49 protein-coding genes (2 of these 49 running past the window's edge) are annotated in these 57,292 nt (G+C 67.3%); 20 read left to right on the top strand and 29 right to left on the bottom strand.

What is annotated here, in order from left to right:
- Window positions 1-280, top strand: the 3' end of a protein-coding gene (locus tag BMW75_RS08030; protein WP_092578388.1) for a Bug family tripartite tricarboxylate transporter substrate binding protein. It extends 707 nt beyond the left edge of the window; the window shows 280 of its 987 coding nt (coding positions 708-987); the start codon falls outside the window, past its left edge; the stop codon is at window positions 278-280.
- 15 nt (window positions 281-295) lie between these two features.
- Window positions 296-1,075 (top strand): SDR family NAD(P)-dependent oxidoreductase, encoded by a 780-nt coding sequence (locus tag BMW75_RS08035; RefSeq protein ID WP_175493124.1) that lies wholly within the window; start codon window positions 296-298, stop codon window positions 1,073-1,075.
- On the opposite strand, the gene BMW75_RS08040 is transcribed toward BMW75_RS08035, so the two are convergent.
- The 4 genes from BMW75_RS08040 to BMW75_RS08055 form a co-directional block, all read right to left on the bottom strand.
- Window positions 1,041-2,228: a glycosyltransferase family 4 protein gene (locus BMW75_RS08040; RefSeq protein WP_092578391.1), complete on the bottom strand. Its 1,188-nt coding sequence runs from the start codon at window positions 2,226-2,228 to the stop codon at window positions 1,041-1,043. The two genes, BMW75_RS08035 and BMW75_RS08040, sit on opposite strands and share 35 nt — an antisense overlap.
- Complete coding sequence (locus tag BMW75_RS08045; RefSeq protein WP_092578393.1) at window positions 2,203-3,159, bottom strand: glycosyltransferase family 9 protein; 957 nt, start codon at window positions 3,157-3,159, stop codon at window positions 2,203-2,205. The genes BMW75_RS08040 and BMW75_RS08045 overlap by 26 nt, the downstream gene beginning before the upstream one ends.
- A gap of 154 nt (window positions 3,160-3,313) precedes the next feature.
- Window positions 3,314-4,621 carry an ATP-binding protein gene (locus tag BMW75_RS08050; protein ID WP_092578395.1) on the bottom strand — a complete coding sequence of 436 codons (1,308 nt, stop codon included), beginning with the start codon at window positions 4,619-4,621 and terminating at the stop codon, window positions 3,314-3,316.
- The gene (locus BMW75_RS08055; RefSeq protein WP_092578625.1) at window positions 4,614-5,315 is read right to left on the bottom strand and encodes a response regulator; all 702 of its coding nucleotides are present in this window, start codon (window positions 5,313-5,315) and stop codon (window positions 4,614-4,616) included. Before BMW75_RS08055 ends, BMW75_RS08050 begins: the two co-directional genes overlap by 8 nt.
- Before the next feature lie 178 nt (window positions 5,316-5,493).
- Here BMW75_RS08055 and BMW75_RS08060 point away from each other — a divergent pair, with 178 nt between their 5' ends.
- The gene (locus BMW75_RS08060) at window positions 5,494-6,435 is read left to right on the top strand and encodes a sensor domain-containing diguanylate cyclase (protein WP_092578397.1); all 942 of its coding nucleotides are present in this window, start codon (window positions 5,494-5,496) and stop codon (window positions 6,433-6,435) included.
- Between the two features lie 15 nt (window positions 6,436-6,450).
- Here BMW75_RS08060 and alaE read toward each other — a convergent pair whose 3' ends face one another.
- Window positions 6,451-6,894, bottom strand: a complete 444-nt coding sequence (gene alaE / locus BMW75_RS08065) for an L-alanine exporter AlaE (RefSeq protein WP_254791957.1) — start codon at window positions 6,892-6,894, stop codon at window positions 6,451-6,453.
- 116 nt (window positions 6,895-7,010) lie between these two features.
- Here alaE and BMW75_RS08070 point away from each other — a divergent pair, with 116 nt between their 5' ends.
- On the top strand, window positions 7,011-7,634 hold the full coding sequence (locus tag BMW75_RS08070; protein ID WP_092578400.1) for a glutathione S-transferase family protein: 624 nt from the start codon (window positions 7,011-7,013) through the stop codon (window positions 7,632-7,634).
- 11 nt (window positions 7,635-7,645) lie between these two features.
- On the opposite strand, the gene sodC is transcribed toward BMW75_RS08070, so the two are convergent.
- From sodC to BMW75_RS08090, 4 genes are all read right to left on the bottom strand, one after another.
- Entirely contained in the window at window positions 7,646-8,170 is a 525-nt protein-coding gene (gene sodC, locus BMW75_RS08075; RefSeq protein ID WP_092578401.1) for a superoxide dismutase family protein, read from the bottom strand.
- 172 nt (window positions 8,171-8,342) lie between these two features.
- A complete protein-coding gene (locus tag BMW75_RS08080; protein WP_092578403.1) occupies window positions 8,343-9,674 on the bottom strand; it encodes a DUF445 domain-containing protein in 1,332 nt (443 codons plus the stop codon).
- 78 nt (window positions 9,675-9,752) lie between these two features.
- Window positions 9,753-10,946, bottom strand: coding sequence for an AI-2E family transporter (locus BMW75_RS08085; protein ID WP_254791958.1), 1,194 nt, complete (start codon window positions 10,944-10,946; stop codon window positions 9,753-9,755).
- Window positions 10,947-11,022: 76 nt separating this feature from the next.
- A complete protein-coding gene (locus tag BMW75_RS08090) occupies window positions 11,023-11,955 on the bottom strand; it encodes a LysR family transcriptional regulator (RefSeq protein ID WP_076520570.1) in 933 nt (310 codons plus the stop codon).
- 205 nt (window positions 11,956-12,160) lie between these two features.
- On the opposite strand from BMW75_RS08090, the gene BMW75_RS08095 reads away from it, so the two are divergent.
- The 7 genes from BMW75_RS08095 (at window position 12,161) to BMW75_RS08125 (ending at window position 21,658) form a co-directional block, all read left to right on the top strand.
- On the top strand, window positions 12,161-14,281 hold the full coding sequence (locus BMW75_RS08095; protein WP_092578405.1) for a 3-hydroxyacyl-CoA dehydrogenase NAD-binding domain-containing protein: 2,121 nt from the start codon (window positions 12,161-12,163) through the stop codon (window positions 14,279-14,281).
- Window positions 14,282-14,305: 24 nt separating this feature from the next.
- Window positions 14,306-15,487, top strand: coding sequence for an acetyl-CoA C-acyltransferase (locus BMW75_RS08100; protein ID WP_092578407.1), 1,182 nt, complete (start codon window positions 14,306-14,308; stop codon window positions 15,485-15,487).
- A gap of 10 nt (window positions 15,488-15,497) precedes the next feature.
- Window positions 15,498-16,694: an acyl-CoA dehydrogenase family protein gene (locus tag BMW75_RS08105; protein ID WP_092578409.1), complete on the top strand. Its 1,197-nt coding sequence runs from the start codon at window positions 15,498-15,500 to the stop codon at window positions 16,692-16,694.
- Window positions 16,695-16,703: 9 nt separating this feature from the next.
- Window positions 16,704-17,837 (top strand): acyl-CoA dehydrogenase family protein, encoded by a 1,134-nt coding sequence (locus BMW75_RS08110; protein ID WP_092578411.1) that lies wholly within the window; start codon window positions 16,704-16,706, stop codon window positions 17,835-17,837.
- A 16-nt stretch (window positions 17,838-17,853) separates the two neighbouring features.
- Window positions 17,854-19,806: an acyl-CoA synthetase gene (locus BMW75_RS08115; RefSeq protein WP_092578413.1), complete on the top strand. Its 1,953-nt coding sequence runs from the start codon at window positions 17,854-17,856 to the stop codon at window positions 19,804-19,806.
- A 37-nt stretch (window positions 19,807-19,843) separates the two neighbouring features.
- A complete protein-coding gene (locus tag BMW75_RS08120; protein WP_076520564.1) occupies window positions 19,844-20,827 on the top strand; it encodes a tripartite tricarboxylate transporter substrate binding protein in 984 nt (327 codons plus the stop codon).
- A 144-nt stretch (window positions 20,828-20,971) separates the two neighbouring features.
- Window positions 20,972-21,658 carry a GntR family transcriptional regulator gene (locus tag BMW75_RS08125; RefSeq protein WP_092578415.1) on the top strand — a complete coding sequence of 229 codons (687 nt, stop codon included), beginning with the start codon at window positions 20,972-20,974 and terminating at the stop codon, window positions 21,656-21,658.
- Between the two features lie 20 nt (window positions 21,659-21,678).
- Here BMW75_RS08125 and BMW75_RS08130 read toward each other — a convergent pair whose 3' ends face one another.
- Window positions 21,679-22,551 carry a LysR family transcriptional regulator gene (locus tag BMW75_RS08130; RefSeq protein WP_092578417.1) on the bottom strand — a complete coding sequence of 291 codons (873 nt, stop codon included), beginning with the start codon at window positions 22,549-22,551 and terminating at the stop codon, window positions 21,679-21,681.
- 149 nt (window positions 22,552-22,700) lie between these two features.
- On the opposite strand from BMW75_RS08130, the gene BMW75_RS08135 reads away from it, so the two are divergent.
- Window positions 22,701-24,227 (top strand): MFS transporter, encoded by a 1,527-nt coding sequence (locus tag BMW75_RS08135; protein WP_092578418.1) that lies wholly within the window; start codon window positions 22,701-22,703, stop codon window positions 24,225-24,227.
- Between the two features lie 4 nt (window positions 24,228-24,231).
- Here BMW75_RS08135 and BMW75_RS08140 read toward each other — a convergent pair whose 3' ends face one another.
- Entirely contained in the window at window positions 24,232-25,515 is a 1,284-nt protein-coding gene (locus BMW75_RS08140) for a cystathionine gamma-synthase family protein (RefSeq protein WP_092578420.1), read from the bottom strand.
- A gap of 291 nt (window positions 25,516-25,806) precedes the next feature.
- Between BMW75_RS08140 and BMW75_RS08145 the strand changes: the two genes are divergently transcribed.
- The 5 genes from BMW75_RS08145 (at window position 25,807) to BMW75_RS08165 (ending at window position 30,247) form a co-directional block, all read left to right on the top strand.
- Window positions 25,807-26,682, top strand: a complete 876-nt coding sequence (locus BMW75_RS08145) for an NAD(P)-binding domain-containing protein (protein WP_092578422.1) — start codon at window positions 25,807-25,809, stop codon at window positions 26,680-26,682.
- 125 nt (window positions 26,683-26,807) lie between these two features.
- A complete protein-coding gene (locus tag BMW75_RS08150; protein ID WP_092578423.1) occupies window positions 26,808-27,773 on the top strand; it encodes a Bug family tripartite tricarboxylate transporter substrate binding protein in 966 nt (321 codons plus the stop codon).
- 35 nt (window positions 27,774-27,808) lie between these two features.
- Window positions 27,809-28,480: an RraA family protein gene (locus tag BMW75_RS08155; RefSeq protein ID WP_092578424.1), complete on the top strand. Its 672-nt coding sequence runs from the start codon at window positions 27,809-27,811 to the stop codon at window positions 28,478-28,480.
- Between the two features lie 2 nt (window positions 28,481-28,482).
- Entirely contained in the window at window positions 28,483-29,535 is a 1,053-nt protein-coding gene (locus tag BMW75_RS08160; protein ID WP_092578426.1) for a hydroxyacid dehydrogenase, read from the top strand.
- A 61-nt stretch (window positions 29,536-29,596) separates the two neighbouring features.
- Complete coding sequence (locus BMW75_RS08165) at window positions 29,597-30,247, top strand: GntR family transcriptional regulator (RefSeq protein ID WP_092578427.1); 651 nt, start codon at window positions 29,597-29,599, stop codon at window positions 30,245-30,247.
- Window positions 30,248-30,302: 55 nt separating this feature from the next.
- Here BMW75_RS08165 and BMW75_RS08170 read toward each other — a convergent pair whose 3' ends face one another.
- The 9 genes from BMW75_RS08170 to fes form a co-directional block, all read right to left on the bottom strand.
- Window positions 30,303-31,316, bottom strand: coding sequence for a diguanylate cyclase (locus BMW75_RS08170; protein ID WP_092578429.1), 1,014 nt, complete (start codon window positions 31,314-31,316; stop codon window positions 30,303-30,305).
- Window positions 31,317-31,350: 34 nt separating this feature from the next.
- Entirely contained in the window at window positions 31,351-32,361 is a 1,011-nt protein-coding gene (locus tag BMW75_RS08175) for a chemotaxis response regulator protein-glutamate methylesterase (protein ID WP_092578431.1), read from the bottom strand.
- The gene (locus tag BMW75_RS08180) at window positions 32,358-34,778 is read right to left on the bottom strand and encodes a hybrid sensor histidine kinase/response regulator (RefSeq protein ID WP_092578433.1); all 2,421 of its coding nucleotides are present in this window, start codon (window positions 34,776-34,778) and stop codon (window positions 32,358-32,360) included. The genes BMW75_RS08175 and BMW75_RS08180 overlap by 4 nt, the downstream gene beginning before the upstream one ends.
- Window positions 34,775-35,428: a chemotaxis protein CheW gene (locus tag BMW75_RS08185; protein WP_092578434.1), complete on the bottom strand. Its 654-nt coding sequence runs from the start codon at window positions 35,426-35,428 to the stop codon at window positions 34,775-34,777. The genes BMW75_RS08180 and BMW75_RS08185 overlap by 4 nt, the downstream gene beginning before the upstream one ends.
- 4 nt (window positions 35,429-35,432) lie before the next feature.
- The gene (locus BMW75_RS08190; RefSeq protein ID WP_092578436.1) at window positions 35,433-36,716 is read right to left on the bottom strand and encodes a CheR family methyltransferase; all 1,284 of its coding nucleotides are present in this window, start codon (window positions 36,714-36,716) and stop codon (window positions 35,433-35,435) included.
- A complete protein-coding gene (locus tag BMW75_RS08195; protein ID WP_092578438.1) occupies window positions 36,713-37,252 on the bottom strand; it encodes a chemotaxis protein CheW in 540 nt (179 codons plus the stop codon). Before BMW75_RS08195 ends, BMW75_RS08190 begins: the two co-directional genes overlap by 4 nt.
- 8 nt (window positions 37,253-37,260) lie before the next feature.
- Window positions 37,261-38,880 (bottom strand): methyl-accepting chemotaxis protein, encoded by a 1,620-nt coding sequence (locus BMW75_RS08200; RefSeq protein WP_076520549.1) that lies wholly within the window; start codon window positions 38,878-38,880, stop codon window positions 37,261-37,263.
- Window positions 38,881-39,154: 274 nt separating this feature from the next.
- Window positions 39,155-40,621 (bottom strand): amidase, encoded by a 1,467-nt coding sequence (locus tag BMW75_RS08205; RefSeq protein ID WP_092578629.1) that lies wholly within the window; start codon window positions 40,619-40,621, stop codon window positions 39,155-39,157.
- Between the two features lie 205 nt (window positions 40,622-40,826).
- Window positions 40,827-42,416, bottom strand: a complete 1,590-nt coding sequence (fes, locus tag BMW75_RS08210; protein ID WP_254791959.1) for an enterochelin esterase — start codon at window positions 42,414-42,416, stop codon at window positions 40,827-40,829.
- Window positions 42,417-42,593: 177 nt separating this feature from the next.
- Here fes and BMW75_RS08215 point away from each other — a divergent pair, with 177 nt between their 5' ends.
- Complete coding sequence (locus BMW75_RS08215) at window positions 42,594-42,956, top strand: group III truncated hemoglobin (RefSeq protein ID WP_092578633.1); 363 nt, start codon at window positions 42,594-42,596, stop codon at window positions 42,954-42,956.
- Between the two features lie 12 nt (window positions 42,957-42,968).
- Here BMW75_RS08215 and BMW75_RS08220 read toward each other — a convergent pair whose 3' ends face one another.
- From BMW75_RS08220 to BMW75_RS08245, 6 genes are all read right to left on the bottom strand, one after another.
- Window positions 42,969-45,242, bottom strand: a complete 2,274-nt coding sequence (locus BMW75_RS08220; RefSeq protein WP_092578440.1) for an ATP-dependent DNA helicase — start codon at window positions 45,240-45,242, stop codon at window positions 42,969-42,971.
- A complete protein-coding gene (locus BMW75_RS08225) occupies window positions 45,239-46,885 on the bottom strand; it encodes a VRR-NUC domain-containing protein (RefSeq protein ID WP_092578441.1) in 1,647 nt (548 codons plus the stop codon). Before BMW75_RS08225 ends, BMW75_RS08220 begins: the two co-directional genes overlap by 4 nt.
- Window positions 46,886-46,921: 36 nt before the next feature.
- Complete coding sequence (locus BMW75_RS08230; protein ID WP_092578442.1) at window positions 46,922-47,473, bottom strand: P-loop nucleotide/nucleoside kinase family protein; 552 nt, start codon at window positions 47,471-47,473, stop codon at window positions 46,922-46,924.
- Between the two features lie 283 nt (window positions 47,474-47,756).
- Entirely contained in the window at window positions 47,757-49,085 is a 1,329-nt protein-coding gene (locus BMW75_RS08235; RefSeq protein ID WP_092578444.1) for a c-type cytochrome, read from the bottom strand.
- Between the two features lie 12 nt (window positions 49,086-49,097).
- Window positions 49,098-50,873: a GMC family oxidoreductase gene (locus BMW75_RS08240; protein ID WP_092578445.1), complete on the bottom strand. Its 1,776-nt coding sequence runs from the start codon at window positions 50,871-50,873 to the stop codon at window positions 49,098-49,100.
- 2 nt (window positions 50,874-50,875) lie between these two features.
- Entirely contained in the window at window positions 50,876-51,589 is a 714-nt protein-coding gene (locus BMW75_RS08245) for a gluconate 2-dehydrogenase subunit 3 family protein (protein WP_092578446.1), read from the bottom strand.
- Between the two features lie 442 nt (window positions 51,590-52,031).
- On the opposite strand from BMW75_RS08245, the gene BMW75_RS08250 reads away from it, so the two are divergent.
- Window positions 52,032-53,645: an NAD(P)/FAD-dependent oxidoreductase gene (locus tag BMW75_RS08250; RefSeq protein ID WP_092578448.1), complete on the top strand. Its 1,614-nt coding sequence runs from the start codon at window positions 52,032-52,034 to the stop codon at window positions 53,643-53,645.
- Window positions 53,646-53,747: 102 nt separating this feature from the next.
- Here the strand turns inward: BMW75_RS08250 and BMW75_RS08255 are convergent, their stop codons facing one another.
- A complete protein-coding gene (locus BMW75_RS08255) occupies window positions 53,748-54,560 on the bottom strand; it encodes an SDR family NAD(P)-dependent oxidoreductase (RefSeq protein WP_092578449.1) in 813 nt (270 codons plus the stop codon).
- 90 nt (window positions 54,561-54,650) lie between these two features.
- On the opposite strand from BMW75_RS08255, the gene BMW75_RS08260 reads away from it, so the two are divergent.
- On the top strand, window positions 54,651-55,448 hold the full coding sequence (locus BMW75_RS08260) for an aminoglycoside adenylyltransferase family protein (protein WP_092578450.1): 798 nt from the start codon (window positions 54,651-54,653) through the stop codon (window positions 55,446-55,448).
- Window positions 55,449-55,496: 48 nt separating this feature from the next.
- On the opposite strand, the gene BMW75_RS08265 is transcribed toward BMW75_RS08260, so the two are convergent.
- Window positions 55,497-56,633: a hypothetical protein gene (locus tag BMW75_RS08265; protein WP_254791960.1), complete on the bottom strand. Its 1,137-nt coding sequence runs from the start codon at window positions 56,631-56,633 to the stop codon at window positions 55,497-55,499.
- A 49-nt stretch (window positions 56,634-56,682) separates the two neighbouring features.
- Window positions 56,683-57,292, bottom strand: partial view of a DEAD/DEAH box helicase gene (locus BMW75_RS08270; protein ID WP_092578452.1) — the 3' portion only. Its footprint extends 2,888 nt past the window's final position; only the last 610 of its 3,498 coding nucleotides appear in the window; its start codon lies beyond the right edge, outside the window; the stop codon is at window positions 56,683-56,685.

Consider the following 57,292-nt stretch of genomic DNA (forward strand, 5'->3'; position numbering starts at 1 on the left):
CTCGATGGACGTTCCCACGCTGGCCGAGCAAGGCTACAAATTCGAAGCCGACGGCTGGTACGGCGTCTTTGCCCCCGCGGGAACGCCGCCCGGGATCATCGACCGCCTCAACGCGGAAATCTACCGCGCCCAACACACGCCGGACGTGCGGGAAAAAATCGAAGGACAGAACATGATCGTTCCCGCGGACATGTCCCCCAGCGACTTCGCGGCATCGATCAAGCGCGACGCCGTCATCTGGCAGGGCCTGGCGAAAGTCGCCGACCTGAAGAACAAATAGGCCACGCACATGGACATGTCTTCCAAACCCGCTTACGCGCCCGACGCCCTGCAAGGGCGCGTGGCCGTGGTGACCGGCGCGGCCGGCGGCATAGGCCTGGCCATTTGCCAGCACCTGCGTTCGATGGGCGCCGCGGTGGCCCAGGTGGATATCAACATGGCTGAGGCCGGCGCCGAGACCGACGGCCTGCTTAACGTGCGCTGCGACATCGCCGATCCGGACTCGGTCGCCGACATGGCCGACCAGGTGCGCAGGCGCTTCGGACGGTGCGACGTGCTGGTCAACAATGCGGCGGTCAGCGCGGCGCCCGTGGGCCTGGAGCAATTCCCGCTCGAACTCTGGGACCGCATCTTCCGCATCAACCTGCGCGGCGCCCTGCTCTGCGCGCAGGCCGTGTTTCCCCTGATGCAGGCGCAACAGGCGGGCAGCATCGTCAACGTGGCGTCGATCTCGGCGCGAACCCCGACCCGGGTCGGCGCCTACGGCACGACCAAGGCCGCCCTGCAGGCCCTCACGCGCCAGATGGCCGTCGAATGGGGACCGCTCGGCATCCGCGCAAACGCCATCAGCCCGGGGATGATCCGCACCCCCTTGTCCGAGCCGCACTATCGCGACGAATCCGTCCTGCAAAAGCGCATCGCCCATATCCCCGCCAGGCGGATCGGCTTGCCGTCGGACATCGCGGACGCCGTGGCGTTTCTTGCCAGCGATGCCTCCCGCTACGTCAACGGGCAGGACATCGTGGTCGATGGCGGGTTTGTCAACGCGTCGCTGTCCAATCTCTATGCGGCCTGACGTGGCGGTGATGGCGGTGCCGCGGCTCGGGGGGCAGGCCTGTGCCCATGGCGAGGCGATACGCCTCCAGCGTGTGAAACATCTTCTCGCCCAAGCGCAAGTGCGCGTCCGCAAACGCCCGGGCGTTGGCCACGATGGTCTGGGTTTGCCACGGCCGGTTTCGAATGTCCAGGATGCACTGCGCATAGCTTCGGACATCCCCCGGCGAGGCCAGCCAACCGGTCCGGCCGGGCACGACGATTTCCGGCAGGCCGCCCACTTCGCTGGCGACGACGGGCCGGCCCGAGGCGAATGACTCGGGCACGATGCGCGACCAGGCTTCCGTCGCCGACGGTACCAGCACCACGTCCGCGGCGCGGATCATGTCGGGCACATCGGTCCGGTGTCCGGCAAACACCACATGTTCCGCAATGCCCAATTCCACCGCCAGGCGGTACAGCGCATACGCATAAGGCCGGGTGTCCGGGGTGGGCATGCCCACGACCAGCCCCACCGCGGGGATTCCCTGGATGCGAAGGTGCTGCACCACGCGCAGCAGCTCGGCCTGGCCTTTTTCCGGACGCAGCATCCCGACGGTTGCGATGACGTAGGCCGCCTTGGGCGCGGGGATCCCCAGGCCGCGCCGGATGTGCAGCATCGCATCCGGCTCGCCGGCGGGCCGGAAGAATTCGTCCCCCGCCCATTCGCCCACGACGCTGATCCGGTTTTCCGGGGCCAGCCGGGCGGCCAGCAGTTCCTGTTTGCCGAGGTGGCTGGTCGCGATGACGTGGTCGCAGCCGACTTTCCATTCCAGTCGGCGGCGCGGCGACGAGCGCATGGGCTTGGCGAAATGACGGGTCCGCACCACCGCGCACAGGTCGCGGCACAGCGCGGCGGTCTTGGCGTCGGCGCGGCTATGGCTGTCGATGACCTGGATGCGCAAGGCCTTGATGGCGCGACGCAGCGCCAAGACGGTCAAGGGCGAATACGCCGGCTTGAAGTCGATGTCCACCGTCGTCAGCTTGCGCTCGCGCGCCGCGTGGCTGACGGCGCTGGCCGCGGGCGCGGCGATGGCCACGTCATAGCCATGGCCGTGCAGCCAGCTCGCCTGCTCCAGCGTGCGGAATTCCAGGCCGCCCAGGCTGGGCTCAGCCAGCGTATGCAGGATGCGCATGATGTTCCAGGACGTTGAGACAGGCGGTCAGCACTTCACCGGGCGTGATGGCATTGATGCCGCTCTGAGGCTGGCGCGGCACCACGAACGCCGAGCCGCGCCGGTGCCAGAACCACTCGGGATTCGGCTCGTTGAATATGCCGACGTAGGGCACGCCGGCGCCCTGCGCGATATGCGAGGGGCCGCAGTCATTGGCCACGACCAGGCGCGCGCGCAACATGATGGCGCTCAGCTGCGCAATCGGCCGGCAATAGGCCATGGCAAAGTCGGACCGTTGCATCGCCTGCAGGGCATCGCGCTCCGCGGCCTCCTGCTTGCCCAACACGAACAGAAAGCGGGCGCCGTCGCCCAGCAGCGGCTTGAGCCTGTCCGCCAGCCGCACGTAGTTCGACAGGCTCCAGCGCTTGAACGCGCCCGCGCCGCCGCCGGGAATCATCACCACATCGGCGCCCGCGGCCGAGCGCAGGTGCGGACGCGCCAGCGCCTGGAAGCAGGCGCGCGTCGCGGCGGCAAGGTCGAACGGGCGATACGACGCCAACAGGCGCAGATTGGCCTGACCGATGTATTCGGCGACGTCCTTGCGGTGGCAATGCGTCCAGGCCAGGTCGCTGATCCGCGCATTGCGGAACCCCAGGCGGATGGCCGGCGGGCGCATCAGGTTGATCAGGCCGAAACGTTCGCTGCTGTGATGCAGGCTGACCGACATGCGCGTCTCTTTTTTCAGGCTGCGCAGATAATCGGCGAACGTCCTGGCGCGCTCGAACTCATCGACCCAGGGCAGCGCCCGATAGAAGCTGCCCACATCGTCCCGTGCAACCACCTTGAGCCGGCGCGACGGCCACCATGTCTTCAGTTGATAAAGCGTCGGCAGCGCGACGATCTGATCGCCGAGCTGCCGCCGGCTTCTGAGATAAACAACAATTTCCGACACCTGCGGCCCCCCTCCTCACGACGCGGCCGGTCGACCGCTGGCGGGCAATGTATCGGGACGGGCCCGGCAAATTTCCGGACTCTCTTTAACAATTGTGAAGAAGCTTGCGACCCCGCTTCAAAGATCTACACAATTCGCGCGCGGCGCGCTCGGCTCAGGCGGCGGTCCAACGGATCACGAAGCGGGCGCCGCCCAGCGGGCTGTCGGACGCCAGCGCCTCGCCGTTGTGCCACCGGGCCACGCGGCGCACGATGGCCAGTCCGAGCCCCGTGCCGCCGGTGCCGCGCGCGCGGCTTTCATCCAGGCGGATGAAGGGCTCGAAAATGCGCTCGCGGTCGGCGGGCGGCACGCCGGGCCCATCGTCGTCCACCGTCAGCACGTAGTCCCGTGGGGCCGGACTTGCCAAGGCGACCTGGACCTGCCCGCCCGCATGGCGGATCGCATTCTGCAGCAGGTTGAGCAAGGCCCTCGTCATGTAGCGCGGGTGCAGCCGGACCTCGCCCGCATCGCAATGCGTCACCGTGCAGCGCACACCCGACCGGCCGGCCTCGAACGCCGCATGCTGCACGACCGATTCGAGCCAGCCGCGCGCATCCTGGGGCTCCAGCGGCATGTCGTCGCTCTTGTGCTCCAGCCGCGCATACATCAGCAATTCCGACGCCATGCTGTCCAGTTCGGCCACGTCATTCTTCATGTCTTCGACCAGGCGCCTGCGCGCGGCGGGGTCGGCTTCCTGGTCGATCATGTCCAATTCGAACGACAAGCGGGCAATGGGGGTACGCAGTTCGTGCGACACCGCGTTGGTCAGGTCGCGCTGGTTGCCGATGAGGGCGCTGATGCGATCGGACATCTGGTTGAACGTGTCGCCCAGCCCACGGATGCTGGAATACCGCGACAGCCGGGCCCGCGCCTGCAGGTCGCCCTGCCCCATGCGCTGCGCGGCGGTTTTCAGCGCTTCCAGATCGCGCCAGACCGGCAGCGCCCACACCAGCATGAACCCGCAGAGCAGCAATCCCAGCGCGGCGTAGACCCCGACGATGACCCATGTGCCGACCAGCGGCTCGGGCGGCAACCTGACCAGCAGCCATTGCGCGCCCGGACCCGGTATGGCGGTCACAAAGCTCATCAGCTTGTCGCGCAGGAAGAACCCGCCCTCCTCGATGGTCCGCCGCTCCGCGTCGGTCAACGCGAAGTCCGACGCGTGGTAGTCGGCAGGGTCCAGCACCTGCAAGGCCAAACCGTAATGCGGCGCCAGCCTCTCGCGCACGTAGTCGCGGCGCTCGTCTGGAGAGACGCGGGCCAGCTCCTGTTTCAGGCTGTGCACCTGGCCGCGCACGGCTTCGCGCGTGTAATGGGCCGTCTCCGGCTCGAAAAGGTAATTGGCGACCCGGTCGACCATTTCGTTGGACAGCACAAAGCCGATGGCCAGCACCACGAAGATCCGCAGGACGAACTTAAGCATCGCCAAGCTCGTGGGCCTTGGGCGAAAACAGATAGCCCTTGCCCCAGATGGTCTTGATGCGGGCGGGATCGCGCGGATCGTCTTCCAGTTTGCGGCGCAGTTTGCTGACGCACACATCCACACTGCGATCCAGCCCGTTGAATTCGACGCCGCGCACCGCGTTGAGCAGATCGTCGCGCGTCAGCACCTGGCCGGCCTGGCTTGCCAGGGCCCACAGCATTTCAAATTCCATGGTCGTCAGGTCGACCTCGACCCCGCCCAGCGTCACCGCGCGCGTCTGGCGGTCGATGGAAAGCGGACCGAACACCAAATGCTCCGGCTGCGCCTCCGCCTGACTGTGGCGGCGCATCAACGCGCGTATCCGCGCGAGCAGCACGCGCGGCTCGACAGGCTTGATGACGTAATCGTCCGCACCAGACTCCAGCCCCAGGATCTGGTCCACATCATCTTCGCGGGCGGTCAGCATCAGGATGGGCGCCGACGTGAACGCACGCAGGTCGCGGCAGACCTGCAGCCCGTCGCGGCCCGGCAGCATCAGGTCCAGGATGGTGATGGCCGGCTCATGCCGACGGAACGCATCGACCGCATGATCGCCGCGATAAGCCTGCGCAACGTTGAAACCGTGTTGCTCCAGAAACTGCGCAATCAGCCGCGACAGTTTCGGATCGTCTTCGACTAACAAGGCCTTGGTCATGGTGTCCAGCCAGAAGTTCATGCACCGTTACAGTGCAATTGCGCGGGAAGCATACACCGAAAAAAAGCGGGTATATCCCCGTGGCAGGCGGCATCGGCCTCATGCCACGCCCCCGCAGCAACCAACCGGATTCTTCGAGTACAGTGCCGTGTCCCCATCAATCGACCAAGGATTGGGCATGTCCGAAGAAAGCACGATTCTCGATGACAACGCGGTGTACCGGACCCTGCTGGAGTCCACCAAGGCCATCCCCTGGAAGCTCGATTGGGCCACCATGAAGTTCGCCTATATCGGTCCCCAGATCGAAGCGTTGCTGGGCTGGAGCGCCGAAAGCTGGGTGAGCGTGGAAGACTGGGCCATGCGGATGCATCCGGAAGACCGCGAATACGTGGTGAACTTCTGCGTGTCCCAATCCCAGGCCGGCGTCGACCATGAGGCGGACTATCGGGCGCTGACCAAGGACAACGGGTATGTGTGGATACGCGACGTGGTGCACGTCGTGCGCAATGACAGCGGCGAGGTCGAGGCCTTGATCGGCTTCATGTTCGACATCACCGAACGCAAGAAGAACGAAGAACAACTGCTCCGCCTGCAAAAAGAGCTGGAGGTCCTGTCCTTCAAGGATGGCCTGACGAACATCGCCAACCGGCGACGCTTTGACAGCAGCTTCGAACTGGAATGGGAACGTGCGCGCGGCGAGTGCCGGCCGCTGTCGATTCTGTTGTTCGACGTGGACTATTTCAAGCAATACAACGACCTGTACGGCCACACGCAGGGCGACAAATGCCTGGTTGAAATCGCCCAGACACTGAGCCTGGCGCTGGACGGCCCTCGCGATCTGGTCGCGCGCTTCGGCGGAGAAGAGTTCGTCGTGCTGCTGCCCGAAGCCGATGCCGACGCGGCCCGCAAGGTCGCCGAGCGCTGCCAGCGATTGCTGCACAAGAAGGCCATCGTGCATGCGCTGTCGCCCCATGGCAGGCGCGTGACGGTCAGCATCGGCGCGGGCACCATCGTGCCGGATGGCAAGGCGGACCGCGCCGGCTTCATCAAGGCCGTGGATCAGCAGCTCTATGCGGCCAAGAAGAACGGCCGGGACCGCACGGAGCATGTGCAGCTGTAGCCGCGCTACGCGCGCCTACGCGTTGAGCGACATGGGCTTTGCGCCGCCCGGCGGCAGACCGAACAGACGCCTGACGCCGTTCAGGAAGGCGCCGTAGGGCCGGCCCAATAGCAGCATCATCGCCGCCGCACCCAGTACCCCGCGCACCAGCCCGCTTCCCGACGCCCCGCTCACGGCGATGATCGCGGCATAGATCGGCACCTGAAAACTCATCAGGGCCAGGCTATCCCAGAGCAGCCTGGACCACCGAGTTGCGGAGGCGTGCCGCATCATCCAGTCCCGCCACATGCCATAAGGCCGTCCGACCGGGATCATCAGCGCGCCGCCGATCAGGCGCGCCTGGGCCACCTGTTCCCAGCTCATCCCGGCAATCCAGCGTTCGTTGATGATGCCGGTCGTCGTGAAGAACAGGATCAGTGCCAGCGTGTCGGCAAGGTACGCCTTGGTGGAAAGCTGCAATCGAGTCCCCTGGATTCTGTTATGCGCCGGCGCGCCGGATCTGTATCTGGCGGGGCGCCCGCGGCCCCGCTAGACTGCGCCGGAACCTGTCCCGTAACGTGTCAACGCGAATCGCCATGCTGAAAATCCTGGGCAAAGCCTCATCCATCAATGTGCGCAAGGTGCTGTGGACCTGCGCCGAACTCAACCTGCCGTTCGATCGGGAAGACTGGGGCAGCGGCTTTCGCGCCACAACCGACCCGGCCTTTCTGCGGCTCAATCCCAACGCGATGGTGCCCGTGCTGCGGGACGGCGATTTCGTGCTGTGGGAGTCCAACAGCATCATCCGCTATCTGGCGGGCGAGCATGGCGGCAGCCACCTCTATCCCGCCGCGCCCAAATCGCGGGCCCGGGTGGATCAATGGATGGATTGGCAGGCGACCGACCTGAACCGTTCGTGGAGTTATGCCTTCATGGCCCTGGCCCGGCAGTCGCCCGCGCACCAGGACGCCCGCGCCATCGAGGCGTCCTGCCAGGACTGGGCGCGCTGCATGCGCATCCTGGACCAGCGGCTGGCCGAAACGGGCGCGCATGTCGCGGGCGACGCCTTCACGCTGGCGGACATTCCCGTGGGGCTGTCCGTGAACCGTTGGTTCGAGACGCCGTTCGACAAGCCGGCGCTGCCGGCCGTGGCGGCCTATTACGACCGCCTGGCCAAGCGCGAAGGCTATCGGCAATACGGCCGCAACGGCTCCGCCTGAGCGCCGCCCCGCTACTTGACGACCCCGCAGACCAGGCGCCCGCCTCCGCCGCCCAGCGGTTCCGGCTTGTCGCTGTAGTTGTCGCCGCCCGCGTGGATCATGAGCGCGCGGCCCTTCACGTCGGCCAGCTTCAGATGCGGGGCGACGACGGCCTTCGTCGCGCTGCCGTCGGCGGCCACGGTGAGGAACGGCAAATCGCCCTGATGCCCGTCCGTGGCCATCGGTCCCTTGTGGGCCTTCGTGCCCTTGGGATCCAGGTGACCGCCCGCGCCGCCGCCCGGCGCCGTCTTGCCGCCCACCATGGCCGGCTCGCAAGACCCTTTCTCGTGGACGTGAAAGCCGCGCTCGCCGGGCGGCAGGCCTTTGAGATGCGGGGTCAGCTCCAGCCCCGCCTTGGTGTCTTTCAGGGTGATGGTGCCGGCGCTCTTGCCGACGCCTTCGGGCGTCAGGAACGACATCGAGACCTCCTCGGCCAGCGCCGCGCCTGATGCGCCCGCCAATGCCAGAGCCGTCACAAGCATCGAGAATTTCTTCATGAATTGCCTCCTGGAAAGATGCCCGCGGATTGCGGGCGGCCAACGGCGCAAGCCGCCTCGCACGTCGGGCGGCGCCAATCAAGATAGCACCCACGCCGGGCGCTTCGCCAGCAAACTTCATTCCTGATACAAGGTTGCGACGCGGCGCGGAACGGCCGCAATGCCGCGCCGCCTACCCGTTCACCAGCAGCACCATCGCGTGCAGCAGCACGCCGATCAGGCCGCCGACCAGGGTGCCGTTGAAGCGGATGTACTGGAGGTCGCGTCCCACGCTCAGTTCCAGCTCATCCACCAGATGGCGCTCGTCCCAGTTCTTGACCGTGCGCGAGATGTGCTCGGTGACGCCCACGCGCAGGCGCCCGGTCAACCGGCGCGCCCCGCCCAGCACGTGGTTGTTGATGGCTTCGCGCAGCCCCGGGTCATCGCCCAGCTTGCGGGCCAGCGCGACCAGCGCGCTTTCCAGGTGCGCGGCCAGGGCGGAGTGTTCGTCCGACAGGTCGCGCCGCAGCGCGGCGTGGATGTCGTCCCACAGGCCCTGGACATATTCCTGGACCTTGGGATGATCGATGGCGCGCTGCTTCAGGGCTTCGACCTGACCTGCCAGCGCCGGATCGATCTTCAGGCGTTCGATGTAGTTCATCACCCACGCCTCGTAGTCGCGGCGCACCGGATGATCGGGTTCGGACAGCACGTCGCGCAACTCTTCCACCAGCGCGCGCGCCAGCCGGTCGGCCAGGTTGTCGGCGATGTTGTCGACGGACTTGACCACGTCGACCGCCGCGATGATGCGCGGCCATTCCTTGCGGGCAAATTTCACCAGCAGGGTCGAGGCGCGTTCCTTGACGTCTTCTTGCGCCAGATAACCGCCCAGCCGCTCCATCGCGGCGTCCAGCAATTCCTGGTGGCGCCCGTCGCGGGTCAGCAGGCCCAGCACGTCGCCGGCGGTGGCCGCTGCGTCCCAGCGCCGCAGGTTGCTCACGACGAACTCCTGGATCACGCCGCGCACCGCCCGGTCGTCCAGCAGGTCCAGCGTCTGCAGCGCCACCCTGCGCGCGCCGTCGCTCAAGGCGCGCGCCTGCGTGGGCCGCGCCAGCCAGCGGCTGAGCCGCGCGGCCGGATCGAAGACGCGCAGTTTCTCGATGAGGGTGTCCGGGTCCAGGAAGTGGTCGCGCACGAACACCGCGAGGCTGTCGCCGATGCGATCCTTGTTGCTGGGAATGATGGCGGTATGCGGGATGGGCAGGCCCATCGGGCGGCGGAACAGCGCGACGACGGCGAACCAGTCCGCCAGCGCGCCCACGGTGGCCGCTTCGCAGAAGGCCCGCACCCAGGCCCACGCGCCCTGCCCGCCCATGACATGGCTGGTGATGAAACCGCTGACCATGGCCACCAGCAGCGCCAGCGCGCCGATCTTCATGCGGCGCAGTTGCGCGCGCCGGGCGTCGGAGGCCAGCGCGGGGCGGGCGGCGGAAAATCGGTCGGCGTGGTGGCTGTCGGTAGTCATGGGGAGTCCAACGTATCGAGCCTGCAGCATACCAATCCGAAACGGCGGGACCGTTGCATCATGGCGCGGCGTCGCCCCCTATTCGCTCAGGAACTCCGACAATGCCTCCAGCCCTTCGATATGATCGGCGACCACCTTCGCGATGAACGCGATGGGCACGGACAGCAGCGTCCCCCAGATCCCCCACAGCCACGTGAAAAGCAGCAGCAGGATGAATACCGCCACGGCGTTCATCCGCGCGATGCGGCCCGACATCCAGGTCGTGACCACCACGCCCATCAGCAGTGCGATGGCGACCGAACTCAGGGACACCGCCAGCGCGGGGCCGAGTTCACCGAACTGCACCAGGCCCGCGATGCCCGTGCCCACCGCCGTCAGCAGCGGACCGAAATACGGAATGATGTGAAGCGCGCCCGCCACCACGGCCCAGGTCGCGGCGTTCTCCAGGCCCAGCAGCCGGAAGGCCACCCACGACAGCAACGCAAGCGCCACATTGGTCACCAGCATCATGGCCATGTACATGTGGATCGAGTTGTTGATCTGGTCCAGCATGTGCACGCTGATCTTCTTCTGCGACAGGGTATTGCCGGCCATCTTCACGAACTTGCGCTTGAAGGCGTTGCCCGAGAGCAATAGGAAAAAGACCAGGAACACGCACATGGTGGCCTGCCCCACGAAGGTGGCCAGGCCCTTGGATCCCCACAGCAGGATGTCGCTCAATCCCCCATCGGACTTCGCCACGACCACCCGCCCGCCCGTCTGCGGGGTCCCGGACTCCTGCAGGATGCTGGCCGCGCGGCGCAGCTTGTCCAGGAACGATCCGTCCCCGCTCAGCAGTCCGCCGAGCGTGCGCGACAGCTTGCTGGATATTTCGGGCAGCGCGTTGATGATGTCGCTGACCTGGTCCTGCGTGACGTAGAACATGCCGAAGATCGACACCGCAATGGCCGTCATCACAAGGATGGTGCCCGCCGCCCGGGGCACGCGGGCGCGCTCGAGCAGCGCCACGACGGGGTCCAGCGTATAGGCCACCACGATGGCCATGACGACCGGGACGATGAACTCCTGGGCCGCCTTCAGGGCAAACAACACGGCCAGCACCGTAAGCGTCACCAGGCAAAAGCCGCTGACGCGCACGAGCGGCGTGGGCCCGGGCGGCTTGATGAGGCCGGCGTCCTGGGCGGTGACTTTCTCTTCGGCGGGCTCGTCCACGGCCGGTTCCGGACCGTCCCTCTGCGGCGAGGTGTCCACGGGTGTCGCGCTGTCCATCATTCCCCTCGCATCCAATTTAGCGAAGGCCATCAGCAAGTAGCGTGCCCGGGGTTCAGCCGGGGGTTCAACCAGAGGTTCAGCCGGGGCTGACGGCCAGCAGGCCGGGCTCGCCGTCGTGCCGTCGCTGCGCGCGTTCCAGGATGAATTCGATCATCATCGCCAGCGCCCGCGGATGATGGCGGTTGGGCATGTACAGCATATACATGCCGCGCCCGAAGATGCTGAGGCGCCAGTCCGTCAGCGCGGGCACCAGCTCGCCGCGCGCGATGTCCTCATGCACCACGTAGTCCGGCACCACGCCCACGCCCAGCCCCGCCCGGATCGCATCGCGCAGGAAGGCATAGTTGCGCGAAATGACGGTAGGCTCGAGCACGACGTGCTGACGGGGCTGGCCGCCGTAGTAGGCCGACAGGCGCAGCGGCCGGCCGATCACGGCGGCGCTGATGACGGGCATGCCCGCCAGGTCTTCCGGCCGCTGGGGCAGGCCCCGGCTTTCGGCAAAATCCCGCGAGGCGCATGCCACGTAGCGGACCTGACCCAGCTCGCGGGCGACCAGGTGCTGCGGCGGCTCGGACATGATGCGCACGGCAATGTCCACCTCGTCGCGCAGCAGGTCTTCGACACTGTTTTCAAACAGCACATCGAGCACGATATCGGGGTACGCTTTCTTGAACTCCAGCAGCCAGGGCGTCATCACGAATCCCCCGTAGCCGCTGGGCACGCTCAACCGCACCTTGCCCTGCGGCGTCTTGCCCAGCGTCTCGACGGATTCGCGCGCGGCCGCCAGTTCGTCCTGGATGCTGCGCCCGTGCTTGTACAGCTTCAGGCCGATTTCGGTGGGTTCCACGCGCCGCGTCGTGCGGCGCACGAGCTGCATGCCGACAGAACGCTCGAGCTGGCTCAGGTGATAGCTGACGTTGGCGCGCGTCATCTTCAGGCGGCGCGCCGCCTCGCTCAGATTGCCCGCGTCCAGGATTTCGACCAGCAGGGTCAGGGATTTGGTGTCCATATCGACGCTCCTTGCCGTGCATTGTCAAATTTTCTTGTCCGTAGTGTCAATTATCGATGTCATTGTCAAGACATCTTTACTAGGAAAGAATAAAGCCATAAGAGACGGGCTGCCCCTGGCCCGCCATGCTCCGCCCGCGCAGCCTGCGGCGCACCGGTACGCCGGCGCGGCGCGCGAGCAGGAAGCCACATCGGAGACACTGTCCATGACAGACAGCGCAAGCACCGGCGCCGCCCAGACGCGCCGCTACGAGGACATCCTGGTCGTCGTCATCGACCATCCCCCCGTGAATGCCCTGAGCGCCGCCGTGCGCCGGGACCTGTCGGACGCGATTGCACAGGCGCAGGCGGACACGCGCGTGCGCGCCATCCTGCTCATGGGCGCGGGCAAGAACTTCATCGCCGGCGCCGATATCCGGGAGTTCGGCAAGCCCCCGCAACCGCCGCTCCTGCCGGACCTGTGCAACCAGATCGAAGCCAGCGCCAAGCCCGTCGTGGCGGCCTTGCATGGCGCCACGCTGGGCGGCGGCCTGGAGATCGCCCTGGCGGCGCACTATCGCGTGGCGCTCGCCAGCGCCCGGCTGGGCCTGCCGGAAGTGAACCTGGGGCTCCTGCCGGGCGCCGGCGGCACCCAGCGCGCGCCCCGGCTGATGGGCGCACAGGCCGCGCTGGACCTCATGCTGACGGGCAAGCACCTGTCGGCCCAATCCGCGCTCGACGCCCGCCTCGTGGACGCGCTGTCCGCCGACGAGGATCCGCTGGACGCGGGCCTGACCTACACACGCCAGTTGCTGGCGCTGAAAGCGGGACCTCGCCGCACGCGCGACGCCACCGAGGCGCTGGCGGACACGCAGGCCCAGCTTGCCGCCGTGGACGAGGCCGCCAAGCGCGTGGCCGCTACCGCGCGCGGGCTGTATTCGCCGGCCAAGATCGTTCAGGCCGTGCGCGCCGCCATCGAACAGCCCTTCGATGAAGGCCTGCGCACCGAACGGTCGCTCTTCCTGCAGTGCCTGGACAGCCCGCAGCGGGCCGCGCTGGTGCACGCGTTTTTCGCCGAGCGCGAAACGGCCAAGATTCCCGAACTGAAAGAAGCCCGGTCCCGTCGCCTGGAGCGCGTGGGCATCGTGGGCGGCGGCACCATGGGCGCCGGCATTGCCGTGGCGGTGCTGGACGCGGGCCTGCCCGTGGTCATGGTCGAGCAGGACGACGCCGCCCTTGCCCGCGGCCGCACCCGCGTCGAACAGGTGTACGACCTGCTCGTCAAGAAAGGCCGGATCACCGCCGACGAGCGGGCGGCGCGCCTGGCGCGCTTTACCGGCGCCACGGACTACGACGCGCTGGGCGAGGCCGACCTCATCATCGAGGCCGTGTTCGAAGACATGGCCGTCAAGCAGGCGGTATTCGCGCAGCTTGACCGCGTGGCCAAGCCCGGCGCCGTCCTGGCCACCAATACTTCGTACCTGGACGTGGACCGTATCGCCGAAGCGACACGCGGACCGGCCGACGTGCTGGGCCTGCACTTCTTCTCGCCCGCCAACATCATGAAGCTGCTGGAAATCGTGGTGGGCCGGCACACCGCGCCGGACACAGTGGCCACCGGCTTTGAACTGGCGCGCCGGTTGCGCAAGGTTCCCGTGCGCGCCGGCGTGTGCGACGGCTTTATCGGCAACCGCGTCCTGGCCGTGTACCGGCAGGCCGCCGATATGATGATGGAAGACGGCGCCTCGCCCTATGACATCGATGCCGCCGTGCGCGAATTCGGCTATCCGATGGGTCCCTACCAGATGGCCGACCTGGCCGGCGGCGACATCGGCTGGGCCACGCGCAAGCGCCGCGCCGCCACCCGCGACCCCGCGCTGCGCTATGTGCAGATCCCCGACCGCCTCTGCGAGCGCGGCTGGTTCGGCCAGAAGACCGGCCGCGGCTTCTATCTGTACCCGGATGGCGCGCGGCAAGGCACGCCGGACCCCGAGGTCCTGGCGATCATCGACCAGGAACGCGCCCGCGCCGGCGTCACGGCCCGCATGTTCACGCACGAAGACATCCTGCGCCGCTACCTGGCCGCGATGGTCAATGAAGCGGCCAACGTGCTGCACCAGGGCATCGCGCTGCGCCCGTCAGACATCGACGTGGTGTTCCTGTCGGGATATGGCTTTCCGCGCCACCACGGCGGGCCGATGCACTATGCCGACAGCGTGGGCCTGCCCCGCATCCTTGCCGATATCCGCAGCTATGCGGCGGAAGACCCGGCGTTCTGGAAGCCGTCGCCGCTGCTCGTGCAACTGGCCGAGTCCGGCCGCTCCTTCGGCAGCCTGAACGCCGCCTGATCCGATCACTACACAGGAATCCCCATGCGCGAAGCCTTCATCGTCTCAACCGCCCGCACCCCCATCACCAAGGCGGGGCGCGGCGAATTCAACCTGATCGCGGGCCCCACGCTGGCCGCGCACGCCGTGCGCGCCGCGGTGGATCGGGCCGGCATCGACCCGGCGCTCATCGAAGACGCCTTCATCGGCTGCGGCTATCCGGAGGGCGCCACCGGCCGCAACGTCGGCCGCCAGGCCGTCATCCGCGCCGGCCTGCCCGTCAGCGTCGGCGGCGCCACGATCAACCGTTATTGCGCGTCGGGCCTGCAAGCCATCGCGTCGGCCGCGGGCCGCATCGTGATGGACGGCGCCCCCGCCGTAATCGCTGGCGGCGTGGAGCTGGTTTCCCAGATCCGCACGCGCGACGACGGCGTCAGCGGCATGGACCCGTGGATCCTCGCCAACAAGCCCCAGCTCTATCTGCCCATGATCGAAACCGCCGATATCGTGGCCGCGCGCTACGGCATCAGCCGCGAGGCGCAGGACCGCTTTGCCGCGCAAAGCCAGGCGCGCACCGAGGCCGCGCAGGCGGCAGGCCGTTACCGCGAAGAAATCGTGCCGGTCACCACCACCATGTCCGTCACGGACCGCGCGACGGGCGCCGTTACCGAACGCGAGGTGACGGTGGACAAGGACACCTGCAACCGTCCCGGCACCACCTACGAGGCGCTGGCAAGCCTGGCGCCCGTGCGCGGCGAAGGCCAGTTCGTCACGGCGGGCAACGCCTCGCAATTGTCGGACGGCGCGGCCGCCTGCGTGCTGATGGAAGCTGCCGAGGCCCAGCGCGCCGGCATCCGCCCGCTGGGCGCGTTCCGCGGCCTTGCCATCGCCGGCTGCGAGCCGGACGAAATGGGCATCGGCCCGGTCTACGCCGTGCCCAAGCTGCTGGCGCGCCACGGCCTGAAGGTGCAGGACATCGACCTGTGGGAACTGAACGAGGCGTTTGCGTCCCAGGCGCTGTACTGCCAGGAAAAGCTGGGCATTCCCATGGACCGCCTGAACGTGGACGGCGGCTCGATCGCGCTGGGCCATCCGTTCGGCGTCACCGGCGCGCGGCTGGCCGGCCACGTGCTGATCGAAGGCCGCCGCCGCGGCGCCCGCTATGCCGTCGTCACGATGTGCATCGGCGGCGGCATGGGCGCGGCCGGCCTGTTTGAAATCTACTGAGAGACCCCGCATGGATCTGGAATTCACCCCTGAAGAACTGGCCTTTCGCGACGAGGTTCGCGCGTTCCTGGACGCAAAGCTGCCCCGGCGCCTGGCCGACAAGGTCGCCGACGGCAAGCTGCTGACGCGCGACGACATGACCGAGTGGCACGCCATCCTGAACGCGCAAGGCTGGCTGGCCACGCACTGGCCCGTGGAATACGGCGGCACCGGCTGGAGCGCCACGCAGAAGTACATCTTCGACAATGAATGCGCGCTCGCCAGCGCGCCGCGCATCGTGCCCTTCGGCCTGAGCATGCTCGGACCCGTCCTCATCAAGTACGGCTCGGAGGCGCAGCGCCGCCACTGGCTGCCGCGCATCCTGGACGGCTCGGACTGGTGGTGCCAGGGCTACTCGGAACCCGGCGCGGGATCGGACCTGGCGTCCGTCAAGACCACGGCCGTGCGCGACGGCGACAGCTACATCGTCAACGGCCAGAAGACCTGGACCACGCTGGGCCAGTACGCCAACATGATCTTCTGCCTGGTGCGCACGTCGCAGGAAGGCCGGCGCCAGGAAGGCATCAGCTTTCTGCTGATCGACATGAACAGCCCGGGCGTCGAAGTGCGCCCCATCATCACCCTGGATGGCGAGCACGAAGTCAACGAAGTCTTCTTCTCCGACGTGCGCGTGCCCGCGGAGAACCTGGTGGGCGAGGAAAATCGCGGCTGGACCTGCGCCAAGTACCTGCTGACCTACGAACGCACCAACATCGCGGGCGTGGGCCAGTCCACGGCCGCGCTGGAACGCCTGAAGGCCGTCGCCGCCCGCCAGAAAAAGCATGGCCGCCCGCTGGCCGAGGACCCCGACTTCGCCGCGCGCCTGGCGCGCGTGGAGATCGAACTGGCCAACATGCGCACCACCAATCTGCGCGTGGTGGCGGCCGTGGCGGGCGGCGGCGCGCCGGGCGCGGAAAGCTCGATGCTCAAGATACGCGGCACGCAGATCCGGCAGGAAATCACCGCGCTGAACCGCCGCGCCATGGGGCCCTATGCCCGGCCCTTCGTGCCCGAGGCGCTGCACGATGGCTACGACGCCCCGCCCGTCGGCCCCGAGGGCGCCGCCAGCGCCGCCGCGCAGTACTTCAACAACCGCAAGCTGTCGATCTTCGGCGGCTCCAATGAAATCCAGAAGAACATCATCTCCAAGATGATCCTCGGACTGTAAGGGCAGGCCATGAATTTCGAACACACCGAAGACCGGCGCATGCTTTCCGACATGCTGCGCCGCTTTGTCGCCGAGCAATACGGCTTCACCACCCGCATGCGCAACGTGGAATCGCCCCAGGGCTACAGCCCGGATTTCTGGCGGCGCTATGCCGAGCTGGGCGCCATCGGGGCGCTGTTCGCCGAGGACGACGGCGGGCTGGGCGGCGCGGGCTTTGACATCTCCGTCGTCTTTGAAGCGCTGGGGCGCGGCCTGGTCGTCGAACCCTTCCTGGACGCCCTGATGGTGGGCAGCGCGATCGCCGCGGCCGGCACGCCCGCGCAGCGCGAGGCCCTGGAAGGCCTGATCTCGGGCAGCCTTACCGCGGCGCTGGCGCAGGCCGAACCGGAATCCGGCTACGACCTCGACCGCGTGGCCACGCGCGCCCAGCGCAGCGCGGACGGCTGGGTGCTCGACGGCGCCAAGGCGGTGGTCTACGCGGGCGAACATGCCGACCTCTTCCTGGTGTCCGCGCGCACGTCCGGCGACCTGGACGACGAAGCAGGCATCAGCCTGTTCCTGGTCGGCCGGGGCACGCCCGGCCTGGCGCTGCGCGGATACGGACTGATCGACGGCGGACGCGCCGCGGAACTGGTTCTGGACAAGGTACAGCTCGCCCCCGGCGCCCTCCTCGGCCAGGAAGGCGCGGGCCATGCGTTGCTGGAGCGCGCCGTCGGCCGCGGCATCCTGGCGCTGTGCGCCGAGGCCGTGGGCGCCATGGACTGCGCGCGCGACGCGACACTGGAATACCTGCGCACTCGCCGACAGTTCGGCACGCCCATCGGCAGCTTCCAGGCCCTGCAGCACCGCATGGCCGACGTGCTGTTGGAGATCGAACAGGCGCGCTCGGCGGTCATCAACGCGGCCGCGGCCGTCGACCATCCCGACCGGGCCACGCGCGAACGCGCGCTGTCCGCCGCCAAAACCACCATCGGCCGCATCGGCACGCTGGTGGCCGAGGAATGCATCCAGCTCCATGGCGGCATCGGCATGACCTGGGAGCTGCCGCTGGCGCACTATGCCAAGCGCCTGGTCATGATCGACCACCAGTTGGGCGACGAAGACCACCACCTGCGCCGCTACATTGCGCTGGGCCAGGCATGATCGCGGAAGCACGGCAATGATCGACTCTCCTACCGCGACGCTCTCGCGCCCCTTAGCCGCCCCCTTAGCCGCCCCCTTCGCCGCCCCCTTCGCGGTGCGCACCGCGCAGGACGTCCAGCGGCTGCAGGCCCGGCCGCTGGCGGAAACACTGACGGTGCAGAGCACCTACGAGATCTTCTGCAATTCCGCGGCCGCCTTCGGCGACCGGCGCGCCCTGACCTTCCTGCGCAGCGCGGACCCCGCCGACGACGCCATCAGCTGGACCTATCGCGAACTGCTGGCCGGCATCCACCAGACGGCCAACCTGCTGCACAGCCTGGGCATCCGCGAAGGCGACGCCGTCGGCGTGCTGCTGCCCGGCTGCCTGGAGTACCACCTGGCCCTGTGGGGCGGCGAAGCGGCGGGCATCGTCCAGCCGCTCAACCCGCTCCTGACCGACGACAAGCTCGCGTCGCTGATGACGACGGCGCGCGCCAAGGTGCTGATCGCCTACGGCTCGGACGTCGAATGCGGCTCCTGGTCCAAGGCCTTGCGGCTAATGGATCGGGTGCCGACGCTGCAAACACTGCTGCGCGTGGCGCCGTGGCACGAGACGGCCGCCGACCGCCCCGCCCTGCCCGACGGCGCCCTCGACTTCGACGCCAGCCGCGCCGCGCAGCCGTCCGACCGGTTGGTGAGCGGGCGCGTCATCCGCGCGAGCGACGTGGCCGCATACTTCCACACCGGCGGCACCACCGGCGCGCCCAAACTGGCCATCCATACGCACGCCAACCAGGTGTTCTCGGCCTGGGCGGCGGTGCAATTGCAGAATGCCGGGCCGGGCGACGTGGTCATCAACGGCTACCCGCTCTTTCACGTGGCGGGCGTTCTGCCCGCGTCGCTGGCGGCCCTGTCGTCGGGCGTTGAAACCGTCATCCCGACCACGCTGCTGCTGCGCAACCGCGACGTGCTGCGCAACTATTGGCGCCTGGTAGAAAAGCACCGCGCGACCTCGCTGCAGGGCGTGCCGACCATCCTGGCCGCGCTGGCCGAGGTGCCGCTGGACGGCGCGGACATCTCCTCGCTGCGCTACTGCCGCACCGGCGCGGCGCCCCTGCCAGCCGAACTGGCGGCGCGGTTCAAGCGCCTGTTCGGCCTGCACGTCAGCGAGAGCCTGGGCATGACCGAGATGGCCGGCATCACCTCGATTTCCCCGCCCGGCTGCGAATTCCCGGTCAATTGCGTCGGCTTTCCGCTGCCCTACGTGCAGGTGCGCATCGTCGGCCTGGACCTGCCCGCAGGCCAGCCCGCGCGCGACCTGCCCCCCGGCACGCCGGGCATGTTGCTGATCAAGGCGCCCAACGTCATCCCCGGCTTCCTGGACCCCGAAGACACCGCCCGCGCCTTCACTGAAGACGGCTGGCTCATCAGCGGCGACGTCGGATACATGGATGCCGAAGGCCGCCTGCACCTGCAAGGGCGCGCCAAGGACTTGATCATCCGCGGCGGCCACAACATCGATCCCAAGACCATCGAGGACGCGCTCGCCACGCACCCCGCGGTGCAACTGTGCGCCGCGGTCGGCGCCCCGGACGCCTACGCCGGCGAGCTGCCGATCGCCTTCGTCACGCTGGCCGAAGGCAGCGCCGCGACCGAAGCCGAACTTGTCGCCCACGCCGCCGCCCATGTGGACGAAGGCCCCGCGCGGCCCAAGCGCGTCATCGTGCTGGACAGCATGCCGATGACCAACGTCGGCAAGATCTACAAACCCGATTTGCGCCGCCTGGCGACCGCCGTGTCGGTCCAGGCCGTGGTGGCGCGCACCCTGCAAGAAGCCGGCCTCGCGCAAGACGACCCCGTCTTTCGCGTGCTGGCTGATGCGCAACCGGATGTCGCCGTAGAAGCCGGCGCCGGTGCGCCCGCGCCGCTGAAGGAACGGCTGCGCGAGGCGCTGTCCCGGCTGCCCGTCAAAGTCGACGTGCGCGACTGACTGGCATCCCATAACAACACACCAGGAGACAACCCACATGCCCCAACTGCCCCTGCGACGCGCCTGCCTCGCCGCCCTGACGCTCACCCTGGCAAGCGCCGCCTTGCCTTTTTCAGCCAGCGCCCAGACCGACTTTCCCACCAAGCCCATCACCCTGATCGTGCCTTTCCCGGCCGGCGGCTCCACCGACCGCCACCTGCGGATCGTCGCGCAGGACGCCTCCAAGTACCTGGGCCAGCCCGTCATCGTGGAGAACCGCCCGGGGGCCGGCGGCACGCTGGGCACGGCCACCATGGCCAAGACGGCCAAGCCGGACGGCTACACGATCGCCCTGTACACGCTGGCAATGCTGCGCATGCCCTACATGCAGAAAAGCAGCTGGGATCCCATCAACGACTTCACCTTCATCGTGGGCCTGTCTGGCTACACCTTCGGCTTTACCGTGCGCTCGGACTCGCCGTTCAAGACCTTCAACGAATACATCGAGGCGGCGCGCAAATCGCCCGGCCGGATCGACTACGGCTCCACCGGCATCGGCTCGTCGCCGCACCTGATCATGGAAGAAATCGCCATCAACGCGAACGTCAAGCTCAACCACGTGCCCTTCAAGGGCAACGCCGACATGCAGCAGGCCCTGCTGGGCGGCCACGTCATGGCGCAGAGCGACGCCACCGGCTGGGATCAGTTCGTGGATTCGGGCAAGATGCGCCTGCTGGTCACCTTCGGCGACAAGCGCACCACCCGCTGGCCCGACGTGCCCACCGCGCAGGAGCTGGGCTACAAGGTCGTGTCCACCTCCCCCTACGGCCTGGCCGGTCCGAAGGGCATGGACCCGGCGGTGGTGAAGATCCTGCATGACGCCTTCAAGAAGGCGCTGTTCGACCAGGCCAGCATGGACGTCATGAAGCAGCTCAACCAGTCGCCCGCCTACCGCAGCAGCGAGGAGTACAAGGCGTGGGCGCAGGCCACCTACGTCAAGGAAAAGGACCTGATCGAACATCTGGGCCTGATGGCGAAGTAGTCCGCCGCGGGCACCCGGGCGCGGACCCGGCACGGGCGGGGCGCGGACAGATTTTGTATGCAAAAAATGTCTGCCGCCCCGCCCGGCTTTTGTTAGACTGGCTGCCCGATGGTTTCTCCCACCCGGCAGCCCCTGCCGCGCCCCATGATCCAGGAAGTCCAGCCCGACCCCAGCGCCGACGACATCGCCAAGGAAGTGGCCGCCGCCATCGTCGCGCACAAGCTCCCGCCCGGCACCCGGCTGCGCGAAGAGGCCCTGGCCCGGGTCTACAAGGTCAGCCGCACCAAGATCCGCGCGGCGCTCCTGATGCTGTCCAAGGACAAGCTGATCAACATCATTCCGGACAAGGGCGCGTTCGTCAGCAAACCCGATGCCAACGAGGCCCGCGAGGTCTACGCCGTGCGCCGCATCCTGGAGGCCGCGCTGGCCCGGGAATTCGTCGCGTGCGCCCAGGACGCCGACTACCGCCGCATCGACGCCCACTTGGCCGAGGAACGCCGCGCCGTCGAAAGCGGCGACGTACAGGCGCGCAACCACCTGCTCAGCCATTTCCACATCCTGCTGGCCGAAGCCGTCGGCAATTCAGTGCTGACGGGCATGCTGCGCGAGCTGTCCGCGCGCAGCGCCGTCATCACCGTGCTGTTCCAGAGCTCGCACGACGCCAGTTGCTCCTCGCGCGAGCACCACGCCTTCATCGAAGCGGCCCGCGCGGGCGACGTCGAACGCGCCTGCGCCCTGATGGACGAACACCTGGAACACGTGCTGGCCGCGCTGGACTTTGCCGGCGACCGGCAGCCGGGCAGCGACCTGGTGGCTGCGCTGCTGAGCTGACGCCTGGCGGCGTCGCCCGTCTACCCCGCCCGCAGCAACTGCTCCATGCGCTGCTGCAGCCACAGCTCCGTTTCACCCGGCTCCGCGCCCTGCAGCCACAGCGTGCGCACGGACAGCATCGGCAACGCCAGTTCCGCGCAGGGCACCGGGGTCAGCGTGGTGCGAAAGCTTTCGTATTCCGCGATGTTCAGGGGCAGGATCGCAAAGCCCAGGCCGTCGGCCACCATCCCCGCGATGCTGTAGAAGCTGTCGGTGCGCCACAACGTCGGGCTCAGGACCATGTCCTCGACACCTTCCATCTGCATCACAAGCTGGCGGTGCCGCGCCAGGTCCTTGCGCGACACGCTCGGCAAGGCCGCCAGCGGGTGGTCCGACGCCACAAAAATGCCCTGCGCCACGGTGCCCAGATACCGGTGCGCGAAGTCGCTGCCCGGATTGCCCCGGTCGAAATGGAACGCGATGCTCGCCCGGCCCTGCCGAACGAAATCGGCCACTTCGGTCGCGGTGCCGTTCAACTGGGTCAGCTCCAGCGCCGGAAACCGCTCGGCCAATTCCACCACCAGCGCGCCCAGCACGAGATACGGCAGGGCCTCATCCAGCGCAATGGACAGCCGCGCCTCTTGCCCGCCGGCGAACGACAGCGCGCGTTGGGCAAGGCCGCCGGCCTGCCGCAGCAGCTCCCTCGCTTCCAGCAGCATCACTTCACCGGCCGGGGTCAGCACCGCATTGCGCCGGGACCGGTCGAACAGCGCCACGCCCAGATCCGCCTCCAGCAATCCCACCGAGGTGCTGACCGCCGACTGCGCGCGGCCGATGCGCCGGCCCGCCGCCGAAAACGAGCCCGCCTCTGCGGCCGCCACGAATTGCCGTAATTGATCCAGGGTCCATTGCATGGTCCGCTCCGGTTGATTCCTCTTTACCCATCTATTTTATAGATGGAATCCAACTTCTAATTGAAATTATCCAGATGGATAATGCGCGCCCGGGGACCGGTGCATGCCAGGCGCGCGCGCAAATCCCTGCTTTATCAAGGAGTAGAACCATGCAGCGGACTTCCCACGCTGTCGCCGCGTCCGCCCCCGGGCGCTGGCTGGTGCTGGCCATCGTGTCCAGCGCCTTGCTGCTGATCGTCGTCGACATGACGGTCCTGTACACCGCCCTGCCGCGGCTCACGCACGAACTGGGCGTCACCGCCTCGGCCAAGCTCTGGATCGTGAACGTCTACGCACTGGTCGTATCCGGCCTGTTGCTGGGCATGGGCACGCTGGGCGACCGGCTGGGCCACAAGCGCCTGTTCATGATGGGGCTGGCCGTGTTTGGCGCAGCCTCGCTGGCCGCCGCCTATTCGCCGGGCGCCGCCGTCCTGATCGCGGCGCGCGCGCTGCTGGGCGTGGGCGCGGCAATGATGATGCCCGCCACCCTGTCCATCCTGCGCCTGGCCTTCGCCGACGAGCGCGAGCGCGCCGTCGCCATCGGCGTCTGGGCCTCGGTCGCCTCGGGCGGCGCGGCGCTGGGCCCCGTGGTGGGCGGCCTTTTGCTGGAGCATTTCTGGTGGGGCTCGGTATTTCTCATCAACGTGCCCATCGTGCTGCTGGCGCTGCCGCTGGCGTGGCGCTGCATCCCGGCCAGCGTGCCGGACGCCTCGCGGCCCTGGGATCTGACCGGTTCGCTGCAGGTGATGGCGGGCATGGTCCTGTGCGCCTTCGCGCTCAAGGAACTGGGCCGGGCGTCGCCGTCGTGGCTGCATGCCGCGCTGGCCTGCGCGGCGGGCGCGGCGATCCTGACCGTCTTCGTGCGCCGCCAGCGGCGCCGGCCCCACCCGCTGATCGACTTCGCCATCTTCCGCAACGCCTCGTTCAGCTCGGCCGTGGCCGCGGCGCTCTTCGCCGCGGCCGCGCTGCTGGGGATGGAACTGGTGTTCAGCCAGCGGCTGCAACTGGTGCTGGGCATGTCGCCAATCCAGTCCGCGCTCTTCATCCTGCCGCTGCCGCTGGCCGCCTTCGTGGCCGGGCCGCTGGCCGGACTGCTGCTGGGGCGCGTGGGCAGCCGGCGCATGCTGTTCCTGGCGCTGCTGGTGTCGGGCGTGGGCATGGGCGGCTATCTGCTGACCTACGACGCCGCGGTCGTGCCGCAGATGATCAGCCTGTGCGTGCTGGGCCTGGGCATCGGCGCCACCATGACGGCCGCGTCCAGCACCATCATGCAGAGCGCCACGCCCGAGCGCGCCGGCATGGCCGCATCGATCGAAGAGGTGTCCTACGAATTGGGCGGCGCGCTCGGCGTGACCCTGATGGGCTCGATCCTGTCGGGCGTCTACGCGCAGACGCTGTCCGTGCCGGCCGGGGTTGCCGAGGCGGCCGCCACAAGCGCCGCGCGCGACAGCCTGGACGAAGCGCTCGTCATCGCCGCCGGCATGCCCACGGAGCTTGCGGCCACCCTGACGGCGCTGGCCCGCGGCGCCTTCGAGACCGGCTACGCGGCGGTCATCGCCACCGCCACGCTGATGCTGCTGGCCACCGCCGCCTTCGTATTGCTGAATCGCGCCCGGCGCACGGGGCAGCCGGGCTGACGGCTCAACAGTTGCGAAACGCGTGATCCAGGTCCGCGATCAGGTCTTCCTCGTGCTCCAGGCCGATGGACACCCGAATCAGGCCTTCGGACACGCCCGCCGCGTCGCGCTCGGCGGCGGGCACGCCGGAGTGCGTGGTCGACGCCGGGTGGCAAATCAGCGTCTCGGTGCCGCCCAGGCTGACCGCCGAGCGGAACAGATGGAGGGCGTTGATGAAGCGGAACGCGCGCTCGCGGCCGCCCTCCAGCACGAAGGCAAAGGTTGAGCCTGGGCCAGTGCACTGGCGCTTGTACACCTCTTGGTAGGCGCGGTCGGCGATCAGTTCCGGATGGAATATCTGCACCTTCTCGTGCGGATTGCCCGCCAGCCACTGCGTGACCTTGGTGGCCGTGCGCGCGGCCTGCTTCATGCGCAGCACCACCGTCTCCATCGACCGCGTGATCATCCAGCAGGAATGCGGATCCAGTTGCGATCCGAACGCGCTGCGGATCGCGCGCACCTTCTTGATCAGCTCCTTGCTGCCCGTGACGGCCCCGGCCACCAGGTCGCTGTGGCCGCCCACGTATTTCGTCAGCGAATACACCGACAGGTCCACCCCGTGCTCGGCCGGCTTCTGGAAGATCGGCCCGAGCAGCGTGTTGTCGCACACCGAAATCGGACGGTAGCCGTGGCGCGTCTCGAACGCGTCCAGCTCATTCTTCATGGCCTCGAAGTCGAACAGCGCATTCGTCGGATTGGCGGGCGTCTCCACGTAAAACAGCTTCACCGGCCCCTTGGCCGCCGCCTGTTCCAGCGCCGCGCGCATGCTGCTGGGCGACAGCCCATTGGCCACCGGATGGGAACCAATGCCCCATTCGGGAAAGACCTTGCCGATCAGGGTCTCGGTCCCCCCGTACAGCGGCACGGACTGCACCAGTTGATCGCCCGGCCGCAAAAACGCCATCAGCACCGCGCTGATCGCGGACATGCCGCTGGACGTTACCGCCGCGTCCTGCGAGCCATCCAGCAGCGACAGCCGGTCTTCGACGATCTCCAGGTTCGGATGATTGAAACGGCTGTACACCAGCCCCGCCGACTCGCCCTGCGGCAAGGGCTTGCGCCCCGACACCAGATCAAAGAACGCGGCGCCATCCTCCGCCGTGCGAAAGGCAAACGTGGACGTGAGGAACACCGGCGGCTTGACGGCGCCTTCCGACAGGAAGGGGTCGTAGCCGTAGGACATCATCTGCGTTTCGGCATGCAGCGGGCGGCCGAAGATGTCCTTCTTGTGGTAGCTCGAGTAAGTCATGGAGTGCCTCCTGGGATGGTGGTCCAGACCGCCGGGCGCAAGCGGCAGCCCTTCGTCAGACGATACCCCCGAGCCGGGCGCGATGCATCGCGGGATGTGACCGGGAGACGATTGGCATCGCCGATTTAATGGGGGTCTGATAGTCCCGTTTGCCGCCCATTTTGTTTTTTTTATGTACTTCGCAGTGCATTAGACCGATAGATCAACGGAAAAACACCGGGTAAACACCGACTATTCGCGGCCTTTCATCCGATCTATAAACACACATTGTTTTTTTATTGTGTTTTCAACATGAAAATTGCACTGATCGGATGCGGCGAGGTGGGACACTGCTATGCGCGTGCCTGGACCGCCGCCGGACACACCCTCGTCGGCATCTGCGAGCTGCGCACGGACGACGAAATGGTCCGCCGCGCCCAGGCCGCGGGCGCGCCCCTGCACACTGCGCCGGGCCCCTGGTTGGCGGCGGCGGACGCCGTCGTCTCCGCCGTCTATGGCTACAACGCGGCCGAGGTCGCGCAAGAGGCCCTCCCGCACCTGCGCGCAGGCGCCGTCTACGCGGACTTCACCACCGCCAGCGCCGGTGACATGCAGGCAGCGGCCCGGGCTGCCGCCCGCTTTCCCATCGAATTCACCGACGTGGCCATCATGGGCGCCATCGCCCTGCTCGCGGAAAAAACGCCTTTGCTTTGCGCGGGCGGCGGATCCCAGGTGGTCACCGCGCTGGGCGAAAGCGCGGGCGCCCCGGTGCGCTTCATCGATGGCCAGCCCGGCGACGCCGTGCGCCTGAAGCTCCTGCGCAGCGTGATGACCAAGGGCATGGAAAGCCTGGCCGTCGAATGCATGGTCGCGGCCGAGCGCATGGGTCTGCGCGAATCGCTGTACGAAGTGCTGGCCGACATCGACCGCACGCCGCTCACCGCGTTCATGGACTCGTTCGTGCGTTCGCATGTGCTGCATGCCCCGCGCCGGCTGGCAGAGGTGCGCGAAGCCCGCGACCAGCTGCACGAGGCGGGCCTGGAGCCCTTGGTGCTCAATGGCGTCGAGCAGCTCTTTGACCGGACGACCCGCGGCATCGAAGCCGCGCGCGCCAAGGGCGACGCCCCGGCGCCCGACACGGTCGAAGCCCGGCTTGCCTGGCTGACCACGCTGGCCCGCCAGCCCTGAATTCCAACCCTGAATTCCAACCCTGAATTTCAACCCTGAATTTCAACCCTGATTGGCGCCCCTGACTACCGACCCCGCCGCAGAGCGCGGGCCCGATCCCAAATAAACCCCCTGTGAGGAAGACAATGAAACTGTTCAAGAAACTGCTGGCCGCCACGCTCGTGCTGGGCTGCGCCGCCACCCAGGCCGCCGATCTGGGCAGCGCCCCCATCACCCTGATCTCCCCCTTCCCGCCCGGCGGCGGCACCGACACGCTGACCCGCATGATCGGCACCGCGATGAGCCAGGACGCCGGCTGGAACATCGTCGTCGAGAACAAGCCCGGCGCGGGCGGCAACCTGGCGCTGGATGCGACGGCGCGCGCCCGGCCGGACGGTCACACGCTGGTCATGGCGCAGACCGACAACATCGTGCTGAACCCCTGGCTCTACAGCAAGCTCAGCTACGACACCTTCAAGGACTTCAAGCCGGTGGGCCCGGTGGCCTCGTCGCCCAGCGTCTTCGTCGTGCTGCCCGATTCCCCGTTCAAGTCCATCGCCGACGTCGTGAAGGCCGCAAAGGCCAAACCCAACCTGGTTTCGCTGGGAATCCCGGGCATCGGCGGCACGGGCGACCTGACGGGCTATCTGTGGCGCAAGGCCGCGAACATGGAACTCATGCATGTGCCGTACCGCGGCTGGAGCCAGGCGTTCCCGGACCTCGCCAGCGGTCGGATCGACATGTATGTCGGCTCGGTCGCGTCGCTGCTGCCGCAGATCCGCGGCGGCAAGGTGCGCGCGCTGGGCGTCGTCGCCGATGAACGTTCGCCCGCCCTGCCCGACGTGCCCACGTTCGTGGAGAGCGGCTTCAAGACCATCAACCAGTCGATCTGGTGGGGCCTGATGGCGCCGGGCAAGACGCCCGATGACGTGATCGCGGCGCTGAACCAGGAGCTGCAGAAGGTGCAATCCAACCCCGAACTGATCAAGAAGCTGGAAGACGCCGGCTACACCGTCATGAAGGGCTCGCCCGAGGATCTGGCGCGCCGGCATCGCGCAGACCACGACGCCTTCGGCAAGGTCGTGCAGGAAGCCGGCATTCCCAAGCAATAGTCCCCTACGGCATACATACCCCATCAGGAGCAGTGATGACAGGCTTTGAAATCCATGCCCGCCAGCGCGCGGTCAGCCAGGAACTCGTCGAAAAATTCCGCCAGGTGCCGGTCGCCAACGTGAGCGACTGCATGTCGCGCATGACGGCCGGCGGCGCGCGCCTTCGCCCCATGCACGACGGCAGCCCGTTGGCCGGCCCCGCCTTGACCGTGCGCACGCGGCCCGGCGACAACCTGCTGGTGCACAAGGCCCTGAGCCTGGCGCAGCCAGGCGACGTCATCGTGGTCGATGCCGGCGGCGATCTGACCAACGCGATCATCGGCGAAATCATGACGACCTACGCCGAATCGCGCGGCATCGCGGGCATCATCATCAACGGCGCCATCCGCGACTGCGGCACGATCCGCCGCAGCGCCTTTCCGGTCTACGCGGCCGGCGTCACCCATCGCGGCCCCTACAAGGACGGCCCCGGCGAAATCAACTGCGTGATCGCGCTCGACGGCATGACCATCGCCCCGGGCGACCTGATCCTCGGCGACGACGACGGGTTGCTCGCCGTCCCGTACGAGCAGGCGCAGGCCATCTACCAGGCGGCCGCGGCCAAGCATGACGTGGAAACCAAGATGCTGGCGGATATCGCCGCGGGCACCCTGGACACCTCCTGGATCGATGCCCGTCTGCGGGCCCTGGGCTGCTCGGGAGTCTGACCATGAGCGTTCCGGCAGTCGGCAGGCCCGCGTTGCGCGTCGCGCGGCTGGATCTCTGGATCGATCCGGCATTCGATGCGGCGATCGCGCGCGACCACACCCTGGACCTGCGCGTACTGCCGGTCAACGGCGATGCCGTGACGGCGGCCGGCCTGGCCTGCGCCCACGCCTACCACGTCAGCGCGGCCAAGGACGAGGTGCCTGCCCGCTGGCAGGTCTCAGCCGACCTGTTGGCGCACTGCCCGCAATTGCTCTGCGTGTCTTCCGGCGGCGCCGGGTACGACACGGTCGACGTCGCAGCCTGCACCCGGGCGGGCGTGGCCGTGGTGAACCAGGCCGGGGCCAACGCCGCCTCGGTCGCGGAAATGACCTTCGCCCTGCTCCTGTCCCTGGTCAAGCGGCTGGGCGAGTCCGAGGCCGCGCTGCGGGCCGGCACGGCCGTCAGCCGCGAATCCCTGATGGGCCACGAAATCGAAGGCCGCGTGCTGGGCATCGTCGGCATCGGTGAAATCGGCCGGCGCGTGGCGACAATCGCGGCGGGCTTCGGGCTGCGCGTCCTCGCCTACGACCCGCTGGTCGCGCCGGACGAGATCCGCGCGCGCGGCGCCCAGCCCGTCACCTTCGACGCGCTGCTCGAACAGGCCGACATCGTCAGCCTGCATTGCCCGCTCGATGGCGTCACCCGGAACCTGTTCGACGCCAGCGCCTTCCAGCGCATGAAACGCGGCGCGCTGTTCATCTCCACCGCGCGCGGCGGCATCCATGACGAGGACGCCCTGCTCGCCGCGCTCGATTCCCGCCACCTGGCCGGCGCCGGACTGGATGTATGGAAGGTGGAGCCGCCGCCGCCAGGCAGCGGCCTGCTGCAGCGTTCCAACGTGGTCGCCGCCTTCCACACGGGCGGCGTCACCCACGAAGGCCGCCGCAAGGTGGCGCAAGGTTCGGCGACGCAGATCATGGACATGCTCGCCGGCCGCAAGCCCGCCCGCCTGCTCAACCCCGAGGTCTGGCCGCGCTTTCTCGCGCGCCTGGCCGAGTGCGGGGTGAAGGCGTAGCGTCGCGGCGCGCGCCGTTGGTATAGTCCACTGTTTCACATCCGCAAGGGCAAGCCCTCTCATGTCGAGCGCCAGTGATTACGTATACGGGGAATTGCGCCGGCGCCTGATGGCCGGATCGTTCCTGCCCGGCGAACCGCTGCGCGAAGAACACATCGCGACCCAGCTCTCCGTCAGCCGCACGCCCGTGCGCAACGCCATCGAACGCCTGATCGCGGACGGCCTGGTCACCCGCGAAGGCCGGCGCGGCGCCGTCGTGCTGGGCTGGCAGGACCGCGACATCGACGAAGCCTTCGAGCTGCGCATGCTGCTCGAGCCCTATTCCGCCAAGGCGGCCGCCGAGCGCGCAACGCCCGAACAGATCGACGAACTCGAGCGCATCAACCAGTGCATGCTGGACGCCATCAATGCCGGCGCGCCCGACCACGTCGCCCAGGTCCAGCACTACAACAACCAGTTCCACCACGCCCTGCTCGATGCCGCGCAATCGGCGCGGGTGCGATCCCTGGTGGAAAACCTGCTGGATATGCCGATCATCATCGGCTCCTTCTATTTCTACGGCCGCGACGACATGCTGCGCAGCGTGGAACACCACCGCCAGATCATCGCCGCGCTGCGCGCCCGCGACGCTGAATGCGCCGAGCTCGCCATGCGCTTTCATCTGGCCGCGACGCATTTGTTGTTCCGGACGCACCGGAAGGCGGGCGCCTGACTGCGGCGGTCGGGCCAGCGCACTGCGTGACGCCCAGGTCGTCGGGCATGCGTCGTCAGATCTGCCCCGGCACCACCCGGTTGCGCCCCTGCCGCTTCGCTTCATACAACCCCCGGTCCGCCGCCTGGATCAGCTCCGTGCAGGGCTGGCCATCCTGCGGCGTCGCGGTGGCCAGGCCCACGCTCACCGTGAGCCAGGGACCGGCGCCCGCGTCGCGTTGCGGGATCTGCATGGCTTCGACGGCGCGGCGCAGTTTCTCGGCGGCCAGGCGCGCGCTCCCGGCGGGCGTGCCGGGCAGCACCAGCGCGAACTCTTCGCCGCCGAAGCGCGCCGCCAGGTCGGTGGAGCGGTCGCAGCTTGCGAAGATGGTGTTGGCCACGCGCTTGAGGGCCTCGTCGCCCGCGATGTGGCCGTAGGTGTCGTTGTAGGACTTGAAGTGGTCCACATCGATCATGAGCATGCTGATCTCGCGCCGGTCGCGGCCCGCGCGCAGCCATTCGGCGTTGAGGTATTCGTCGAAATAGCGCCGGTTGCCCAGGCCGGTCAGGCCGTCCGAATTGGTGAGGCGGCGCAATTCCATGTTGCTTTCCAGCAATTGCTGCTGGCTCTGGCGCAGGGCCTGGTAGGCCTCGTCGCGTTGCACCAGCGCCATGTAGGAGCGCGAGTGGTAGCGGATGCGCGCGATCAGTTCGATGGAGTCCGGCAGCTTCACGAGGTAGTCGTTGGCGCCCGCGGCAAACGCCGCGCTCTTGATCGCGGGGTCTTCCTTGGTGGACAGCACGATGATCGGGATGTCGCGCGTCACCGGGTGGCCACGGTACTCGCGCACGAGGCTCAGGCCGTCCACGCCGGGTAGCACCAGATCCTGCAGGATAACCGTGGGCCGCGTCTGGATCGCCACGCTCAAGGCCTTGTAGGGATCCGAGCAATAGTGGAAATCGATGTTGCCCTCGGGCACCAGCGCCCGCCGGATGGCTTCTCCCACCACGACCTGGTCGTCAACGAGCAACACCATCGCCCCATGCGAATTCAGATCCGCAGAGACCGCGTCGTCAGAGGAAGCAAGCATAGTAAGTCCTTGATTTCTGCACATATGCCGCGGCTCAGGCAAACGCCTGGATGACGCGGGAAGCAATTTCTTCGAGGGGCCTGATCTCGACCGCGGCCTGCATGGCCGCGGCCGCCTTGGGCATGCCATAGACGGCGCTGGTGGCCTGGTCTTGCGCGATGGTCAGGCAACCGCGCTCGCGCAGCGCCTTGAGTCCACGCGCGCCGTCCTGGCCCATGCCCGTCAGCAGGACGCCGACCGCCACGCCGCGCCAATGCTGCGCCACACTATGAAAAAACACGTCGATGGAAGGCCGGTACAGGCTTTCACGGGGGCAACTGGTGTATCCAAGGGTGCCATCCTCGCGCAGCGCAAGATGGTCATCCGTGCCCGCCAGCAGGATCTGTCCCGGTAGCGGCCGCTCGCCTTGGCGCGCCAGCCGGACCGGCAGCGGCACCTGGTCGTTGAGCCAGTCCGCCATGCCGGCGGCAAACAAGGCGTCCACATGCTGCACCAGCACGATGCCCGCCGGAAAATCCAGCGGCAGGTCACGCAACAATTGGGCGAGCGTGGCCGGGCCGCCGGCCGACGCGCCGATCGCCAGCAGCCGTCTTGCGCCCGCCGGCGGCGCGGGCTTGGGGACAGGGGTCAGTGCCGGGCGATTGCCGTAACGGCCGATCAGCCAGCCGATGTTGCGGATCTTGCGCAGCAGCGGCGCCGCCGCGCTGCGCATGTCCGAGCCGCCGACGACCGGCGTGTCCACCGCGTCCAGCGCGCCGTGGCCCATGGCATCGAAGACGCGCGCGGTCTGGCGCTCGACGTCGGACGTCACCACGACGATGGCGCAAGGCGTTTGCGCCATGATGCGGCGCGTGGCCTCGACGCCGTCCATGACGGGCATGATGAGGTCCATCAGCACCACGTCGGGACGGTCGCGTTCGCACTGCTGGACTGCCTCCAGGCCGTCGGCCGCGGTCCAGGCAATCTCCAGGCCGGGCTCGAGCGCGATCGCGCGCCGCAGGGTCTCGACCGCGAGGGGCATGTCATTGACGATCCCGATTCTCACGTCCGTGCCTTCCCGATGAGGTCTTCGACGGCATCGAGCAGCGCATCGTCGTGGAAGCTGCCCTTGGCGAGGTAATAGTCGGCGCCGGCATCCAGCCCGCGCCGCCTGTCCTCTTCCCGGTCCTTGTACGACACCACCATGACGGGCAGATTCTGCAGCTTGGGATCGGCCTTGATGCGCGACACGAGTTCGATGCCGTCCATCCGCGGCATGTCGACGTCGGTCACGATCAGGTCGAAATCCTCGCTGCGCAACATGTTCCAGCCATCCATGCCGTCCACGGCCACGGCCACATCGAAACCGCGGTTCAACAGCAGCTTGCGCTCAAGCTCGCGAACCGTCAACGAGTCATCGACGACCAGGACGCGCTTGCGGCGCCGCGTCGCCGTCGCGCCGGCACCGCTGTCGACGCGCGACAGCCGGCCGCCTTCGATCAGTTTCTGCACGGACACCAGCATGTCTTCCACGTCCAGGATCAGCAGCGGCGTGCCGTCGTCCATCAGCGAGCCCGCCATCACGTCCTGCACCTTGCCCAGCCGGGGGTCCAGCGGCTGCACGACCAGCGTGCGCTCGCCCACGTAGCGGTCCACGGCGATGCCGTAGAGCCGCTCGTGATCCCCCACCACCACCACGGACAAGGTATCGGCGGCCGGCGCCGGCTCGCCGGCGCGCAGGATCTGCCGCGCCGACACCAGCCCGATCTGGCGGTCCATGAAGCGGAAATGCTGCTGGCCTTCGAGCTGTTCGATGTCCTGAGCGTCCACCTGCAGCGCATGGCTGACGTAGGCCAGCGGAAACGCGTAGATCTCGCCCTGCACTTCGACCAGCAGGCTGCGCACCACCGACAGGGACAGCGGCATCTCCAGCACGAAGCGCGTGCCCCGGCCCTGCTGCTGGTGGACGCGCACCGCGCCGCGCAGTTGCCGCACCATCGTCTGCACCACGTCCAGCCCCACGCCGCGCCCGGATATCTCGGTCACTTCGTCGCGGGTGCTGAAGCCCGACAGAAAAAGGAATTCCAGCAGCTCGGCCTCGGTCAACCGGGCCGCGGTCTCCGCGTTGGTGAGCTTGCGCTCGACGACCTCGCCGCGCAGATGGTCCAGAGATATCCCGGAACCGTCGTCGGCCAGCTCGACCAGCAGCATGCCGGCCGAGTGGCGCGCCGACAGCGTGATCAGGCCCTCCGGCGGCTTGCCCGCCCGCTCGCGGGCCGCGGGCGATTCGATGCCGTGGTCCACGGCGTTGCGCAGCAGGTGGGTGAGCGGCGCATCCAGTTTTTCCAGGATGTCGCGGTCCACCTGCGTCTGCTCGCCTTCGATCTCCAGGCGCACCTGCTTGCCCAGTGAGCGGCCCAGGTCGCGCACCATGCGCGCCATGCCGCCCACGCCGTCGCCGAAGGGCCGCATGCGGCAGGCCAGCGCGGTGTCGTACAGGCGCCGCGTCAGATGGCTCATGCGCCAGCCGAAGTCGTCCACTTCGCTGGTGCGCTGCGTCAGTTCACGCTGGCACTGTTCGAGGATGCGCTGCGCATCGTCCAGCGCCGCCTGGCCGCGCGCATCGAGGTGCTGCTCGGCCAGCACGGCGCGCACGCCGTCCAGCGCACGCGCCGCCCCCGCCTGCAGGCGCCGCAGCCGCAGCATGGCGGCGCTGAAAGGGCCGACCCATTGCGACTCGACCAGTGTTTCGCTGGACAGCCCCAGCAGCTTGTTCAAGGTGTCGGCCGTGACGCGCAGCACGCGCTCGCCCTCGCCCGCCGTGCGGTCGGAACTGCGGCGCGACGGCGATGCGGCGGCATTTGATGGGCCGGGCGTCGACGCGCCAGGAGTGGACACGCCAGGAGTCGATGTACCGGGCGTTGATACCCCGGAGGCCGATGTGGCCGGGGTCGTTGCCGCGGCCCCCGACACGGCGCCTGTCGTTCCGGGCGACGCCGCCGTGAAAGCCGGGCCCGCAGCAGCGGGCTCATCTTCGAGCCGCACGATCGGCGGCAGAAAGTCAGATGGCCGGGGCGCGCGCGGCGGCGGGGCCGGCGGCGCATTGGGCGCGTTGCTCAGCCGCGCCACCAGGTCAGTGATTTCCGTGTCCAGCTCCACGCCGGGCGTCGCGACGCGTTGCAGCAGGTCCGCGCCCAGCAGCAAGGCGTCGATGTCGGCGGCCTGCAAGCGCAGGCGGCCTTCCTGCGCCGCGACGAGGCAATCTTCCATCGCATGCGCGATGCGCACGGCCGGATGCAGGTCCACGATGCGCGCCGCGCCCTTGAGCGAGTGGGCGGCGCGCATGCAGGCTTCGAGGTCCGGCGCGGACGTGGGATTCTTTTCCAGGGCCAGCAGGCCATCGTTGAGCACCTGCACCTGCGTGCGGGTCTCGATCTGGAACAGTTCGAGGAGCGAGGCGTCGCGCATCTGATCGGGATTCACGCGAGACTCCGTTGCAATGCCTGCATCAGCAGGGTTTCATCCAGCACGCCGACGGCGCGGCCGCCGCAGCGGGCCATGCCGCGGGAATACTTCAGGCTTGCGCCCTGCACGGTCGACGGCAACGGATCGAGCGCCTGCAGGTCGACGTCGTGCATGCCCTCGACCTCGTCCACGGGCAGTACCACCGCCCGGCCCGCGCCGCCGAATATCAGCATGCGCGCGGCGGCTGGGCGTTCGCGCGCCAGCGGCGCCGCGCCGTCCAGCCCCAGCAGGCGCGCCAGCGACACGCATACCGTCAGCGTCCCACGCACATTGGTGACGCCCAGCACGGCGGGATCGCGGCGATGCGGCAGGCTGATGATGCCCCGCATACCTGCCACCTCGTCCAGCGACCGGGTCGGCAACCCCAGCCATTCCCGTTGCAGGCGAAAGACCAGCAGCGACGACAGATTGGCGGCGTGCTGCGGCGGCGGCGGCGCTTCATCCTCTGACGCCATGCCCGGCGGCAGGCGGTCAAGGATACGCTTGGCCGCCGAGGCGTACACCGGACAGTTGCGGCAATGCACGTGCGCGGCTAGCTGGCCGCAGCTTTTGTCGCCGCGGATGCCGATGCGGTTCCAGCAATCGTCCACGTCGGACAGCGGCCCCATTGCGTCAGCCACGGCGAGCCTCCTGGCGCGCCGCGCGCGCCTGCAGGCGGGTCGCGCCGTCGTGATCACCCTCCGCGGCCACCAGCGCGGCAAGGTGCAGCAAGGCTTCGCGGTGGTTCGGGTCCAGGTACAGCGCCTTGCGGTAGGCGGCCTGCGCCTGCCGCGCCTGGCCATCCGCGTCCAGCAGCAGGCCCTGCAGGTGCAGCGCGTCGGCGCTGGCGCCGTGAAGCTCGATGTGCGCATGGCATTGCGCCATGGCATCGCGCACCCTGCCCTGGTCTGCCAGCGCGGCGATATGGCGCAGCGAGGCCTGGGCGGCCGGCTCCGGCGGCGCGGCGGGCGTGTCGGCGATGGCGGCGTGCGGCACGGGCAGCCGCGGCGCGGGCGTCTGCGCGACCGGACGCCGCGGCGGCGCCCAGGCATGCACGATGGGACGCGGGCCAGACTGCGGCGGGCGCGGTGGCGCGGGCGGGGCCGCGGGCGCCGGCGCGGCCTTTGCGCGGAACGCGAACGACCGGGCGAGCGCCACCGACGGCAGGCGCCGTCCCGTCAATAGACTGGTCTCGGCCGGCCCCACGAAAATCACGCCGTCCTCGCGCGCGAATCTGCGCAGCACCTGCACCGCGCGCTCCTGCGTGGCCATGTCGAAATAGATGAGCAGATTGCGGCAGAACACGAAGTCATAGGGCGCGGCGCCCGCCAGCAGGTTCGGATCGAACAGATTGCCGGACTGGAACCGCACCTGGCCGCGCACGCGGGCGGCAAGTTGATGGCCCTCGGGCACTTCCGAGAAATACCGGTCGCGAAACGCCAGGTCGCCGCCGCGGAACGAATTGCGGCCATACACGGCGCGCTGCGCGAATTCCACCATGCGTACGCTGATATCCACGGCGTCCACGTGGAAGCGCTGCGGCGGCACGCCCGCGTCGAGCAGCGCCATGGCGATGGAATACGGCTCTTCACCGCTGGAACAAGGCACGCTCAACACGCGCAGCACGCGGCCCTCGCTGCCGGGCGCAAACAGCCGTTCGCGCGCGAGGGTCGCCATCGCGACCTGGGATTCCGGATACCGGAAAAACCAGGTCTCCGGCACGATCACGGCCTCGATGAGCTGCTGCATCTCGTCGGGCCAGGCCTGCACCCGCGTCAGGTAATCCTGTTCGTCGTCCACGCCGGCCGCGTGCATGCGATGCCGCACGGCCCGTTCGACGGCGGCCTGGCCGATGGAGCCGCTGTCCAGCCCCATCCGGCGCTTGAGCAGGCCGCTGAATTCCTCGAGCAGGCTCATGCAGCCACCTCGCCCGCCGCGCCATCGCCGGACGGAAAAAGAAGCGCCCGCACGGCGGCGGGCAAGAGGTCATCGACCTTGACGGCCTGGACCATGCCGCCCGCGTCGGCCAGCACGGGGCCCAGGTATCGGGCCTGCGTATTGTCCAGCGCATGCGGCTGGAACGCGGCGGGGTCATAGTGCACGGTCTCGGTGGCCTGTTCCAGGATCAGACCCAGCAGGCGCTCGGCGGCGCCCGCGCCGGGCCGGTAGCGCACCAGCGCCAGGCGCGTACTGGTCACGGCGGCACAGGCGCCAGCGCCGGCCAGCGCGCTCATGTCGATGACGGGCACGGCCACGCCGCGGCGTTCGGTCATGCCGGCCACCCAATGCGGCGCACCCGGCACCTGTTTGAGCGCGCGCAGCCCCAGGACTTCGGCGACGTCCCCGGCGTCCAGCGCATAGCGGTCCGCGCCGATACGGAAAAGCAGATACAGCCGGCGCCCGGGGCCGGCATGGCCCGCGGCGGTCCGTGCGCGGACGGCGGCAGATGTCATGGCAGCGTTCACACCTTGAAGCGGGACACGCCGCTACGCAGATCATTGGCCACCAGCGTCAGCTCTTCAATGGCAAGGCTGGATTGACGCAGCGATTCCACCGTCTGCTGCGCCGCGTCGCTCAGTTGCTGCAGCGCCTGGTTGATCTGTTCGGCGCCCGTGGCCTGGGCCTGCATGCCCTCGTTAACCATCTGCACGCGCGGCGCCAGCGTCTGCACCTGCTGGATGATCTGCGAAAGCTGGTCACCCACCTGCTGCATGTCCGCCATGCCGCGGCGGACTTCTTCAGAGAACTTGTCCATGCCCATCACGCCAGCGGACACCGACGACTGGATTTCACGCACCATCTGTTCGATGTCGTAGGTGGCGACTGCCGTCTGGTCGGCCAGGCGCCGGATCTCGGTGGCGACCACCACGAAGCCGCGCCCGTACTCGCCGGCCTTCTCCGCTTCGATGGCGGCGTTCAGCGACAACAGGTTGGTCTGGTCAGCCACCTTCGTGATCGTCGTCACGACCTGCGTGATGTTGCCCGCCTTTTCATTGAGCACCGCCAGTTTGGCGTTGACCGATCCGGCCGCGCCCACCACATTGCGCATGGTGTCCTCCATGCGCGCAAGGCCCACCTGCCCGCTGCCCGCCAGCGTGGCGGTCTGTTCGGCGGCGCTGGAAACCTCGGTCATGGTGCGCACCAGTTCGCGCGAGGTCGCCGAGATCTCGCGCGAGGTGGCGCCGATTTCCGTGGTGGTGGCCGCGACTTCCGACGCGGTGGCCTGCTGTTGCTTGGACGTGGCGGCGATCTCGGTCACGGACGTGGCCACCTGCACCGCGGACCGCTGGGTCTTGCCAACCAGGCCGGTCAACTCGTCCACCATGCCGTTAAAGCCGATTTCAATGGCATTGAACTCATCCTTGCGCGACAGCCTGAGCCGGCGGCTCAGGTCGCCTCCGCCCGTCGCTTCCAGCGTCTTCACGATTTCGCGCATGGGATTGGCGATGGCGCGCATCAGGAGGTAGCCGCAAACGATGGACGCGGCGATGGCCATGGCCAGAGACACCAGCATGCCGACCTCGGCTGCTTGCACGGATTCGCGGATGCTCACGGCCGCTTCGTCGGCCTGCGCCTTGTTTGCGCTCACCATTTTGGCCAGGATGTCGCGGCCCCGATAAAAGGACGGGCGCAATTCTGACTGGATACGCATCAGCGCAAGGGACGTATCCGCCTGCACGCTCGACGACAGGATGTCGGCGCGGATGCGCTTGTATTCCTGCAGCTCCTTCTGGAACTCCTCGAACATGTGTTCGTCGTCCTGCCGGCCGATGGTGCGCAGGTAGAACTCCACGTGCTCGTCGAGCTGCTTGTCGTTGCGCGGCAGGGCTTCCAGCGCCGCGCGGCGGTCCGCCTCGGTCGGCGCATGGAAGGCGTCCTGCACGGCCACGAAGCCGGCGAACCACGCCGCCCGGATCGACGTGCTGTAGTAGATGCCCGGCACGGCGTCGGCGTTGATCATTTCGACTTCCGCTTCGACATGCAGAAGCCGCCGGTAGTCCACCACCACCATCAGCGTCATGATGGCGAGAATGGCCAGGAAACTGGCCAGGATGCGCTGGCGGAGCGTCACATTCTTCATACCGGGAGACCTTTGCACTGTATCGAATTGCGACGTCCTGCCGGGACGCCCCAGGGGTGATTCCCCTGCTGTCCGGAATTCCGGACAGCCCTTATCGGTGGGGAAGATGGGAAATATCGATAATTATTACAAAGGTGCCGCATCACAGCCATGAAAAACAGGGCAAAACGCAAAACATGGCTGACTTCGTCCGAAAAATGCAAATATCTATTACAAAAAATCAACCGGTATTTGTTAGCGCAGGTAGCACGAGTAGCGCAAGGTGCAAACCGCGTCACGCGGCGTCGGCCCACAGCGCCTGCGGCGGACGCGCCCGCACCCAGTCGCGCACCCCTTCGTAGGCGTGGGCCAACTGCAGCACCTCCAGGTCGCCCCGCGGCGGGCCGATGAGTTGCATGCCCATCGGCAGGCCCGCCGCGTTGAAACCCACCGGCACGCTGATGACCGGGCACCCCGCCAGCGTCCAGGGCGTCACGGTCTCCATCCAGCGATGGTAGGTGTCCATGGGCCGGCCCGCGATCTCCTTGGGCCAGTCCAGCGTTACATCGAACGGAAACACCTGCGCCGACGGCACGGCCAGGTAATCCACGTCGTCGAACATGCGCAGGACGGTCTGATACCAGGCGCTGCGCTCTTCGGTGGCCTGATACACCTGGCGCGCCGTCATGCCTTCCAGGCCTTCCACCTCCCAGATCAGGGCTGGCTTGACCAGCTTGCGGGTCTCCGGATCGTGGACCAGGGCATGGAACTGCCCGCCCACCATCAGGTGGCGATGCGCCAGCCAGATGCGCCAGAGCCGGTCGCCCGCGAACGGCACCTGGTAGTCGTCCACGCGGCAGCCCGCCGTCTCCAGGTCTTGCAGCGCCTGCGTGCACAGGTCCAGGATGCCCGGCTCCATGGGCAGGTAGCCGCCCCAGTCGCCCAGCCAGCCCACGCGCTTGCCCGACAGGTCCGCCTCCAGCGGCTGCGCGTATAAAGACGGGTCGTCCGTCAGCGACAGCGGCGCCCGGCGGTCGTGGCCGGCGATCACCGACAGCAGCCGGGCCACGTCGCGCGGCGTGCGGCCCATCGGCCCTTCATAAGAAAGCTGTTTGAGGAACACCTCGGGCGAGGGTCCGGACGGCACACGGCCCGCGGAGGGGCGCATCCCGTAGACGTTGCAGAACGCCGCCGGATTGCGCAGCGAGCCGCCGAAATCGCTGCCGTCGGCCACCGGCAGCATGCGGGCGGCGAGCGCCGCAGCCGCGCCGCCGCTGCTGCCGCCGGCCGTCTTGCTGGCGTCGTAGGGGTTGCCGGTCGCACCATAGACCTGGTTGTACGTGTGCGACCCCAGTCCGAATTCGGGCACATTGGTGCGGCCGATGAAGATGGCGCCGGACGCGCGCATGCGCTCCACCAGGATCGAATCGTGCGGCGACACCACGTCCTTGTAGACCAGCGACCCCATCGACGTGACCATGCCCCGCACCGCCGTCAGGTCCTTGGGCGCCTGCGGCATGCCATGCAGCCAGCCCAGCCATTGCCCCGCAGCCAGTTGCGCATCCCGATCATCGGCCTCGCGCAGCAATTCGTCGCTGTCGCGCCGCGCGACGATGGCGTTCAGCTTGGGATTGACCAGGTCGATATGCGCGAGGTATGCCTGCATCACCTCGCGGCAAGACACCTTGCGGCCGCGAATGGCGTCCGACAGCGCGTGCGCGGGCATGGCCACGATGTCGTTCAGCGGGGCGGGAATGGTCATGGGCATTCGTCTCCTGGAAGCGCGCCGCGAATCCGCCGGGCGCGCGTATGGTCGGTGGGCGCGTTGCGGCGGCACGTCGCGCGCATGGCGACGATACTACGCAAAATTGCTGCGACGCGCCCGGCGCCGCGCGCCCCGGACGCGCCAGCTGGGCGCCCGCATCCGCATCGGCGTCCGCGGCGCGGAGCCGCCCCGAACCCGCCGGCTATTGCCGGGCCTGAGCGCCCGTGCCGATCAGCGCCAGCAGCCCGTCCGACAGGGTGCCGCGCCAGCTCAGGTAGTCATGGCCGCCGGCCACCTCGCGGTGTGTCACCCAGTAGCCCTTGGCGCGCAGCACATCGCGCAGGTGGCGATTGGTTTCCAGGATGCCGGGCTGGCCACCCCGTCCCGACTCGAACAGGCCCGCCCCCAGGAAAAACCGCACCGGCAGCTTGCGCACGGCGACGAACTGCCGGGTCAGCCACTGGTCCTCGTCGCCGGGCGGCGCCCACCAGTACGAACCGGACTGGCTGAGCACATTGCCGAAAACCTCGGGATGGCGCAACGCCGCGTACGACGAGGCAAGACCGCCATAGCTGGACCCGCCGATCACCGTGCGCGCCGCGGGCGCGGCGATGCCCTGCTTGCGCGCCCACGGCATGAGCTCGCGCGCCAGGAAATCGGCGAAGTCGGTATTCGGCGGCAGTTCCCGCGCCCGCGAATCCGCGGTGGGGTTGTCGATCAGCAGCGCGGCCGTCGGCGCGATGACGCCCGCCGCGATCATGTTGTCCAGGATCGTCGGCGTGGGCACTCGTCCCAGGTAAGCGCCCGCGTCGAACAGCACGAGCACGTGGTTGTCCGGGCCGCCAGGCTGCCATCCGGCTGGGCGATAAACGTGGATCTTGCGCGTATTGCCCAGGATGTCGCTGCGCAGCTCCAGCGCCTGGACGGTGCCGGCGGGCACGCCCGCGCGCGGCTCCACCCAGGGCTGCGGCGGCGCATCCGCCAGCTCCAGCACGGAATAGGTCTGGAAGGCGTCGATGCCGCGCTCGGGATAGACCTTGGGATTGTGCGGATCGGCCTGCGCCGTGGCGAGGATCGCGCGGCGCCGCGCCATGCCCGTTCCCGGCAGTTCGGGCACGTCGGGCGCCAGCCGGTACGACAGCCGCGCCGTCTTGGGCACCACAAAGCTCACGTACCAGACATCGGAATCGCCCAGCCGCGCCAATTGCGCGTGGTCCGTCGACGGACCGCCGAACAGGCGCACATTGCGCTCCGCGCCGCGCCACAGGAAGGTGACACGCTCGTGCGTCGCGGTCGCGGGCTCCACCAGCGGCGTACCCTGGCGTTGGATCTCTTCCCAGAACGCGGCCGTCGTGCCGCCCTGCGCCAGCGTCTGCGCCAGCGCGGCCAGGCGCGGGCTCTCGATGGCAGGCGCGGGCGCGTGCTGTTTGGAAAGCGGCAGCCGTTCGTCCACCGACCATTCATATGCGCCCCGGCCCTGCGCGCGCACGATGTACTCGCCGTCCGCCGGACCGACCAGCATCAGTACGCCGGCGGGCTTTTCACGGTCGCTCAAACGCCGGACGTGGCGGCCTTGCGCATCCAGCAGGTCCAAAGTCACACCGCTGTCCGCCGCCCACGTACCCGAAAGGAACTCCCCTTTTTGCATCGGGATACGCTGTTGCGCCGCGGCCTGCGGCGTCACCGCGCCCCGCGCCGACTGCGCCGCCGCCTGACCGCACGCCATCATGGCCAAGGCAAGCGCCCACGCGCCCGGATTCAGGCAATGGCGCGCCACTTTCATCTGTTGCATATCCACTCACCATAATAAGAATGGATATCATTATTGCTCAAAAGCCCCATCCCGCTTGAGCCAAGTCAAAGCCGCGGTCCCGGCCCCCGACCTAAGATCGGCACCAGCCCCCGTCCGGAGACCATCTTGAATACCAGCGCCACCGCCGACCTCTGCACCGAAGCCGAAATCCGGGACATGGTCCACACCTTCTACGGCAAGGCGCGCGCAGACGAATCGTTGGGGCCGATCTTCAACGGCATGATCCACGACTGGGACGAACACCTGGCCACGCTGTCGGATTTCTGGTCCGCCGTGCTGCTGGGCACCCGGCGCTTTTCGGGCATGCCCATGCCCAAGCACGTGGCCATGCCCAACCTGAAGGCCGAACTCTTTGAACGCTGGCTGGTGCTGTTCACGGAAACCACCGACGCCCTGCCCAACCGCGCCCTGGCCGACGCCGCGCAGGAAATGGCCAAGCGCATGGCACGCAGCCTTTGGTACGGTTACCAGCTCTCGCGCGATCCCAACCAGCCCCTCACGGAACTGCGTCCGGCCTAGCGCGACGCCCGCTCAGTCCACCTGCCACCAGCCGGGCAGCAGCCCACGCACCTTGGCGCGGCGATAGCGATCGTCGATGAGATGCACCGTGCCCACGTCGTGCTCCGTGCGGATGACCCGGCCCGCCGCCTGCACCACCTTCTGCATGCCGGGATACAGGTAGGTGTAGTCGTAGCCGTTCTCTTCGCCATAGCGCAGGTCCATCGCGCGCTTCATGTTTTCGTTCACGGGATTGACCTGCGGCAGGCCCAGCGTCGCGATGAACGCGCCGATCAACCGCCTGCCCGGCAGGTCCACCCCTTCCGAAAACGCCCCGCCCAACACCGCGAAGCCCACGCCCTGCCCTGTTTCCGTGAAGCGCGCCAGGAACGCCGCGCGGCCGGGCTCGTCCATGCCTGGCGTCTGCAGCCATATCGGCACCTGCGGATGGCGCTCGCGCATCAAGTCGGCCACGCGCTTCAGGTAGTCGAAACTGCTCAGGAAGCCGAGGTAATTGCCGGGTCGTTCGGCATATTGGCGCGCGATCAGGTCGGCGATCGGCGCCAGCGAGCGCTCGCGGTCGCGATAGCGCGTGGATACATTGCCCACGACCCGCACCGCCAGTTGTTTCGCCTGGAACGGCGCGGCCACGTCGATCCACGGCGTGTCCTTGGGCAGCCCCAGCGTGTCGCGATAGAACTGCTGCGGACTCAGCGTGCCCGAAAACAGCACCGTGGCGTGCGCCCCCGCATAGCGCGCGGCCAGGTACGGGGCAGGTATCACGTTGCGCACGCACAGCGTGGACGGCGGCGTCTTGGCGCCGGCGAACCCCACGTCGCCCAGCGTCACATCGAACAGCGCATGCGAGCCGAACTGCTCCGCCAGCCGCATGAAATGCAGCGCCTCGAAATAGAAGCCGAGCAGCGGATCGTCCTGCGGCAGCGGCGTCTGGCCGATGTGCTCAGTGATGGCCGCGACCGCCTTCTGCACCGCCGCCAGCACGCCCGCCGGCGCAGCCTCGTACGCCTGGTAGCGTTCAGCCTGCTTCTTGTTCAACGCATTCCAGGACCGATGCAGCCCATCCAGCGGCTTCTTCAAGGCCTTGGGCGCGGCGTGGCGCGCGGCCGTGAGCCGGTGCTGGTCGAGCTCGCCCGTGTACATGCGGCGAGCGCGGTCCACCAGATTGTGGGCCTCGTCCACCAGCACCGCCACCTTCCATTGATGCGCCTGAGTCAGGGCGTAAAGCATCGCGGTGGCGTCGTAGTAGTAGTTGTAGTCGCCCACCACCACGTCGCTCCACCGGATCAGCTCCTGCGACAGGTAATACGGACAGACGTCATGTTCCAGGGCAGTGGCGCGCACGGCGGGCGCGTCAAGCCGGGTATGACACGCCAGCGCCGCGGCGCGTGCGTCGGGCAGGCGGTCATAGAAGCCTCGCGCCAGCGGGCAGGAATCGCCATGGCAGGCCAGGTCGGGATGCACGCAGCTCTTGTCGCGGGCCTGCAGGTCCAAAACGCGCAGGCCGGGCGCCGCAGGCTGCGCGTTGATCGTGTCCAGCGCCTCGACCGCCAACCCCCGTCCGGAACCCTTTGCGGCAAGGAAGAACACCTTGTCCAGGCCCGAGCCCGGACTGGCCTTGAGCAGCGGAAATATCGTCCCGAGCGTCTTGCCGATGCCCGTGGGCGCCTGCGCCATCAGGCAGCGGCCGTCCCGCGCCGTGCGGTACACGGCCACCGCCAGATCGCGCTGTCCAGCGCGGAATTCGCCATGCGGGAACGCCAGCTTTTCCAGCGCCGCGTCGCGCGTCTGGCGATGCGCCAATTCCGTCTTTGCCCAGGCCAGGAACCGCTCGCATTGCTGCTGAAAGAAGGCGGCAAGCGCCGCCGCGTCGTGCGTTTCCACCAGCACCGTCTCTTCTTCGGTCGCCACGTTGAAGTACACCAGCGCCACGCGCACGCTCGCCAGCCCCCGCGCCTGGCACAGCAGATGGCCGTAAACGCGCGCCTGCGCCCAATGCACCACGCGGTGGTTCTCGCGCACGCTGTCGAATTGACCGCGGTAGGTCTTGATCTCTTCCAACTGGTTGGCCACGGGGTCGTAGCCGTCGGCGCGGCCGCGCACCAGCAGGCCTTCAAAAGCGCCGGACAGGGAAACCTCGGTCTCGTATTCGGGGCCCCGCCGCCCCGTCACCACCGCATGCCCCGCCATGCCCTCCAGGCCGCTGGGCGCGGGCGTGAAGCGCAGGTCCAGGTCGCCCGCCCGGGCCGTGAACTCGCACAGCGCGCGCACCGCCACCGCGTAGCTCATGCCGCATCCCCCTGCCAGCTCACGTGGCAGACACGCACCGGCATGCCGTGCGCGACGCAGTATTGCAGCCAGCGGATCTGGTTGTCCTGCAACTTGTCGCCAGGCCCCTTCACCTCGATCAGTTCATAGCGGCGCTCGGCCGGCCAGAAGCGCACCAGGTCCGGCAGGCCGGTCCGGTTGCCCTTGACGTCGCGCAGCATGCGCGTGAAAAACAGTTTCAGGTGCGCGGCGGGAACGCAGTCCAGCGCCTGCGCCAGCAAGGTTTCGGACAACGCGCCCCAGAACACGAACGGCGACTGCCGGTTCGACTTGTCGGCATAGCGCCGCAGGATCACGTCGCGGTAGGCCGAGGTATCCAGGAGCGCCAGGCAGTCCTCAAAATGCGCCCGGCGCCTGGCATAGAAGTCCGGCGCATCCAGGTCGGCCGGGCCGCGCTGGAACGGATGGAAAAATGCGCCCGGCAGCGGCGCGAACACCGCGGGCCAGCACAGCAGCCCGAACAGGGAATTGATCAGTGCATTTTCGACGTAATGCACCGGGGCATCGTCATGGTGCAGATGGTCCCGCGCTACGTACTCCACGGACGCGGGCAGCGCAGGACGCGCCAGCGCCAGGTCAGTGCGCGGCACCGCCGGCGCGGCCGCGCGCGCCGGCACGTCCAGGCCCAATCCGCGCCGCAGCCGCGGCAACATGCGCGCCACGCGCTGGCTTTCTTCGTCGCTTTCCGGCGCGCTGCAAGCCTGCAAGGCGAGCGCCATCGCGTCCTCGAACCTTTGCATCCGCTCATACACCCGGATACGCCGATGCCGGGCGCCGGGATAGTCGCAGCAGGCGTACACGCGCTGCGCAGCCTCCCAGTCCTGCGCCCGCTCGCAGGCCTGCCCGATCCGCAGCAACACCTTGGCGCGGCGCTTTTCCAGCCAGGCATTGCCGCTGGCGCACGCCTGCGCGGCGCGCAGCAGCTCGTCCACGGCCGCGCCTTCGTCCAGCGCCTGGCGGCAGGCATGCAAGGCCAGATAGCAATCGACGTCCTCGCGCGTCTGGAATGCCCGCGACGCGGCGTCGAACGGCACGGCTTCGTACTGGAACACGCCCAGGTCCGCCAGCACGAACTCCGACCAGTCCTGGTGCAGATTGCCGAAGAACATGAGGCGCAGGCGTTCGCAGCGCTCGCCCACCATCACCCGCCACACGCCTTCGGCGCAATCCGGACGCCAGCAACCATAGGGCCGCGCATCCGAGAATTCGCCGCGCAGCGCCTCCAGCATATCGGCCTTGCGCGCGGCCGGCCTGGCCACCGCGTGTGATGCGAACACGCGGCAGAGTTCGGGCTTGGTCAGCAGCCCGAACAGCTCGTCCAGCGTCATCGGCGCCCGCGCATCGAGCCAGCCCAACGCCTGCAGCGGCGCGGCGGCCTCTTCGACGCCGGGGATCTCGTCGTAGACCAGCCGGCTGGCGCGGAACCAAGGCCCGCGCCGCATCAGCATGCGTACCAGCAGCGCTTGCGGAGCCTGCGGCAGCGCCGCGAAATCGGCCAGGAAACGACGATCGTCCGCATCCAGCAGGTCGGCGTAGCGATCCGAAATCCACGCCAACGCGCGCTGGAAATTGTGCAGGTAGTAATAACGGTGCGGGGGCAACATCGGCGACGGCCGGAAGACTGTTTATTTATCCAGTGATCATAACAGCCCGGCCGCGGGCGAGACCTCCTCCCCCGCCAGCCATGCATGCCTGATGATGCACAACCCTTCCGCCGCCTCCGGCTCGACGAAATATGCCGTGATCGCGTCGTACTCCGCATCGCTGGTCTTGTAAGGATGCGTGCCCGAGGCATTGCGCGCGTGCAACCGCGCCTTGCAGACCGCGTCCGGCACGTCCAGGTAATGCAGTTGGTGCGGACAGCCCGCCTCCTGCGCCACCGCAAGCAGCCACTCGCGGCTGCGCCGCGTATTGGCGGGAAAGTCCAGCACCACCGACAGGCCTGCCGCCACCAGCGCCGCCACATGCCCGCCCATGGCGTTGCGCAAGCGGCTGGCGCAGCGGCCGTAGTCGGCCACGTCCACGATCTCGCCGGGATACAACGCCGCCAGCCAGCGGTCTTCACTGAGCAGCAACGTGCGCGGCGGCGCGGCCAGCCGTGCGGCCAGCGTGGACTTGCCCGCGCCGATCTTGCCGCACAGGAAATGCAGCATGGGCGTGGCAGCCGAGCGGGAGGATTCGAGGGATGACATGGAAGGCTCCTGTGGGAAAACCAGGAGGCGGAAACAACAAACCCGCCTCGTTGGCGGGTTTGTGCAGCGATATGTCCGGATGCGCGCTACCCCACCATCAAACCGATGGTGGCAATAATCAAAGCGAAAGGCGCGTGTGACCGGGGCATAAGGCGCAGCTTGCCCGCCCATGCGCCCCTTGTCAAACCGCGCACGAAAAACGGCGCCGGAAAGCCTGGGCTCTCCGGCGCCGTTTGCGTCCCGCCCACGCCCGGGCGGAACAGCCAATCACGGCATCGTCAGATCACTGCGCGCGCACCGGCTGCGGCGCCGCGCCGATCTCCTTGCGCACCTTGGCCACGTCGGACGCGGTGACCGCCGCGCCCTGGTTGCCCCAGCTCGACCGCACGAAGCTCACCACGTCGGCGACCTCCTTGTCGGTCATGCGCCAGTCAAAGCCCGGCATCGCGTACGCGGTCGGGGCGGACGCCGTACCCGGCATCTGCGCGCCCTTGAGCACGATGTGGATCAGCGAGGCCGGATCGGCCGAGTTGACCGTCGAGCTCAGCGCCAGCTGCGGGAAGGTCTCGGTGTAGCCCTTGCCCGTGCTGCGGTGGCAGGCCGCGCAGTTGTTCAGGAAGGCCATGGCGCCGTCGCCCTTGTCCTTGCCGGACCGCAGGGCTTGCGCCACGGTCTCGTCATAGGCCAGGGGCTTGGTGGCGTCCTTGTTCACCGGCGGCAGGCTCTTCAGGTACACAGCAATGGCGTTCAGGTCGTCGTCGGTGAGGTGCTGCGTGCTTTCCTCGACCACCTGGGCCATCCCGCCGAAAGCCGCCGAATGGCCGTTGCGGCCGGACTTCAGGAAGGTCGCAATGTCCTCCTTGCTCCAGCTACCCAGGCCGTCCGTGGCGTCGCCGCGCAGGTTCTTGGCCAGCCAGCCTTCCACCACGCCGCCCGACAGGAATGCGGAACCGTCCGCATCCGTCAGCGCCTTTTCCTGCAAGGCCACGCCGCGCGGCGTGTGGCACGTGCTGCAATGGCCCAGGCCTTCAACGAGGTACTGGCCGCGCAGCAGCGCCTGCTTGTCGGCGCCGCTGGCGTTTACCGTGACCGGAGCCGTCGCCACGTCGGGCGCGAACATCCAGCGCCACACCGTCAACGGCCAGCGCATGGACATGGGCCACACGATGTCGGTGTCCTTGTTCTCCTGCTTCACGGGCTCGACGCCATGCATGAAGTAGGCGTACAAGGCCTTCACGTCCTCGGGCGTGACCTTGGCGTACGCGGTGTAAGGCATGGCGGGGTACAGCGAATGTCCTTCCTTGGCCACGCCGTGGCGCACGGCCTGGTCGAAGTCCTCGAGCGAATAGTTGCCGATCCCCGTTTCCTTGTCCGGCGTGATGTTCGTGGAATAGATCATGCCCAGCGGCGAATCGATCCCCAGGCCGCCGGCAAAAGGCTTGCCGCCCTTGGCCGTGTGGCAGGCGATACAGTCGCCGGCGCGGGACAGGTACTCGCCCTGCTTGATCATCTGCGCATCGGTCGGTGCCGTCGTGCCGTCGGCCGCGAACGCCGCGCTGGCAACCAGGGCCGACATGGCCGAGACGGCCGCAACAATGGTCTGCTTCAACATTGTTCCGTCTCCTTAAGCCTGGACCAGCGGGCCGGGGTTCTTCAGGTACTGCTCGCGGATCGCCTGCGCGGCCCAATAGGCCAAGGCACCCACCAGCCCCGTCGGGTTGTAGCCCATGTTCTGCGGGAACACGCAGGCGCCCATCACGAACACGTTCGGCACATCCCAGCTCTGCAGGTACTTGTTGACCACGCTTTCCTTGGGATTGGAGCCCATGATCGCGCCGCCCGTGTTGTGCGTGCTCTGGTAGACGCGCGTGTCGTAGTGCGCGCCCTTCTTGCGCACGCCCACAAAGTACTTCTCGGGATTCATCGCCTTGGCCACGGTCTCCATGCGCTTGCCCATGTAGCCCAGCATGTCGAACTCGTTGTCATGCCAGTCGAACGTCATGCGCAAGAGCGGCTGGCCAAAGGCGTCCTTGTAGGTCGGATCGAGCGACAGGTAGGCGTCGCGGTACGACATGACCGAACCGGAAATCCCGATCGTCATGTAGCGCTGATAGGCGTCCTGCACGCCCGCCTTCCAGGCCGTGCCCCAGGTCGCGGTGCCCGGCGGCGTAGGCGTCTGCTTGATCGGACGACCGCCGGTGCGCACATGGCGAATGCTGGCGCCGCCCACGAAGCCCAACGGGCCGTGGTCGAACTGGTCGCCGTTCAGGTCGTCCATGCCCACGCCGCCGGCGCCGGTGCCGGCGAAGGGGTTGAGCTGGGTGCCCTTGGGCAGCAGCACGTTGATCCCGCCGTTCATCTGGTACGCGTAGTTCTTGCCAACCACGCCTTCATTGGTCTTCGGGTCATAGGGCTTGCCGATGCCCGACAGCAGCAACAGGCGCACGTTGTGCATCTGGTAGGCCGACAGGATCACCAGATCGGCAGGCTGATCGATCTCGTTGCCGTCCGCGTCGATGTAGGTCACGCCGACGGCCTTCTTGCCGGTCGAATCCAGATTGACCTTGATGACCTGCGAACGCGTGCGCAGCTCGAAATTCGGCTTCTTCAACAGCACCGGCAGAATGGTCGTCTGCGGCGAGGCCTTCGAATACATGTAGCAGCCGTAGTTCTCGCAGAAGCCACAGAAATTGCAGGGGCCAAGGCGCACGCCGTACGGGTTGGTGTACGGACCCGACGCGTTCGCGGCAGGCGTGGGATAGGGATTGAAGCCGACTTCGCGCGCCGCCTTCTCGAACAGCGACGCGCCGTAGGTCGTGGCCAGCGGCGGCAGCGGATACTCCTTGCTGCGCTTGCCTTCCAGCGGGTTGCCGCCTTCGACGATCTTGCCATCCAGGTTGCCGGCCTTGCCCGACGTGCCGCAGACGTACTCGAACTTGGTGAAATGCGGCTCCAGCTCGTCGTAGGTCACGCCGAAGTCCTGGATCGTCATGCCTTCCGGGATGAACTTCTTGCCGTAGCGCGTTTCGTAGCGCGTGCGCAGCTCCAGCTCTTCCGGCAGCACGCGATAGTGCATGCCGTTCCAGTGAAAGCCCGCCCCGCCCACGCCCGTTCCCAGCAGGAACGAACCATTCTGGCGATACGGCACCGCCACGTCGTCCACGCCGTGGCGGATCGTCACGGTTTCCTTGGACAGGTCCTGGAACAGATAACCGCGCACCGAATACTTCAGCTCGTCGATCACCTTGGGATACTCGGCGTCCTTGGGCGTGTCCTGCATACCGCCACGCTCCAGCGCCAGCACCTGCAGGCCCGCCTCGGTCAGCTCCTGGCCCAGGATCGCGCCGGTCCAGCCGAACCCGACCAGCACTGCATCAACTTTGTCTTTCTTGATCGCCATGATTAACCCTTCTCCCCAGAAATCGACACGGGGCCATAGGGGTACTTCACATTGGGCTGGTCCACCCAATCCATAAAGTCGGCGCGCGCGCCGGGAAAGCCCACCATCTTCCAGCCGACCATGCCCTTGTTGCCGCCATAGATCGGATCGGCAAAGAACCCTTCCTTGGTATTGGCCAGCAGGAAGCTGAAGAACGTCTTGGACGGCACCGACTCCAACACGATCTTGCCGGCCTGCAGGTCCTTCAGGATCTGCTCCTGCAAAGCCTTGTCGAGCTGCGCGTACACCTTGCCGTGCGTCTTCACGCACCAGGCGTCACAGGCCTCGATGCCATGGCGATACACCTGGCGGGGATTCTGGTTCAGTTGATAGCCCAGTTCCGGCACCTGGTCGGTGTGGAACGGCCCATCCATGTACCAGAGCTTGCCGTGGCCGAAAGGCGTTTCCATCTGCCGATCAATGAACTCGGGCACGCCGGCCGCGATGGCGCCCGGACCGTATTCGTCGGCTGGAATCAAGTGATCCACCGCGGCAACGATGAAGGCCCATTCGGCCTGGGTGAAATAGGTGGGCTCGTAAGGCTTGGCCGCTTGAGCGGCGTTGCCGTCGGCGGCGTTGGTACAGCCGACCGTCAGGCCGCCGACCGCCAGCGTGGACGCTGGCACAATGGCCATCGCCTGCAGAAACCGCCGGCGCGGCTTTGCGTCATCAGTCATGGACATCTCCGTGAATACTCCAAGTTGTCCTAGCGCGCTACCGAACATGAAACCTGGAAACACGAACTGCCCGAGCTAGAGACAACACGCTCTTTTCTTGCTGAAAATCAAGACTGCTCTTTGAAAAGGGACGTAAGAGCAGGTGCGGGCATTATGCGCTTCTGATCCGCTCAATCGACCGTATCAGATGGAAATTCTTGACGTGGGAAAGTCTTTTGCATTAAGGACAACGTAAGAACAAGGAAAAACGCAGGGTTTCTGACAGCCAGATGAACGAAAAGCCTTGATTCACGCGGGCGGCGGCGTCCGGACTGCGCGGACCGCTCCCCCGCATGCCATTCGCCTCGTCGCACGCCCCGCCGCGCCCACTTTCGCGGCGCGCGGCTCCAGTACAATCCGCGTTTGGCGACGTTGTGATCGCCCATCTGTCTGGACCCCAAGCATGTTGCGTCTGTCTGAAATCAAGCTGCCGTTGAACCACACGCCCGAGGAACTGCCCGCGGCAATCCTCAAGAAACTGGGCATTCCGGCCAGCGACCTGAACGGCTACACCATCTTCCTGCGCAGCTACGACGCCCGCAAGAAACACAACATCCTGCTCATCTACACGCTGGATGTCGACGTCGCCAACGAAGCCGCGCTGTTCAAGCGCTTTCACGACGACCGCAACGTCAAGCCTTCCCCCGACACCGAATACAAATTCGTCGCCCAGGCGCCCGCGCAGTTGTCCAAACGCCCCATCGTCATCGGCACCGGCCCCTGTGGCCTGTTCGCCGGACTGGTGCTGGCGCAAATGGGCTTCAAGCCCATCATCCTGGAACGCGGCAAGGCCGTGCGCGAACGCACCAAGGACACCTGGGGCCTGTGGCGCAAACGCATCCTGAACCCCGACTCCAACGTCCAGTTCGGCGAAGGCGGCGCGGGCACGTTCTCGGACGGCAAGCTCTACAGCCAGATCAAGGACCCCAAGCACTACGGCGAGAAGGTGCTCAAGGAATTCGTCCTGGCCGGCGCGCCGGAGGAAATCCTTTACGTCAGCAAACCGCACATCGGCACGTTCCGCCTGGTCGGCATGGTCGAAGTCATGCGCGACACCATTACCAAACTGGGCGGCGAGGTCCGCTTCTCCAGCAAGGTCGAAACGCTGCACCGCGAAAACGGCCAGGTCACCGGCGTCACGCTCTCCAATGGCGAGCACATCGAAGCCGACCACGTCGTCCTCGCCATCGGCCACAGCGCCCGCGACACCTTCCAGATGCTGCTCGACCAGGGCGTCTTCATGGAAGCCAAGCCGTTCTCGATCGGCTTCCGGATCGAACACCCGCAATCCCTCATCGACCGCGCACGCTTCGGCCCCAACGCCGGCAACCCGATCCTGGGCGCCGCCGACTACAAGCTGGTGCACCACGCCAGCAACGGCCGCTCCGTCTACAGCTTCTGTATGTGCCCGGGCGGCACGGTCGTCGCGGCAACGTCCGAGCCCAACCGCGTCGTCACCAACGGCATGAGCCAATACTCGCGCAACGAACGCAACGCCAACGCCGGCATCGTCGTGGGCATTTCACCCGAGGTCGACTACCCCGAACACGTCCTCGCCGGCGTCGACTTCCAGCGCAAATGGGAATCCCAGGCCTTCGAATTGGGCGGACGCGACTACAGCGCGCCGGGCCAGTTGGTGGGCGACTTTCTGGAAGGCAAGGCCTCGACCGAGTTCGGTTCCGTGCTGCCCTCGTACACGCCGGGCGTGCACCTGACCGACCTGGCCACCGCCCTGCCCGACTTCGCCATCACCGCGATTCGCGAAGCACTGCCGGCGTTCGACAAGACCATCAAGGGCTTCAACATGCCGGATGCGGTGCTGACAGGCGTGGAAACGCGGACGTCCTCGCCGATTCGCATCAAGCGGGATAACGAGACGCTGGAAAGCATCAACACGCAGGGATTGTTCCCGGCGGGCGAAGGCGCGGGTTACGCGGGCGGGATTCTGTCGGCGGGGGTGGATGGGATCAAGATTGCGGAGGCGGTGGCGCTGAGCATCATGGGGCGTCAGGGTTGAGTACGGATCAGCCCGGCCCGGTGCGCTCGCCGTAGGCCAGATAGGATCACAGATCCGCCGCATCCCGCCGCGCCACCGGCCAGGCCCAGGCCATCGCACGGTCTATTCCGACGGCCGCGTCTGCGTCAACCCAGTCGGCGGCCCGTCAATCGCCGTCCACCCCGCATCCACCGCCAGGCTGCTGCCCGAAATGTAGCTGGCCGCATCCGACGCCAGAAACGCCACCGCCGCACCCACCTCGGACGGCTGGCCCCAGCGGTTCAGCACGGTATGCCCGGCGTACGTGTTGTAAATGTCCGGTCGCTCCTTAAGCGGCTCAGTCAGACGGGTCTCGATGATGCTCGGCATCACCGCATTGACGCGCACGCCGTAACCGCCGACCTCGGCCGCGAACGCCTTGACCATCTGTTCGATGCCGGCCTTGGTGGCCGCATAGATGCCCAGTCCGGGCTCGATCGTCACGGCGCGCATCGACGAACACAGGATCATGCTGCCCGCGCCCTGCTTCATCATCGGCCGGCCAAAGTGGCGCATGAAGTGGAAAGCGCCGCGCAGGTTCAGGTTCACGACCTGGTCGAACTCTCCTTCGGTGTAGTCGACGATCAGCTTGCGGATGTTCAGCGCCGGTGTCGCCACCGCGATGTCTATCCTGCCTTGTTCGTCCAGCACCTTGGCGGCCAGCGCCGCGATGGCCTCACCGCTGGCGGCATCGGTCTGCGCCCAGCCGGCCGAACCGCCTGCGTCGATGATCTGCCTGGCGGTGGCCTGCGCGCCGCCCTCGTCGCGGTCGGCGCACATCACATAGGCGCCCATCGCGCCCAGCGCATGCGCGGATGCCTGGCCGATGCCGGAAGCGGCGCCCAGCACGACCGCGGTTTTGCCTTTCAGGCTGAATAGTTGGGGGTAGTTGGTCATAAAAACGTCGATGAAAACGGTTATGGAAGGGCCCGCCTCGCCACGGTCAACGGACTGCCCACTGCGATACGGCCAGGCTATCATCCTTGCATGACCCAATCGCTACCTGCCCCGATCGCTGTGCAGATCGATGAGGCCAGACGCCTCATCGAACGCCATCTCGGCACACGCCTTGTCGCCATCCATCTGTTCGGCTCAGCGGTGGATGGCGGGCTGCAACCGCACAGCGACATCGATCTGCTCGTCACCGTGGCTCAGCCGCCCGGCGAGGCAGCGCTCCGGGCGCTGGCGACGGCGCTCCTCGCCCTCTCGGCGCCCCCGGGCCAGTCGCCGCGCCTGCGCGCGCTGGAAGTCACCGTACTGGCGCTCGAACATGTCGTCCCGTGGCGCCATCCGGCACGGCGGGAACTTCAGTTCGGCGAATGGCTGCGCGATGATCTGACGGCGGGGACCGTGGAGCCGCCCATGATCGACCACGACCTCGCCATCCTGCTTACGAAGGCGCGCGGCCACAGCATTGCACTCGTTGGACCGCCGGCCGACCAGGTATTTGACCCCGTTCCCCATCACGACCTCACGCGCGCCCTGCTCGATACGGTCGCCCATTGGACCCGGCCCGAGGACTGGGCGGGCGATGAGCGCAACATCATCCTCGCGCTGGCGCGCATCTGGTACACGGCAGTTTCTGGCGAGATCGCTTCCAAGGCTGATGCGGCGGCATGGCTGTTGCAGCGAGTGGAAGCGTCGTACCGCCCGATCCTCAGCAAGGCGCGCGCGATTTATCTTGGTCAGGCCGACGACGATCTGGCGGCACGCCATGCCGCCGAAACCGAGGCGTTCATCGCTCATGCGCGTGGCGCTATCGAAAGGATTTGCTCCACCGCCTGAACGACGGAGCATGCCTTCAGCGCTCAGTCTTTGGATCCCTATCCGTTCTTAGCGCGACGCGCCGATCTGCAGCAACGCAAGATCGCGCTGCATACAGCGAGTCATGATCTGGCTCAGGATCGGGTTGCCCGCAGTCTCGGCTTTCGCAGCGGTCAGGCTGACGACCGCCGCACACAGCTTCCCTGCCTGGACGGTGCTTCCGTTTACGTCGGGTTGCACTGCGCCGGCCATGGTTTGCTTCCAGGCGGCGGCGACGCCGTCAACGGCCTGCTGGGCAGCGCCACAATCCGCGTATGACAGGGAAATCACGACACCGGGCGCGTTCTTGACCTGCACGTCCGCGATGATGCCGGAAAAGTAAGGCGGGATGCCGCGACCGCTGGATGCCGCGATCGCTTCAAGCTTCTGCTTCGCGCTTTGCATGTCCCCAGGATCCGCAAACAACACCTTTGCCGGATCGACGCCTTGCAGACCCAGCACGGGCGAAATGACGGCCGCTTGCACAATCCGGGCACCGTCCGAGGGCACGGCTTGCTTAAGCCCCGCGATCGAAGCGGCAACGATCTCACTGTCCGCCACCGAGGGAGACGTTTTGGCCAGCGCCCGCATTCCGATTGGGGATGACGCCTGGACCAGGGCCGCGTCCAGCGGCAGCACGAACGTGGGCATGCCCATCGTGCCTCGCCAAGGATCTCGTCCGCTGGCCTTGGTCATGTCAGGTTTGTTGGCCTCGCCGTTCGCCATTAGACCAGCCACATCGCCATTCACCGGCTTGAAATCGGACTGCACGAGGCGAGCCACCAACGTCGCGGCGGATTCTTTGTCCTTCAGCCCCCAATACGAGACATTGCCGGGCGACTGGCCAAATCCGCCGAAATAGGACAGTTCATCGAAAGGGACCTTGGCGTGATCGGCCCACTGGTCTAGCCCGTATCCAATGGATTGAAGCGGGCTGATGGCCTGGGCGATGGAGAGCCGGCGCATCCCGTCGGCGGATGGCCCGGATTTCTCCAAGGCTCGCCAGGCTTGGACGTCGAGAAAGAAGAATTGCATCGCGTCAGGGGCGGTCAACACTACCTGGGGCACTTGCTGGAAGGCTTGCTGTAGTGTTCTGGTGCTGTCTTGGGCAGCGACCGACGTGCAGCAAACTGAAAACAGGCCGAGTGCAAGAGCCCTTACGCGCATTGAATATCTCCTATTAACCGTTACTTTTTTTGCAGCCAGCCTGCGTAGCTCAGGCAGTCGCCTCATCGCGAATCGTCATTCGACTAATGAACTCGTCACCCGAGATTTCGGGAAGGCGAAGCTTCGCATCGTGAAAATATCGCTTTTCGCCCCACAGGTGCAGATCACCAATCATGAAGAATCGGTGTTTCGCGCGCGTGAGCGCAACGTTCAAAATGTTCGGCTTGCCCGCGGCCCACGATATGGCGCCCTCGCCATCACTATCGCAGCCGAGCACCATCCAGACAATGCGCTCTTCCTTGCCCTGGAAAGTATGAACGGTGCCGATGCTATCGCCGCACCATTTTCCTAGATCGCTTTTCGACAGCGTATCGATACCCTGCGATTTCCAGGCGCCGATGTCCGAAAGACGTTCCAGCAACGCTTGTTTGATCCGCTTGAAGGGGGAAATGATATAGAGCGGCGGAAGCTTGCCCTTCCCTTGGTAGAGGCGCATGACCGCCAGCGCGACAAGTTCAACCTGGGCAGGCACGACATGTCGCCCCTCGGTGGCGCCCGGCTGATGCACCCACGCGCTGGTACCAAGGTCGTACCCTTCCGCAGGCGGAACGGTGCTGTTCAGGCCAAAGATCATTTTGTTTTCATAGGCAATGGCATTG

Source organism: Achromobacter sp. NFACC18-2, assembly GCF_900108985.1.
In the GTDB taxonomy this organism is placed as follows: domain Bacteria; phylum Pseudomonadota; class Gammaproteobacteria; order Burkholderiales; family Burkholderiaceae_B; genus Achromobacter.

What these genes read in the sequence shown, in the direction of transcription:
- BMW75_RS08035 (WP_175493124.1), top strand. Translation starts at nt 296, where the DNA reads ATGTCTTCCAAACCCGCTTACGCGCCCGACGCCCTGCAAGGGCGCGTG.
- BMW75_RS08040 (WP_092578391.1), bottom strand. Translation starts at nt 2,228, where the DNA reads ATGCGCATCCTGCATACGCTGGCTGAGCCCAGCCTGGGCGGCCTGGAA.
- BMW75_RS08050 (WP_092578395.1), bottom strand. Translation starts at nt 4,621, where the DNA reads ATGCTTAAGTTCGTCCTGCGGATCTTCGTGGTGCTGGCCATCGGCTTT.
- BMW75_RS08055 (WP_092578625.1), bottom strand. Translation starts at nt 5,315, where the DNA reads ATGACCAAGGCCTTGTTAGTCGAAGACGATCCGAAACTGTCGCGGCTG.
- BMW75_RS08060 (WP_092578397.1), top strand. Translation starts at nt 5,494, where the DNA reads ATGTCCGAAGAAAGCACGATTCTCGATGACAACGCGGTGTACCGGACC.
- BMW75_RS08070 (WP_092578400.1), top strand. Translation starts at nt 7,011, where the DNA reads ATGCTGAAAATCCTGGGCAAAGCCTCATCCATCAATGTGCGCAAGGTG.
- sodC (WP_092578401.1), bottom strand. Translation starts at nt 8,170, where the DNA reads ATGAAGAAATTCTCGATGCTTGTGACGGCTCTGGCATTGGCGGGCGCA.
- BMW75_RS08080 (WP_092578403.1), bottom strand. Translation starts at nt 9,674, where the DNA reads ATGACTACCGACAGCCACCACGCCGACCGATTTTCCGCCGCCCGCCCC.
- BMW75_RS08085 (WP_254791958.1), bottom strand. Translation starts at nt 10,946, where the DNA reads ATGATGGACAGCGCGACACCCGTGGACACCTCGCCGCAGAGGGACGGT.
- BMW75_RS08090 (WP_076520570.1), bottom strand. Translation starts at nt 11,955, where the DNA reads ATGGACACCAAATCCCTGACCCTGCTGGTCGAAATCCTGGACGCGGGC.
- BMW75_RS08095 (WP_092578405.1), top strand. Translation starts at nt 12,161, where the DNA reads ATGACAGACAGCGCAAGCACCGGCGCCGCCCAGACGCGCCGCTACGAG.
- BMW75_RS08100 (WP_092578407.1), top strand. Translation starts at nt 14,306, where the DNA reads ATGCGCGAAGCCTTCATCGTCTCAACCGCCCGCACCCCCATCACCAAG.
- BMW75_RS08105 (WP_092578409.1), top strand. Translation starts at nt 15,498, where the DNA reads ATGGATCTGGAATTCACCCCTGAAGAACTGGCCTTTCGCGACGAGGTT.
- BMW75_RS08110 (WP_092578411.1), top strand. Translation starts at nt 16,704, where the DNA reads ATGAATTTCGAACACACCGAAGACCGGCGCATGCTTTCCGACATGCTG.
- BMW75_RS08115 (WP_092578413.1), top strand. Translation starts at nt 17,854, where the DNA reads ATGATCGACTCTCCTACCGCGACGCTCTCGCGCCCCTTAGCCGCCCCC.
- BMW75_RS08120 (WP_076520564.1), top strand. Translation starts at nt 19,844, where the DNA reads ATGCCCCAACTGCCCCTGCGACGCGCCTGCCTCGCCGCCCTGACGCTC.
- BMW75_RS08125 (WP_092578415.1), top strand. Translation starts at nt 20,972, where the DNA reads ATGATCCAGGAAGTCCAGCCCGACCCCAGCGCCGACGACATCGCCAAG.
- BMW75_RS08130 (WP_092578417.1), bottom strand. Translation starts at nt 22,551, where the DNA reads ATGCAATGGACCCTGGATCAATTACGGCAATTCGTGGCGGCCGCAGAG.
- BMW75_RS08135 (WP_092578418.1), top strand. Translation starts at nt 22,701, where the DNA reads ATGCAGCGGACTTCCCACGCTGTCGCCGCGTCCGCCCCCGGGCGCTGG.
- BMW75_RS08140 (WP_092578420.1), bottom strand. Translation starts at nt 25,515, where the DNA reads ATGACTTACTCGAGCTACCACAAGAAGGACATCTTCGGCCGCCCGCTG.
- BMW75_RS08145 (WP_092578422.1), top strand. Translation starts at nt 25,807, where the DNA reads ATGAAAATTGCACTGATCGGATGCGGCGAGGTGGGACACTGCTATGCG.
- BMW75_RS08150 (WP_092578423.1), top strand. Translation starts at nt 26,808, where the DNA reads ATGAAACTGTTCAAGAAACTGCTGGCCGCCACGCTCGTGCTGGGCTGC.
- BMW75_RS08155 (WP_092578424.1), top strand. Translation starts at nt 27,809, where the DNA reads ATGACAGGCTTTGAAATCCATGCCCGCCAGCGCGCGGTCAGCCAGGAA.
- BMW75_RS08160 (WP_092578426.1), top strand. Translation starts at nt 28,483, where the DNA reads ATGAGCGTTCCGGCAGTCGGCAGGCCCGCGTTGCGCGTCGCGCGGCTG.
- BMW75_RS08165 (WP_092578427.1), top strand. Translation starts at nt 29,597, where the DNA reads ATGTCGAGCGCCAGTGATTACGTATACGGGGAATTGCGCCGGCGCCTG.
- BMW75_RS08170 (WP_092578429.1), bottom strand. Translation starts at nt 31,316, where the DNA reads ATGCTTGCTTCCTCTGACGACGCGGTCTCTGCGGATCTGAATTCGCAT.
- BMW75_RS08185 (WP_092578434.1), bottom strand. Translation starts at nt 35,428, where the DNA reads ATGGGGCCGCTGTCCGACGTGGACGATTGCTGGAACCGCATCGGCATC.
- BMW75_RS08190 (WP_092578436.1), bottom strand. Translation starts at nt 36,716, where the DNA reads ATGAGCCTGCTCGAGGAATTCAGCGGCCTGCTCAAGCGCCGGATGGGG.
- BMW75_RS08195 (WP_092578438.1), bottom strand. Translation starts at nt 37,252, where the DNA reads ATGACATCTGCCGCCGTCCGCGCACGGACCGCCGCGGGCCATGCCGGC.
- BMW75_RS08200 (WP_076520549.1), bottom strand. Translation starts at nt 38,880, where the DNA reads ATGAAGAATGTGACGCTCCGCCAGCGCATCCTGGCCAGTTTCCTGGCC.
- BMW75_RS08205 (WP_092578629.1), bottom strand. Translation starts at nt 40,621, where the DNA reads ATGACCATTCCCGCCCCGCTGAACGACATCGTGGCCATGCCCGCGCAC.
- fes (WP_254791959.1), bottom strand. Translation starts at nt 42,416, where the DNA reads ATGCAACAGATGAAAGTGGCGCGCCATTGCCTGAATCCGGGCGCGTGG.
- BMW75_RS08215 (WP_092578633.1), top strand. Translation starts at nt 42,594, where the DNA reads ATGGTCCACACCTTCTACGGCAAGGCGCGCGCAGACGAATCGTTGGGG.
- BMW75_RS08220 (WP_092578440.1), bottom strand. Translation starts at nt 45,242, where the DNA reads ATGAGCTACGCGGTGGCGGTGCGCGCGCTGTGCGAGTTCACGGCCCGG.
- BMW75_RS08225 (WP_092578441.1), bottom strand. Translation starts at nt 46,885, where the DNA reads ATGTTGCCCCCGCACCGTTATTACTACCTGCACAATTTCCAGCGCGCG.
- BMW75_RS08230 (WP_092578442.1), bottom strand. Translation starts at nt 47,473, where the DNA reads ATGTCATCCCTCGAATCCTCCCGCTCGGCTGCCACGCCCATGCTGCAT.
- BMW75_RS08235 (WP_092578444.1), bottom strand. Translation starts at nt 49,085, where the DNA reads ATGTTGAAGCAGACCATTGTTGCGGCCGTCTCGGCCATGTCGGCCCTG.
- BMW75_RS08240 (WP_092578445.1), bottom strand. Translation starts at nt 50,873, where the DNA reads ATGGCGATCAAGAAAGACAAAGTTGATGCAGTGCTGGTCGGGTTCGGC.
- BMW75_RS08245 (WP_092578446.1), bottom strand. Translation starts at nt 51,589, where the DNA reads ATGACTGATGACGCAAAGCCGCGCCGGCGGTTTCTGCAGGCGATGGCC.
- BMW75_RS08250 (WP_092578448.1), top strand. Translation starts at nt 52,032, where the DNA reads ATGTTGCGTCTGTCTGAAATCAAGCTGCCGTTGAACCACACGCCCGAG.
- BMW75_RS08255 (WP_092578449.1), bottom strand. Translation starts at nt 54,560, where the DNA reads ATGACCAACTACCCCCAACTATTCAGCCTGAAAGGCAAAACCGCGGTC.
- BMW75_RS08260 (WP_092578450.1), top strand. Translation starts at nt 54,651, where the DNA reads ATGACCCAATCGCTACCTGCCCCGATCGCTGTGCAGATCGATGAGGCC.
- BMW75_RS08265 (WP_254791960.1), bottom strand. Translation starts at nt 56,633, where the DNA reads ATGCGCGTAAGGGCTCTTGCACTCGGCCTGTTTTCAGTTTGCTGCACG.